The organism is Pirellulales bacterium, from assembly GCA_035499655.1.
Taxonomy (GTDB): domain Bacteria; phylum Planctomycetota; class Planctomycetia; order Pirellulales; family JADZDJ01; genus DATJYL01.
This window is the reverse complement of record DATJYL010000138.1, coordinates 1-44,630: the sequence shown is the minus strand read 5'-3', so window position 1 is coordinate 44,630 and position 44,630 is coordinate 1. Positions and strand designations below refer to the sequence as shown.

The 44,630-nt window shown below is 57.5% G+C and carries 33 protein-coding genes; 15 read left to right on the top strand and 18 right to left on the bottom strand.

All coding sequences use genetic code 11. From position 1 onward, the window contains the following. Together VMJ32_09685 and recG are read left to right on the top strand one after the other, a co-directional pair. A partial coding sequence (locus tag VMJ32_09685) for an ABC transporter ATP-binding protein (protein ID HTQ39289.1) occupies positions 1–455 on the top strand: 455 nt, incomplete at its 5' end. A gap of 142 nt (positions 456–597) precedes the next feature. Beyond that, entirely contained in the window at positions 598–2,808 is a 2,211-nt protein-coding gene (gene recG, locus VMJ32_09680; protein ID HTQ39288.1) for an ATP-dependent DNA helicase RecG, read from the top strand. 25 nt (positions 2,809–2,833) lie between these two features. On the opposite strand, the gene VMJ32_09675 is transcribed toward recG, so the two are convergent. The 5 genes from VMJ32_09675 to ubiE all read right to left on the bottom strand — a co-directional run bounded on the left by VMJ32_09675 (position 2,834) and on the right by ubiE (position 8,384). Further along, entirely contained in the window at positions 2,834–4,267 is a 1,434-nt protein-coding gene (locus VMJ32_09675) for a hypothetical protein (protein HTQ39287.1), read from the bottom strand. 127 nt (positions 4,268–4,394) lie between these two features. Then, the gene (mqnE, locus tag VMJ32_09670) at positions 4,395–5,522 is read right to left on the bottom strand and encodes an aminofutalosine synthase MqnE (GenBank protein ID HTQ39286.1); all 1,128 of its coding nucleotides are present in this window, start codon (positions 5,520–5,522) and stop codon (positions 4,395–4,397) included. Between the two features lie 420 nt (positions 5,523–5,942). Further along, on the bottom strand, positions 5,943–6,965 hold the full coding sequence (locus VMJ32_09665; GenBank protein HTQ39285.1) for a UbiA-like polyprenyltransferase: 1,023 nt from the start codon (positions 6,963–6,965) through the stop codon (positions 5,943–5,945). Between the two features lie 88 nt (positions 6,966–7,053). After that, on the bottom strand, positions 7,054–7,671 hold the full coding sequence (locus VMJ32_09660) for a flavin prenyltransferase UbiX (GenBank protein HTQ39284.1): 618 nt from the start codon (positions 7,669–7,671) through the stop codon (positions 7,054–7,056). 2 nt (positions 7,672–7,673) lie between these two features. Beyond that, positions 7,674–8,384 carry a bifunctional demethylmenaquinone methyltransferase/2-methoxy-6-polyprenyl-1,4-benzoquinol methylase UbiE gene (ubiE, locus tag VMJ32_09655; protein HTQ39283.1) on the bottom strand — a complete coding sequence of 237 codons (711 nt, stop codon included), beginning with the start codon at positions 8,382–8,384 and terminating at the stop codon, positions 7,674–7,676. Between the two features lie 171 nt (positions 8,385–8,555). Between ubiE and VMJ32_09650 the strand changes: the two genes are divergently transcribed. The 4 genes from VMJ32_09650 (at position 8,556) to VMJ32_09635 (ending at position 12,517) form a co-directional block, all read left to right on the top strand. Continuing rightward, positions 8,556–9,419: a 2-phosphosulfolactate phosphatase gene (locus tag VMJ32_09650; protein ID HTQ39282.1), complete on the top strand. Its 864-nt coding sequence runs from the start codon at positions 8,556–8,558 to the stop codon at positions 9,417–9,419. A gap of 75 nt (positions 9,420–9,494) precedes the next feature. Then, a complete protein-coding gene (locus tag VMJ32_09645; GenBank protein HTQ39281.1) occupies positions 9,495–10,946 on the top strand; it encodes a glycine--tRNA ligase in 1,452 nt (483 codons plus the stop codon). Between the two features lie 136 nt (positions 10,947–11,082). Then, on the top strand, positions 11,083–11,904 hold the full coding sequence (locus VMJ32_09640; GenBank protein HTQ39280.1) for a sugar phosphate isomerase/epimerase family protein: 822 nt from the start codon (positions 11,083–11,085) through the stop codon (positions 11,902–11,904). A 79-nt stretch (positions 11,905–11,983) separates the two neighbouring features. Next, positions 11,984–12,517, top strand: coding sequence for a transposase (locus tag VMJ32_09635; GenBank protein HTQ39279.1), 534 nt, complete (start codon positions 11,984–11,986; stop codon positions 12,515–12,517). 96 nt (positions 12,518–12,613) lie between these two features. On the opposite strand, the gene VMJ32_09630 is transcribed toward VMJ32_09635, so the two are convergent. From VMJ32_09630 to VMJ32_09620, 3 genes are all read right to left on the bottom strand, one after another. Then, on the bottom strand, positions 12,614–13,429 hold the full coding sequence (locus VMJ32_09630; GenBank protein HTQ39278.1) for a hypothetical protein: 816 nt from the start codon (positions 13,427–13,429) through the stop codon (positions 12,614–12,616). 237 nt (positions 13,430–13,666) lie between these two features. Then, entirely contained in the window at positions 13,667–14,650 is a 984-nt protein-coding gene (locus tag VMJ32_09625) for a DHH family phosphoesterase (protein HTQ39277.1), read from the bottom strand. 34 nt (positions 14,651–14,684) lie between these two features. Next, a complete protein-coding gene (locus VMJ32_09620) occupies positions 14,685–15,626 on the bottom strand; it encodes a bifunctional riboflavin kinase/FAD synthetase (protein ID HTQ39276.1) in 942 nt (313 codons plus the stop codon). Between the two features lie 158 nt (positions 15,627–15,784). Here VMJ32_09620 and VMJ32_09615 point away from each other — a divergent pair, with 158 nt between their 5' ends. Next, complete coding sequence (locus tag VMJ32_09615) at positions 15,785–17,572, top strand: Ppx/GppA phosphatase family protein (GenBank protein ID HTQ39275.1); 1,788 nt, start codon at positions 15,785–15,787, stop codon at positions 17,570–17,572. 283 nt (positions 17,573–17,855) lie between these two features. On the opposite strand, the gene VMJ32_09610 is transcribed toward VMJ32_09615, so the two are convergent. Beyond that, positions 17,856–18,074, bottom strand: coding sequence for a hypothetical protein (locus tag VMJ32_09610; protein ID HTQ39274.1), 219 nt, complete (start codon positions 18,072–18,074; stop codon positions 17,856–17,858). A gap of 88 nt (positions 18,075–18,162) precedes the next feature. Beyond that, entirely contained in the window at positions 18,163–21,831 is a 3,669-nt protein-coding gene (locus VMJ32_09605; protein HTQ39273.1) for a mechanosensitive ion channel domain-containing protein, read from the bottom strand. Between the two features lie 373 nt (positions 21,832–22,204). Here VMJ32_09605 and VMJ32_09600 point away from each other — a divergent pair, with 373 nt between their 5' ends. Then, positions 22,205–24,805 carry a sodium-translocating pyrophosphatase gene (locus VMJ32_09600; GenBank protein HTQ39272.1) on the top strand — a complete coding sequence of 867 codons (2,601 nt, stop codon included), beginning with the start codon at positions 22,205–22,207 and terminating at the stop codon, positions 24,803–24,805. A gap of 81 nt (positions 24,806–24,886) precedes the next feature. Here VMJ32_09600 and VMJ32_09595 read toward each other — a convergent pair whose 3' ends face one another. Beyond that, on the bottom strand, positions 24,887–25,036 hold the full coding sequence (locus VMJ32_09595; GenBank protein ID HTQ39271.1) for a hypothetical protein: 150 nt from the start codon (positions 25,034–25,036) through the stop codon (positions 24,887–24,889). A 321-nt stretch (positions 25,037–25,357) separates the two neighbouring features. Here VMJ32_09595 and VMJ32_09590 point away from each other — a divergent pair, with 321 nt between their 5' ends. Genes VMJ32_09590 through VMJ32_09580 form a run of 3 tightly spaced genes read left to right on the top strand, consistent with a single transcriptional unit; the run spans position 25,358 to position 28,969 of the window. After that, positions 25,358–26,515, top strand: a complete 1,158-nt coding sequence (locus VMJ32_09590; protein HTQ39270.1) for a DUF1559 domain-containing protein — start codon at positions 25,358–25,360, stop codon at positions 26,513–26,515. Between the two features lie 24 nt (positions 26,516–26,539). Continuing rightward, positions 26,540–27,703 carry a DUF1559 domain-containing protein gene (locus VMJ32_09585; protein HTQ39269.1) on the top strand — a complete coding sequence of 388 codons (1,164 nt, stop codon included), beginning with the start codon at positions 26,540–26,542 and terminating at the stop codon, positions 27,701–27,703. A 24-nt stretch (positions 27,704–27,727) separates the two neighbouring features. Continuing rightward, positions 27,728–28,969: a DUF1559 domain-containing protein gene (locus VMJ32_09580; GenBank protein HTQ39268.1), complete on the top strand. Its 1,242-nt coding sequence runs from the start codon at positions 27,728–27,730 to the stop codon at positions 28,967–28,969. Between the two features lie 316 nt (positions 28,970–29,285). Here VMJ32_09580 and VMJ32_09575 read toward each other — a convergent pair whose 3' ends face one another. The 3 genes from VMJ32_09575 to VMJ32_09565 all read right to left on the bottom strand — a co-directional run bounded on the left by VMJ32_09575 (position 29,286) and on the right by VMJ32_09565 (position 34,249). Beyond that, positions 29,286–30,581, bottom strand: a complete 1,296-nt coding sequence (locus tag VMJ32_09575; protein HTQ39267.1) for a hypothetical protein — start codon at positions 30,579–30,581, stop codon at positions 29,286–29,288. A 546-nt stretch (positions 30,582–31,127) separates the two neighbouring features. Then, the gene (gene glpK, locus VMJ32_09570; protein HTQ39266.1) at positions 31,128–32,633 is read right to left on the bottom strand and encodes a glycerol kinase GlpK; all 1,506 of its coding nucleotides are present in this window, start codon (positions 32,631–32,633) and stop codon (positions 31,128–31,130) included. Beyond that, positions 32,630–34,249 carry a glycerol-3-phosphate dehydrogenase/oxidase gene (locus tag VMJ32_09565; GenBank protein ID HTQ39265.1) on the bottom strand — a complete coding sequence of 540 codons (1,620 nt, stop codon included), beginning with the start codon at positions 34,247–34,249 and terminating at the stop codon, positions 32,630–32,632. The genes glpK and VMJ32_09565 overlap by 4 nt, the downstream gene beginning before the upstream one ends. A 589-nt stretch (positions 34,250–34,838) precedes the next feature. Between VMJ32_09565 and VMJ32_09560 the strand changes: the two genes are divergently transcribed. After that, positions 34,839–35,819: a PEP-CTERM sorting domain-containing protein gene (locus tag VMJ32_09560; GenBank protein ID HTQ39264.1), complete on the top strand. Its 981-nt coding sequence runs from the start codon at positions 34,839–34,841 to the stop codon at positions 35,817–35,819. Between the two features lie 23 nt (positions 35,820–35,842). On the opposite strand, the gene VMJ32_09555 is transcribed toward VMJ32_09560, so the two are convergent. Next, positions 35,843–36,598 carry a glycerophosphodiester phosphodiesterase gene (locus VMJ32_09555; GenBank protein HTQ39263.1) on the bottom strand — a complete coding sequence of 252 codons (756 nt, stop codon included), beginning with the start codon at positions 36,596–36,598 and terminating at the stop codon, positions 35,843–35,845. 104 nt (positions 36,599–36,702) lie between these two features. Beyond that, the gene (locus VMJ32_09550) at positions 36,703–37,368 is read right to left on the bottom strand and encodes a tetratricopeptide repeat protein (GenBank protein HTQ39262.1); all 666 of its coding nucleotides are present in this window, start codon (positions 37,366–37,368) and stop codon (positions 36,703–36,705) included. A 209-nt stretch (positions 37,369–37,577) separates the two neighbouring features. On the opposite strand from VMJ32_09550, the gene VMJ32_09545 reads away from it, so the two are divergent. Then, positions 37,578–38,723, top strand: a complete 1,146-nt coding sequence (locus tag VMJ32_09545) for an STN domain-containing protein (protein HTQ39261.1) — start codon at positions 37,578–37,580, stop codon at positions 38,721–38,723. 202 nt (positions 38,724–38,925) lie between these two features. Here VMJ32_09545 and VMJ32_09540 read toward each other — a convergent pair whose 3' ends face one another. Together VMJ32_09540 and VMJ32_09535 are read right to left on the bottom strand one after the other, a co-directional pair. Continuing rightward, positions 38,926–40,404 carry a tetratricopeptide repeat protein gene (locus tag VMJ32_09540; GenBank protein HTQ39260.1) on the bottom strand — a complete coding sequence of 493 codons (1,479 nt, stop codon included), beginning with the start codon at positions 40,402–40,404 and terminating at the stop codon, positions 38,926–38,928. 385 nt (positions 40,405–40,789) lie between these two features. After that, positions 40,790–42,142: a thioredoxin domain-containing protein gene (locus VMJ32_09535; protein ID HTQ39259.1), complete on the bottom strand. Its 1,353-nt coding sequence runs from the start codon at positions 42,140–42,142 to the stop codon at positions 40,790–40,792. Here VMJ32_09535 and VMJ32_09530 point away from each other — a divergent pair. Continuing rightward, a complete protein-coding gene (locus VMJ32_09530) occupies positions 42,141–42,323 on the top strand; it encodes a hypothetical protein (GenBank protein HTQ39258.1) in 183 nt (60 codons plus the stop codon). The two genes, VMJ32_09535 and VMJ32_09530, sit on opposite strands and share 2 nt — an antisense overlap. A gap of 795 nt (positions 42,324–43,118) precedes the next feature. Continuing rightward, positions 43,119–44,279 (top strand): transcription termination factor Rho, encoded by a 1,161-nt coding sequence (gene rho / locus VMJ32_09525; protein HTQ39257.1) that lies wholly within the window; start codon positions 43,119–43,121, stop codon positions 44,277–44,279. Positions 44,280–44,630 lie beyond the last annotated feature (351 nt).

Below are 44,630 nucleotides of genomic sequence, written 5' to 3'. Positions count from 1 at the left end.
GGCACTTCTTGAAGCGCGTGGCCACGTCGATTGTCGAAGTGCGCGACGGCCGGGTGGTGAACTACCGCGGCGATTACGAGGCTTATCTTTACTCCATCAATCAAGAAATCGACGCGGCGGAATCGCAGCAAAAGGGCGGCCAGCCCTCCGCTAGCGGCTTAACGGCCAAACCTGCACGCGGCAAACCATCCGCTAGCGGTTTAGCACACAAAGCGAACAAACCGCCCGAACATCCGGACCGTCCTCCCCATCGCAACGACCGCCAACAGCGCAAAGAAATAGCCGTCCTGGAAAAAACCATTTCCCGCTTGGAAGCGCAAAAGAAATCCGTCCACGATCAGCTCATGACCGCCACCGACCCCGCCGAGGCCCTACGCCTGCATCACGAATTCACCACCGTGAGCGGCGAGCTAGAAACAGCCGAACAACGCTGGCTCCAACTGCAAGAAAAATAAAACTGCTGGCACATGGCGCACGAAGCCGACGATGGTTTCGCCGGCATAGAGCTTGCGCAGCGGGCATGCCATGCCCGGCTTTATGAGCGGTCGCCGCCGGCTCCCCACTGCCCGACCCACTGGGTTTTTCTACAATGCCAATATGGGCCCCACTTCAACCACTTCGCCGGCCGCCACCAATCATTCAGCCCCGTCCCAGAACGCGGCGAATAAATCGACTATCGAAGCCCTTGCCACCCCCGTGCAGTTTCTGAAAGGCGTTGGACCCGATCGGGCGAAACTGATGGAGCGAATTGGCCTGCGCACGGCGGCCGACGTGTTGTTCAACTTTCCGCGCGATTATCAAGACCTGAGCGATGTACGAACCATCGACGCCCTGGAAGAAGACAAACTGCAAAGCGTCCGCGGCACGGTCGAGGAAATCGATTTGCGAAACAAGGGCACGGGCCGTTCTATTTTAGGCGTGCTGGTGCGGCAGGAATCGCGCTACCTGCGGGCCTTGTGGTTCAACATGCCGTTCATGGCCGACAAATTTCGCCAAGGGCAAGAAGTGTTGCTTTCCGGCAAGCCGCGGCTGAAAGGGGGCCGCTGGGAAATGAGCCATCCCCGCGTGCAGTGGATCGACACGGGGGAAGCCGATGCAACATCGCAAGCCCAGGGGTTGCAACCCCTGGGCTTGGGCCCAATGCGCGGCGAAATTTTGCCGGTTTATTCGCTGACCGAAGGGCTCAAGCAAAGCGGGCTACGGTACATCACGCAGCAGGCCCTGGATGCCTATGTCGAACTGCTGGAGGAAGCGTTCCCGCAACCGTTTCTCACGGCCCAGCAATTGCTGCCCATCCACACGGCGCTACGTGAAATTCATTTTCCCACCAATAAGGACGTGCTTCAGCAGGCGCGCCGCCGATTCATCTACCAGGAAATGTTCGTGCTGCAATTGGCGATGGCGCTAAAGCGAAATGTGCAAGAAACTCGTCGTCAAGCGCCACCACTGGAAACCAGCGCCAAAATCGACGCTCGCATCACACGGCTGTTTCCCTTTGAGTTGACCGCCCAGCAGCGGAAAGCGATTGACGAAATTGCCGCCGACATGGGCCGCCGCACGCCGATGAACCGCCTGCTGCAAGGCGACGTCGGCTGCGGCAAAACCGTGGTGGCCGTGTATGCCATGCTGTTGGCCGTGGCGCATCGTTGTCAGGCCGCTTTGATGGCCCCGACTGAAGTGCTGGCCCGCCAACATTTGCGGACGCTGCAAAAACTGCTGGCCGGCAGCCAGGTGCGCATGGCCCTGCTCAGCGGCAGCCTCTCGGCGAAGGAGCGCGAAGAAACTTTGCGAAAGCTGGCGGCGGGCGAAATCGATTTGGTCATCGGCACGCAGGCCATCGTGTATGGCGACGCGCAGTTCAAGCAGTTGGGCTTGGTCGTGATCGACGAGCAACATCGCTTCGGCGTACGACAACGGGCCACATTGAAGCAGGCCGGCGCCGATCCGCACTATTTGGTGATGACCGCCACCCCCATTCCCCGCACCGTGGCCATGACGCTGTTTGGCGATTTAGACGTGTCGATCATTTCCGAAAGTCCGCCCGGCCGGCAACCGGTGCACACGTATTTGGCCGAAGGGGAAAACCGCGAAAAGTGGTGGGATTTTTTCCGGCGTCATTTGCACGACGGCCGGCAGGGTTACGTGATTGTGCCGCTGGTCGAGGAATCGGCGCATGTCGACACCGCCAATTTGCAGGCCACCTTCGAGGAGTTGGCCCACGGCGAGTTGGAAGCGTTTCGCCTGGGTTTGGTGCACGGCCGCATGACCGCCGAAGAAAAAGACGCCGCCTTGAACGACTTCGCCGCCGGTCGCACTCAGGTGCTGGTGGCCACTTCGGTCGTCGAAGTCGGCATCGACGTCCCCAACGCCACGCTGATGACCATTTTGGGCGCCGACCGCTTCGGGCTCGCTCAGCTCCATCAAATGCGCGGCCGTGTTTGCCGCGGCAAATTCCCCGGCAATTGCTGCGTGTTCGCCGGCGAGCGCAGCGACGATCCAGTCCAGCCGACTGACGAAGCCCAACAGCGCCTGCAAGCCTTCGTCGACACGACCGACGGATTCAAACTGGCCGAAATCGATTTCCAGTTGCGCGGCGCCGGCGATTTAATCGGCACCCGCCAACATGGCCTCTCGCCGTTTTATCTGGCCGACCTGGTGCGCGATTCGGCCGTGGTAACCGAAGCCCGCGAAGATGCCCGGCGGTTGATCGCCGCCGATCCCGGCCTCGCGCAACCAGAGCATACTCGGCTGCGTCAGTTGGTTCTGTTCCGCTACGGCGCGGCACTCGATTTGGGCGACGTGGGTTAAGGCCGAGCGCCGCTTAGTTAGCTTTTTAGTTATCTTTGGCCGCCGAAACTTTAAACGGCGCTAAATCGTAATTGGCGATGAACTTCTCCAGCGCTGGACAAGGCCGCCGCGCTTCCTCATCAACAAGCAGTGCATTGCGAAATCGGCCCAGCGCCAAATAGAGTTGATAATCGGCCGGAATGGGCACGCCCAAATCGCCGAAGTTACTATGACCGGAGAAGAATTTTGTTGCCGCAGGCGAGGGCGGAATCGATCGGACCCAACTCGCATCGCTAATTTGAGAAGTTCCCAATTGGCCGAGCAATTTGCGTTGTTCCGGGCTAATCAGTTCAATGCGGCCCATCATCACGCGCGTAATTTCCGCTGGCTGTGAAAGTGTCAGAGGCAAATAATGCTGGGTCCAACCTTTCGGCACGATGAAGAACAGTCGCCAGCCGCCGCTACGAAAGTACGAGTATTCCCACGTTTTCAGCATTGCCGTGGCTTCTTCGTCGAACAGCCCTTCGGCCACCAGCGCCATGTGCATTTCCTGTTGCAAACGGGCCAAATTTTCCGGTGCGAAGTCGGCCGGCGAAAAATCACCGGGAACGGTCACCTCCGGTTTATTGCCAATGCCCGTAACTTTAATCGGATCCAGCTTTCGAAATGCTGCTGCTCCGCTATCGTTGATTTTCACCAGCCACAGATAGCGGATCACCGGCGGCGTGTTCGCCTCCAACAACTCCCCAAACCGTGGTTGCAACTTCAAAGTGCCGCGCTGAGCATCGGAACTGACTGCGAGCTGCGATTCGATGTGCCCCACGCCGCGATAAAACAAATACCGCTCGCTTTCGCCGTCGCTGGTGGTCACATTGGCGGCCGGCACATTCCGGGGCGTTAGCCACACCGCTTCATCAGTTTCCGGGCCGATGCCGGTTGTGCCCACTTGCAAATGGTTCCACTCCAAACAACTACGAGTGTCATGGGTGAGGACGGTCTTTTCCAAATCGACCAACATTTTCGGCTGCGGCGTGTCGGTCTGAGCCGCCGGATAGAACTGCGTCAGCCAGCCGCCTTGAAATTCCACCTTCACGTCGACATCCAGCGGCCCTGTCTGCGATTTTGGGGGATAGAAATACATCACTGGCGTTTCCAGCCGTATAGTCACGTACGGATATTGCGCCGGAGCGCCTTGCATCAATTGCCGTGAAAAGTCTTGATACTGCGGAACCAGCGCATACGACTGCATCACCTGATGCACAAACGGCGGCGCCGGCTCGTCATCGACATTGATGCCACCCAGCGACCGGCCCGTTTCGTCTTCCAGCGACGTGAAAGTGCCCCATTCGTGAACCACAAGCTTGTCGCTAAAATTTTGCGACCCAGTATCGGCTGCCTGTGCGTAGTGCCGCGCACAGGCAAACCAAAAGAACGCCGAGCCTACCACAAATATCTTCGCATACTGTGGATAACGGCTCATGGCAAAGCCCTTTCCAAATGTGTCCTGGCGTTGGTGTTTTTATCCAACCGATTCTATCAAATCGCTGCAGGGCGCAGTGTCACGGCTGTGTAACAAAGAAAATGCGCGCCGCTCCCTCCTTGCAGCCCTACCGCGCCGCCAGAATTTGCTCGCCGGCGGTCCAGGCGTTTCCGTTGCGCTCCACACGGTGGTACAGCGTGTCGCGCTCCACCGGTTCGCGGCCGGCTTCCACAATCATCCGGCGAATTTGCTCGACCGACAGCACTTCCGGCGTGACGGCGCCGGCATCGTGATAAATCAATTCGTGCCGCACGGTGCCATCCAAATCGTCGGCCCCGTATGCCAGCGCCGTTTGTGCTGTGCCCAGGCCGAGCATAATCCAGTAGGCCTTGATGTGATCGAAATTGTCGAGCATCAACCGGCTCACGGCCATCGTCCGCAAATCCATCAAGGCCGATGGTTTTTTGATGTGCGACAGCTTCGTGTTTTCCGGATGAAACGCCAGCGGAATGAACGTTTGAAATCCGCCGGTTTCGTCCTGCAGTTCTCGCAGCCGCAGCAAATGATCGACCCGGTGATACGCGTTCTCCAAATGCCCGTATAGCATTGTGGCATTGCTGCGCAGGCCTAACTCGTGGGACGTGCGATGAATTTCCAGCCAATTGTGGGCGTCGGCCTTGTGTTCGCAAATGCGGTCGCGCACTTCGGGATGAAAAATTTCCGCCCCGCCGCCGGGCAGGCTGCCCAAGCCCGCATCTTTCAGTTCTTGCAGCACCTGGTGGACACTGCGGTTGGTGAGATGCGTAAACCAATTGATTTCTACCGCCGTCCACGCCTTCAAATGCAGCGCCGGATAATGGTCGTGCAGCATTCGGACCAAATTCAAATACCACTCGAAGTCCATCTGATGGTGCAGCCCGCCCACGATGTGCATTTCGGTGCAGCCGGCGTCGATCGCTTCTTGGCCGCGGGACAAAATCTGCTCGTCGCTCATCCGATAGCCTTTGGCTTCGCGCAAATCGGACCGAAACGCGCAAAAAATGCAGCGGTACACGCATACATTCGTCGGATTCAAATGCACATTGATGTTGTAATACGCATAGTTGCCGTTCTTCCGTTCGCGCACCAGGTTGGCCAGCTCGCCGACTTCGTTCAATGGCGTCTCGGGCGAATACAGAATCAGGCCGTCTTCCAGCGACAGGCGTTGGCCCGCCTCCACTTTGGCGCAGATTTTTTTAAAGCTTGGTTGTTCCATGATTAATGCGATAAAATTTGATCGCGAGAAATCTCTGCCCTATTAGACTCAACGTAGAAGACGTCTAGGAAAAGGCAGATTATCGAAGCAAAGAAAGAGAAAAGCCACCAAATTAGAGGTATTACTCCAGTAGACCGGTTATTGGTGAGATCCACTACAGTAGCCATTCCCATCGTGGCTAGCCAACAAAGTTGCACCGTCGCTGATAGACCCCAAATCGCTATTCGTATTCCAATTTTTGGAAACGTGAAAAGCCGAACGATATAACCCAGGGTTACCAGATAGCCTGGTGCAAATACCAAGAACGCTATTCCGTTTGCAAATACAAAAGCGGAACACAGTATTCCCCAGCCACAACCCCCAAGCGCCAATATGCCAGCAACAATTTTGATGAATAATTTCATAAATGAATTAAGGTACTTACACCCACATTGCGGCCGCACCGACAATCAGCAATCCCACGCTGACCACGGCGTTCACGTTGAAAAACGCCATATTCACGCGGGCTAAATCGTCGGGCGTCACCAGTCGATGTTCGTAAACCAGCAGCACGGCGATGGCCGCCACGCCGACCCACCATAGCCAGCCTATCAAAGGATAAACCAGCGGCAGCGCCAAGAGAAGGACCACCATCAGCAAGTGACAGGTAGCCGCCATGTCCAAGGCCCGTTTAACGCCCCACCGCGCGGGAATGCTGTGCAGATTTTGAGCACGGTCGAACTCGACATCTTGGCAAGCGTAAATGATATCGAACCCCGCCACCCACATTTTCACCGCCCCTCCCAGCACAATCACCGGCAACAAATCCCAAAAGTTTGCCATTACATTTTCACCACGAATGGCAATCCAAGCCATGATCGGCGCCAGCCCCAGCGCGCCGCCCAGCCAAAAGTGCGCCAGCATGGTGAACCGCTTGGTGTAACTGTAGCCGAGCAAAAACAGCAACATCGGCACGGCCAGATACAGCGGCAACCGATTCGGCAGAAACAACAGCGTGCTAGCGATGAATGCCGCCGAGCTCACCGCCGCAAATGCCGCCACGCTGCCGACACTTAACACGCCGCTCGGTAAATGCCGCTGCGCCGTGCGCGGGTTGAGGGCGTCAATTTTCCGATCGGCCAGCCGGTTGAACGCCATCGCCGCGCTGCGCCCCGCCACCATGCACAAAATCACGCCGAGAATTCGCATCCACGGCCAGATAAACTCTGGCCGGCAAGCTGCCGGAAATTCGTGAAGGAGCGGTCGCAAATCGGCGAGCTTTAATTCGTCGGGTAGAATGATGTGAACCGGAGTTGCATAAGTGGCAATTGCCTCTCGTTTAATTGCCGCTTCCGCCCCCAACAGCCGGCAAGCCAACAATGTTGCCAGCAGCGCAAACGGCAGCGCAAACAGCGTGTGGCTGAAGCGGATCATCTCCAAAATATGACGAATGCGAGTCAACATCGGGAAAGCAATTAGCGACTAGCAACTAGCGATTAGCTAAGCGAAGTAGCCAGCCTTCTGCCGGCTAGCTGCTAGTTGCTAATCGCTTCTAAACGCCCCAGCGCCTAGTCAACCGGTGCTCGACTCCCAACTGGTCGCAAATGCGCGCGACCACAAAATCGACCAGGTCGTCCACGGATTTTGGCCCCTGATAAAATCCAGGACTGGCGGGCAACACCACCGCGCCGGCTTCGGCAGCCTTGCGCAGGTTGTCGATCTGCGGCAGCGACAGTGGCATCTCGCGAGGCATTAAAATCAATTTCCGCCGTTCTTTCAAATGCACTTCGGCCGCGCGATGAATTAAATTGCTCCCCATGGCATGGGCAACCGCCGCTAGCGTGCTGCCTGAGCAAGGGCAAATTACCATGCCGTCGGTGAGAAACGAGCCGCTGGCAATCGGCGCCATGAGATCTTGAAAGTGGCAATAATGAATTTGCCTTTGATACCGATCAATCGTCGCCGCCTCCAATCGCTTGCGGTTTAGCAACTCCTCCGCCGAAAACCGCGCCAAATCGACCTTAATTCCCAACTCGGTTTCCAGCACCAATTGCGCCGCCGGGCTGATCGTCAAAAACACATCTCGCCCCGCCGCCACGAGCACTTCCAACAGCCGCACGCCATAAACAACTCCGCTAGCGCCCGTGATGGCCAAAACCAGAGGTTGCATATTTATTTCGTCCCCACATACAGCGTCGCAATGCCGCCGGTCAAAGACCAAAATTCTACACGGTGCAAGCCCGCCGTTTGCATGCGCGCGGACAAAGCTTCGCCATCGGGAAACTCGCCGACGCTTTCCGGCAAGTAATTGTAGGCCCGCGAGGGACTACGGGATACAGCCTGTCCCACCCTCGGCAGCACGCGCCGAAAAAACCAGCGATAGAGTCCCCGCACCGGCTGCAGCCGCGGCATCGAAAATTCCAGCACAGCCACGCGCCCCCCCGGCTGGCACACGCGCACCATTTCGCGCAAGCCCAAATCGGTGTTCGTGATGTTTCGCAGCCCGAACGCCACGCAGACAATTTGAAATTGATCGTCCGGAAATGGCAACCGTTGGGCATCGGCTTCGATGAAAGCCAGTCTGCCGTCATAACCTGCGCGGCTGGCTTTATCGCGCCCGATCGTTAGCATTTCGTGGCAGAAATCGGTCCCAATAATGCTGCCCGTCAGCGGCATCCGGTGAGCATAGGCCAGGGCTAAATCGCCGGTGCCGGTGCATAAATCAAGCACTGGCGCGGTTCCTTGCAGCGGCACACGGCGGACGGTTTGCCGCCGCCAGTGCCGATCGACTCCAAACGACAGCAAATGATTGAGGAAATCGTAACGCAGAGCGATTTCCGCAAACATCCGCCGCACGCGAGTTTCTGATTTATCTACCGCCATATTCGCAGTTTGTCTGCCTGAGACGTGCCCACCGTCAGTTTACGCAGTATGATTTATAGAGTGTAAGCCGATTGCAGATCGACAGTCAGGGGCCGTTTTTCACCCACAGCGAAAATCGTATCATTCGTTTTTCTCCTGCCTGATCATCGTCTGCCCGCTCTTTAACGACCCATGTATAGCACGTTGTCGGTTCATTTTCTGCCGTCGCTCACAACTCCCGAGGAATTGGCCGCCGGTGTGGTCGTGGTGATCGACGTGCTGCGGGCGAGCACAACCATTACCGCCGCTTTGGCCGCGGGGGCGCGGGAAGTGATCGCTTGTGCGGAAGTCGAACAGGCACGAGATCGGGCCGCGGAGTTGGGCCGACGCCGCCCAGCGACGGAGAAAATTCTGGTTGCCGCCGCTGCGGAAACGATAGGATCTACAACCAGCGCGATGCCTGCAATGCGTGCGGCAAAGCCTGAACCGTTATTGGGCGGGGAACGGGGCGGTCTGCCGATCGACGGCTTTGACCTGGGCAATTCCCCGTGCGAATATACCCCGCAAGTGGTCGCCGGCCGGTCGATCGTCTTTACGACGACCAATGGCACCAAGGCGCTCATGGCTTGCAGCGCTTCGCAGCAAGTGCTGATTGGCTCATTTTTGAATTTTTCGGCGGTGTCGCGCAAGTTGACCGGCGAGTGGCCGATTCATTTGTTGTGCGCCGGCACCCGCGGTCGCGTCACACGGGAAGATGTGTTATTTGCAGGGGCGCTGGTCGAGAGGTTGGCCGGCAGAATTGTCGAAGAAGGGGCCATGAACGACGAGGCCCGCATGGCCCGCGACGTGTGGCGCCATGCCATGGGGAACATTCGTCTGCCGGGCCGTCGCGCGAACCAGCGACTGGCCGAAGTGCTCAAGGATACGCAAGGGGGTAGTAATTTAATCGGAGTCGGCTTATCTCGGGATATTGTTGATGCCTCCGAGATCGATCTTTACGATTTTGTCCCCGTGTTCGACGCAGCCCATTGGCGCATTGTCAGGCCGTCGTCATGACGATATGCTGCCATGACGTGCTAAGCCGCAAACGGCGTGGTTTCTGAACTCTGAACCCCGGCCTCTCCAATGGATATGGACAAACTGGTCTCGCTGTGTAAACGGCGGGGCTTTATTTTTCAAAGTAGCGAAATCTACGGCGGCCTCAACGGCTTTTGGGATTACGGCCCGCTCGGCGTCGAGCTCAAACGCAACGTCAAGGAAGCCTGGTGGCGCGACATGGTCACCGGCCACGACGATATCGCCGCTCCCCCCGGCGCTCCAGAAGCGTTCGAAATGGTTGGCCTCGATTGCTCCATCATCATGCATCCGCAGGTGTGGAAATGCTCCGGCCATTTCGATTTGTTCGTCGACAAAATGGTCGATTGCCGCACGGAAGGCTGCAAAGGCCGGTTCCGAGTCGATCATATTCCGACCAGCCAGTGTCCGCTGAAACCAAGCAAACATCCCGGCGAGTTTGAAAAGTGCCAACTCACCCCGCCGCGCGATTTCAATCTGATGTTCAAAACCATCATCGGCGCGCTCGGCGGTGAGGAAGACGCCGCTTATTTGCGGCCCGAGACCGCTCAAGGCATGTTCGTCAACTTCAAAAATGTGGTCGACAGCAGCCGCGTGAAAGTGCCGTTTGGCATTGCCCAAATGGGCAAAAGCTTTCGCAACGAAATCACGCCCCGCAACTTCACCTTCCGCAGCCGCGAATTCGAGCAAATGGAGATGGAGTTTTTCTGCCATCCCAGCCAATCGCAGCAGTGGTACACCTACTGGCGCGACCGCCGCATGAAGTGGTACACCAACCTCGGCTTGTCCAGCAATCGCCTGCAACTCCGCGAGCATGGCCAGGACGAACTCAGTCACTATTCCTGCGGCACGTCGGACATCGAATATGCGTTTCCGTTTCTCGGCCCCGGCGAATACGGCGAACTGGAAGGCATTGCCCACCGCGGCGATTTCGATTTGCGCAGCCACATGGAAGGCAAGCTCGATCCCAAAACGCGCCCGCTGGAACTGGAAAAAGGCCCCGACGGCAAGCCACGCCACCGTGGCAGCGGCAAAGATTTAACCTACTTCGACGACATGAAGAAGGAGCGCTACACTCCCCACGTCATCGAACCCGCCGCTGGCGCCGATCGCGCCACGTTGGCCTTCTTGTGCGAAGCGTATCACGAAGATCAAGCGCCCGACGAAAAGGGCGAAATGCAAACCCGCGTGGTGCTCAAATTTCATCCCCGCATCGCCCCGCTGAAAGCCGCCGTCTTCCCGCTGGTGAAAAAAGACGGCATGCCGGAAATGGCCCAGGAAATCTATCGGGCGCTCAAGCAGCAAATGAACGTTTATTACGACGAGAAAGGGGCCATCGGCCGCCGCTACCGCCGCCAGGACGAAGCCGGCACGCCGTTTTGCATCACCGTCGACGGCCAATCGCTGCAAGATAAAACCGTCACCCTCCGCGACCGCGATTCGCTCCAGCAATCGCGCATTAAGGCCGACGACATCGTTGACGAAATCCGCAAACGCATCGAAAAATGACCAATGACCATCCCGGCGCGCCGGGACCAATGACCAATGCATGTTGATCCCTGATTGTCTTCATTGGTCATTGGTGCTTGGGAATTGGTCATTCTGCTGCTCCGTACCCTCCGTGGCTCCGTGGTGATTAATCGGCATGCTTCCTGCGCTCAGCCAAGTCTGTTCGCTACCTTCGCCGTTTGAAAAAGACGTCGAAGATTACGCCGCCGGCCATTGCGGAGCGATCGAAATCTGGCTCACGAAGCTGGAAACTTATCTGCAATCGCACCGTGTCGACGATGCACGGCGGTTGCTGGAAAATAATAACGTGTCCGCACCGGTGGCCAGTTTCCAAGGCGGACTGCTCATTTCGCAAGGCGATGCCCGGCGAGAACACTGGAATCACTTCGAGCGCCGCCTGGAACTGTGCCGCACTCTGGGAATTGGCACAGTAATTATCGCCGGCGACGTGCTCGGCCCGCTCGACGAACAAGCTTTCGGCCGCCTGCAAGCGTCGCTAACTCAGGCGGCCGCCAAAGCCGGCGAGCACGGCCTGCGGCTCGCGCTGGAATTTCAGGCGAAAGCCACGTATCCCAACAATTTGCAATCTGCCGCCGCGCTCGTCGAAACCATTGCCAGCCCGCACCTGGGCCTCTGCCTTGATGCGTTTCATTTTTTCACAGGCCCGAGCAAAGAGTCCGATTTGGCGTATCTCACCGCCGACAAACTATTCCACGTGCAATTGTGCGATTTGGTGTGGCAGGCGCGCGAATTTGCCGCCGACGGCGACCGCATTCTTCCCGGCGATGGCGATTTTCCGCTCTTCACCATTGTGGAGCGGCTACATGAAATCGACTACCGTGGCTGTGTTTCGGTCGAGCTGATGAACCCGGCCATCTGGCAAATCCCCGCGCGGCAATTCGGCGAGGTGGCCGTGACCGCCATTCGCAAAGTGCTGGGATTGGCCAGCATGAGTTAAGCGCGTTGTAAAGCCGCCGATGGCATCGGCGGGAACCGCCAATTGACACCGCCTCGACCAATCAATTTAATCTGCCTTCATGGGCAGAACCCTAGGTTACCATTACGTGAAATCCGGCTACGGTCTGTGGCTGCCGGGTGATTCCAGAGGCCATTGGTCGGAAGCATGGGATGAACAGATCGGATTCATCGAACCGCATATGCTTCACGGCGGTGATCCAGTGCGCGAGCGCATGGCGCGGGAACGAATGAAGCAGCCGCCCGTGCGATTGGACACAGCAATGATCGCGGCGGTCGAAAAAGCAATTTCCGCCTGCGCAGCGTCATCGCCTTGGAAAATTGTCGCTGCCTCGATCGAGTCAACCCATCTTCATCTGCTGCTGACATATTCGGGGATGGATATCGAGAGAACGGCAAAGTGGCTCGCCCAGCAGATGACCAAAGAAGTGCATGCCCAAACCAAGCACGAAGGGCCAGTGTTCTGTAAGAACTATTGGTGCAGCTACATGTTCGATGAATCACATTGGCGGAACACCATTCGCTACATCGAACGACACAATGAACGGCGGGGAGAAGTGAGCCGGCCGTATCCGTTTCTTTACGGCGGCGATTGAATGGGGAATCGATGGTAGCGCACCGCCGATAACATCGGCGGCTTTACATCGGATGACATCCCGCTATCGCCGGCTATCAACGCGGCAAGATTTACATCATCGCAACTGTGACAGTTTGTCGGCAAATAGATCGAGCCGCCCCTTCAAATTGGAGAGCAGCGGATACGGGGCGGCGTCTTCTGCCGAGTGGGCATAAAACGATTGCCCGGGCGTCGCTTGTGGAGTGCGCAGCAGTGCGGCGGCGTGATTGATTTCGTGCAGTTGCCGATCGACGTTTTCCAGCGTTTCCGCCGTGCGGCGGTTGGCGTGCCACAAAAGATTTAGCCGCAACACCAATCCCAACACCAGCCCGAATTGGCCCGCCAGCGTCAGCGACATCCCAATGCCCCACAGGTCGCCGCGGCGACCCACGAACGACCACGCCAACATGGCGCCGCCGCCGGCCAAGGCCATTAGTCCCAGCGACATCAGGCACCATGCCAAAAGCGAACCTCGACGACGAGATTTGCCGGCGTGGTTGCCGGCAGAACTTGGCACGTGGGTACTCGAAAGCGTTGCCGGCCGAAGCACAATGGGAGCTGCTGAATGCACAGAATGAGAATGTGCCGCTTCCGGCTTCAGAGACAAACCTAAGCGTTTTTTCAAGCTTCGCAATTGTTCGTCCAACAGCCAATCGTCTTGTTCGAAAGCCGGCAGGGCACGGTGTAGTTGAACGGTCATTGCGGCGGGGATTGCTGCAGCAACGTTTGAAGATGCGTTCCGCCGAATTTCCCAGTTGGGCATTTCTACAGCGGCGGATTCGGGAGAAGAGGGATACACGTTGCGCTTCAGGAAACGGCCGCATTGGGCACAACGGGCCGTATCACCGGCGGCAATGGCAGGCACATCTTGTTGGCAATTCTGGCACCACATAACCGGCGAGGATCCTGAGGATTGACGAAACACAGACCCGGCCCCCCTCCGGGCAGCAATACATTTCCGCGCGTAGGGAAAATAGCCACACATCTGTAGCCATCGACAGGGGCTATAGCAGACTGTAAGGGTTCCGGCGACTTTCCCGTGATGGAAGCAATACCAAGAAAGAAATGGCGGACTGCCGCCATTTGGGCAAGCATGCTAGCTAAAGATGCCAGCCTTGATTCCATGCTGCTATTTCAAGGCAGCCCGTACGGCGTCGAGCACTTTCGTCTGCGCTTGTTCAAACGGCCCTTTCACAAATGCTCCGGCGGCCGCTTTGTGTCCGCCGCCGCCGAATTGCTCGGCCAGCTTGCTGCAATCGACTGCGCAACGACTGCGGAAACTGACTTTGGCGTCGCCGTTGGGTTGTTCCACCAGAATCACTGCCATCTGCGTGCCGCCCACGTTCAAAGTCATGTTAATGATGTCTTCCGTATCCGATGGAATCGCCCCCGTGGCTTTAAAATCGTCCTGCCGCACGGCGGTGTGAATGAACCGCCCTTCGATTTCCGTTTTGGCACACGCCAAAATACGGCCGGTCAAATTCAGCCGCGCCAAACTTTCCTGTTCGTACAGCGAGTTGTAAATGCCGCTGGGCTTGGCCCCGGCATCAATCAGCGCGCCGCCCGCGCGGAATGTATCGCCGCGTGTGGAACCAAAGCGGAACCAGCCGGTATCGGTGGCGATGGCCGCAAACAGCGGCGTGGCAATTTCCGGCGTGAGCCGCACCCCTAAATGCTGGGCCGCCTCCAACACCAGCCGCCCCGTTGCTTCCGCCTCCACGTTTTTAAACTCCTCGGCGCCCAGGTCATCCGCGCTAACGTGATGATCGAGCACGATTTTTTTCGCCTTGGTCGCCCGCACCACATCGGCCATGGGGCCCAGTTGCGCCCAAGCGCTGGTGTCCAATATCATCAAAAGCTGAACATCTTCCAAATCTGCCTGCCGCACTTCCACGTTAATGGTTTGAATGCGGCGATGCGGATCGATGAAGCGATAGTTTGGCGGAGTGGCTTGGCCGTTGACAATCCGAACCTGTTTGCCCAGCGCATCGAGAATGCCAGCCATGCCCAGTTCGCTCCCCAGTGCGTCGCAATCGGGCCGAATGTGGCTGACCAGTAAAAATCGCTGATGGGCCTTGATGACTTCCACAAATCTTGGCCAGTTAATGCTCATGCGGTTCACTCGGTATGGGTGCGGCTGATTCCTATCAGGGCTGCTCATGGGCGAATTGTTGGAATGCTTTTTCGGCCGCAGCCACGTCCCGGGCCAGTTGGGTCTTCAAGGCATCGACATCGGCAAATTGCACAATGTCGCGGAGACGTGCCAGGAAGTCAACCTCCAGCGGCTGGCTATAAAGCGAATCGTGAAAGCCGATCAAATGCACTTCCACCTTCAAGGTTTGCTCGCCGAACGTCGGATTGGAACCCACGTTGATGGCCGCCGGCCATGTCGCGCCTTCGGCTGTGCACCGGCCGGCATACACGCCTACGCCCGGCAGCAGCGTATCGACGGCATCCACATTCGCCGTGGGGAAACCGATTTTTGCCCCGCGCGCCGCACCATGTCGAACCATTCCACGAATCCGATACGGGTGCGTCAACATTTGATTGGCTTGGTCAATCTGTCCAGCGGCAATGCACTGCCGCACGCGAGAACTCGAAACCGGCGCCCCAGCAAGCATCAAGGGTTCCACCACTTCCAGCGCAGTGCCCTGTGCCGCGCATAATTGCCGCAGCACTTCGATATTGCCTGCCCGATGGTGGCCGAAAAAAAAGTTCGTCCCCTCGACCATGGCGCGGGCCTGGAGCGTATTGCCTACGATTTTTTTAAAAAACTGTTCGGGCGAAAGTTGTAAAAGTGCGTCGTCGGTGGGATAGGCGATGGTAGTGTCGACCCCCAGCTCGGCCAGCAGCTCCGCTTTGCGGTCGGTCCAAGTGAGCGGTGGCGGTGCGTGCTGCGGGCGCAACAAGCGCACAGGATGCGGATCGAACGTGAACACCACCGCGGGGCCACCACACTGCCGGGCCTGAATTAAAAGCCGCTCCACGATTCGCGCATGCCCCCGGTGCACACCGTCAAAATTGCCAATGGCCACGGCCCCGCCTCGGACTGCAGCGGGCAAATCGGCAAGATCACGCAACAGCTTCATGCGAGGAATATAATTAATTTGGAAATACGGATCACGAATCAAAAATTATCGGCGGTTTTGCCTCTGGGTTCAACTCGCGTCGTCGAACCACGGCCTTTTTGTTATCCTAGAATATAGTGGGGTGGTAACTACCTTCTCTCACTGCAAATCAGCCACACATGGACGATAAGCAAATTTTCCTGTCGACCGAATTAGCTCACCGGCTGGCGGCGATCGACATCGGCTCCAACAGCGTGCGGCTCATGGTGGCGGAACCGCTGCGCGGCGGCAATTACCGAATTTTGGACGAAGAGCGCGAGCCCACCCGGTTGGGCCGCACCCTCAGTTCCACGGGCACACTCGATGCACAGGCCGTGGAGCTTACCCTGGCAGCCTTGCGGCGGTTCAAACAAATTGCCGCCGGTTATCAAGTGGCGGAGCTGAGGACCATTGCCACGTGTGCCGTGCGCGAGGCTGTGAACGGGCCTGAGTATTGCCGCCGCGTGAAAGACGAAGTGGGCATCGACGTGGAAGTCATCAGCTCCGATCTGGAAGCTCACCTGGCGTTTTACAGCGTTCAGCGGGCTTTTGACCTCAGCGGCAAAAATGTGGTCGTGGCCGACATTGGCGGCGGCAGCACCGAGATTGTGCTGGCCAGCGGCAATGTCATTGAATCGATCGTCAGCACCTCGTTGGGGGCGGTGCGGCTCACCGAAATTTACGGCAACGGGCCGGGCATGGCCGGCGAAGATTACCAGCGGATGATCGATGCCATCGACCGTACCCTGAAGAAGCAGGCCCAGCGCGAATTCTTTCCCCCTCACCTCCTGATTGGCTCCGGCGGCACCTTCACCAGCATGGCCGAAATGATGATGGCCTCGCGCAAGCAGGTCGGTTTGCCGACGCGTGGCTATTTGCTCTCGCGGGCTGAAGTCAGCCACATGCTCGATCGCCTCCGCAAAATGCCGTTAAAAACCCGGCGGCAAGTCCCGGGGTTGGCGCCCGATCGGGCCGACATCATCGTGGCGGGCATTGCGGTGGTCGATCGGTTGATGCGGCACTTCAAAGTCAACTTGCTGCAAGTTCACAGCCGCGGGGTGCGCGACGGTTTGTTGCTGACGATGATCGACAACACTCTGGGCGCTCCCAGCGCAAATCCGGCGGATCGAGAAGCTGCCATTAATCGCTTCGCTGCCGCTTGCACCGGTGAGTACGAATTGGCGCATGGCCGCCAGGTGGCGCGCTTGGCCGGCCGGATTTTTGAACAAATCGCCGAGCAATTCCGCCTAAACCCGGACGATCGCCCGCTGTTGGAAGCGGCTGCCCGCTTGCAGGACGTGGGCTACTTGATCAATTACGATCAACATCACAAGCACAGTTATCATTTGATTTTGAACAGCCGGCTGGCCGGTTTCCGCCCGCGAGAGTTGGAGCTAATCGCCAACATTGCCCGGTATCACCGCGGCGCGCGTCCCAAGCAAAAGCACGCCAATTTCCGTCAGCTTCCCTCCGAAGATCAGCGCCGCGTGGAACAATTGGCCGCGATCCTGCGTCTAGCCGGCGGATTAGATCGCAGCCATAGCCAACAAGTGAAAGACGTAACGCTAGGGCGGACTGACAAGCACGCCGAGAAAAAATTGGAACTCCTGGTGCACTCCGAATTCAATCCGGAAGTCGATTTGTGGGGCGCCCGCCGGCGCACCAAATTATTTAAGCGGGTATTCGGAACGAAGCTCGGCGTGGAGTGGGCTGGCGAGCAAAAATCGAATGATTCTTCATTGGCCGATTTGAAATCCGACCACTTTCAAGTCCAGGGGTTGCAACCCCTGGACTTGCCTTCCCAAACCGGAAAAACTTCCAACGGTGCGGCTCACAGCAACGGCGCTAATGGCGCTTCGAATGGCACAAAGCAAACCAACGGCCGCTCGCCAAAATCTGCTCGCAAATCGCGCGAGCTGGAACGCTAAATCATTCGCGCTTGGCATCAGAGTCGCTTGAGAAGCTTATCGTATTCAGCGTGCGAGCCGATCCAATGCCACGTGATCGCATCGCCTTCCAGCAGCCCGATTGCACGCCCTCCCAACCCAACTCGCACGGAATATAGTTGCTGCTGACCGTGGATTCGTTTGAAGTGCAAACCAGGATGGGCCGGGTTCTGCCGCCAAATTTGCTAGCTTTTTCGCGCTTGTTCTTTTACTGCATCCGGCAGCTTTGAGAAGAGAGCGACGAATCCTTCCGTAACTCGGGACTTCATAGCTCATCGAAGCCCACATCTCGCACACGGCCAGAGCGAATTTCTTTCCTGGCCTCTTCCGCCAATTTTGCCAGTGCATCCGGGGAGCGAGAGAAACTTTCTTGCCAGCGTTGTTCGTCGGCAATCTCTTGGAGAATCAATGCGGCAAGCGCATCCTGATCGTCAGGAGGCAGCTTTGCCATGGCGTCGATTGCTTCTTGAAGTAATGTTGTCATCGCTAAACCTCCCAGCCATTATAGCCCGTCGGCGCACAGTTTGGAAACGAAAACGCACTGCCAGGGTGAACCCCAATCCACAGCACGCTTATGCTGCTTTCGGTTGTTCAATCCCCGCTTGCGATTCCTCCGCATGGCGCACAAACGTGTCGGCCTGGGCAAAGGCAATTTCCAATCCCGCGGCGTGAAACGAATGGTCGATCGCCATGTTCATTTGATGCCGCACGGGCAACAGTGCATCCACGTTGCCGACGAACACTCGTAGCTCAAAGTCCAGCGACTTCTCGCCGAACCCCATGAATACGGCTTTCGGCGGCGGGGTTTTCAGCACTTCCGGGGTTTTGGCGGCTACTTCCAACAGCAGCCGCTGCGCTTGCTCGGTATCGGAACCATAGGCAATGCCCACGCGCACCACCAGCCGAATGACGGAGTCCGTTAACGTCCAATTCACCAGTCGGCCGCTGACCAAGTCTTTATTGGGCAGGATCAATTCCTTGCGATCGGCATCGACAATGGTCGTGGCCCGCATCCGAATGCGCGACACAACGCCGGTGACATCGCCCACCGTCACGGTATCGCCGATGCGGACCGGCCGCTCCACCAGCACAATCAAGCCGGAAACGAAATTCGCGAAAATCTCCTGCAGCCCGAAGCCCAGCCCGAACGACATCGCCGCAATCAGCCATTGCAGCTTGCCCCAGCCGATGCCGATGGCGGCGCCGGCAAAAGCAATCCCGATCACAACGGTCAAATACCGCGTCACCGCCACCAGGGCGTAACGCACGCCATGGTCGAGCCCTAAGCGATCCAGCACGGTAATCTCCAAAAGGCTCGGCAAATTGCTGGCCGCCACAACGGTCAGCGCCGCCACAACAGCCGCTTCGAGCAAATTAGCCAATGTGATGGGGACGGGATGATTGGCATCGACGCCCACATCAGGCCACAGCGTCACCTGATTGAAAAATTGCAGCGCCGGGAACATATCGAACCACACCAAACACAAGCCCACGGCCAATGCCAGAGTCGCCAAATTGTGAAGCAGCCGGAGTGTTTGGGCGTCGACTTTTTCCTGATCGATGATCGACGCGGGAGAGGCCAAGGCAGCAAATCCGTGCGCAGACGTCGAAACAACTCCGGCGCCGCCCACGGCGGGACCAATGACTCGTCTGGTCGAATTTGCCGAATGGATCGTGCGGGCCGCTGCTTTCATCGCCAACCGACGATATAGGCCAGTCAGCCAAATGGAAGCTAAAGCATGCACAACGACTAATCCCAGGACCAACCAAACCGTCGATTGCAGACGACACGCTAAACGCAACGCCGTGTAGTAATAACCCACGGTTGCCAAAACCGCCAAAGTTAGCGGGAGCGTCAGCAAAACCAAAAAAGTCGGCAACGACAGTCGGTGGGTCCAAGTGTCCGATCTCAATGCCATCAACCGGTGGAGCGATCCCAGCGGTGGCTTTAACGATATATACACAAATCCGGCCACCACCAACTGTCCGGCGATAAACACCAGCCGTCCCAGCGAATCTTTCCAGCCGTCGTTGGATTGCGCTTGGAACATCGCCACGATTAAAATCGCCGGTGTACCGGCCATGGCGAACCACGTTAACTGTCGACGCAGAGCAAGCAACAAGTGGCCGGGCCAACCGAAGTGTGCTTGCGCCAATCCGTCATGCCGGCAAATTTGCCTGACCAGCAAGATCGGCAACACAACGACAGCGCTGATTTGCAGCGCCGTTCCCAAGGCTTCTGGAAATTCGCCGTGCGCCGCAGTTCCTCCGACAAGTAGCCAGCCCACAAACCAAGCCATTGCCGGCCAGACCGCGGCAATCAGCAGTGTCGCCGCCGCCGTTTGGCAGGCGCGGCGCAGCGCCGGATGCCCTGTCGAATGATTGTCCGTCGCCGCGGCGTGTGACCAATTGCAAATGGCCGTTCGCAGCCGGCGCTGAGCCATCACCCACGGCACTAACAGCGCAATCGCCAACAAGCTCCAGGCAATATTGCTCCGTGCCCCATCGATCAATTCCTCGGCCGCGGACCACCAATTCCCCGGTCCCGCCAACCAGCCGGCCGCACCAAGGATTTTGCCGCCGTCGGCCGGCGACAGGGGATGCGTGCTCCGAATCCACAGCACTCGCTGGTCAATGTAATCGCGAAAACCGTCGGCTTTGGTCAACAGCTCGCGCTGCTTGGTATCCACGTCGACCAGGGCGCTGAAGTACGAGTTGTCGTCGTCGATCAACGCCTGCAGGTACTTTCGCTTGGTTTCCATCAATCGACGCAAATCTTCCGGCTTGGCCGCGCTGTCTTTCGACAGGCTGTTGCACAACTCTCGCACGCGGGAATCGAGATTGCTTAAATCGTCCAACTCCTCCTGAAATTCAAACAACTCTAGTTGCACGCGAGTAATTTCCTCTTGCCGCTGGCGCACGGCGCGGCGATCGGCTTCGACCAGCGCCAACTCGCTGCGCTGCTTCAACAGCATTTGACCAATCGCTTCGGTCAAACCCGTGACCCCAACTTTGTCGTTGGCTTGCTTGAATTGATCGTTGACCTTCTCCAGCTGCGCGACAACCGCTTCTCGCTGGCTGGCCACTTGTTCAATCGCTTTAGTCAGTTGCTGCCGCCTGTCGGTCAATCCACTGTTTTCATCCGCCAATTTACGAATCGCAGGCACGGCCGTGGCCGCTGCCCAATGCGCTTCGGACGCCTGCTGATTGGCCTCCGCTTCGCGGCGAGAATTCACCGCATCACGCCAGGACGCCACACGTTTTTCCAGTTCCTCGACCGAACGAGAAGCTGCTTCGCGCTGTAGGCTAAGCAGTTCAGTCGCCGTGGCATCGTAGGTTTGAAGTTCTTTTTCCGAAAGTGCGATTTCCGATTCCAGCGACAGTCGCCGAGCGTGCCGGGCGATATGCCGCGCTTGCATGACAGCCTTTGAATCGCCGGTTGCCGCGGAATCGTCGCTTGCGGTGGCAGAGTTGGATTGTCCCAACTCGTCAAGTTTAACGCGCGCAGCCGCGATGGCTTGCGGAATTTCCAATCGCCGTGCGGCCCGCTGCTGCTCCTCCTGCTCTAGCTTATCGCTGGTCTTATGAGCAGCTTCCAACGTTTGCTCGGCCGTGCCAAGCATCTCCTCCCACCGATCCGTGGCGGCTCCGGCCGGCAAGGGTGTCGCAGCGCTGGCTTGTTCAGTCGGCTTGGCGGCGATTTCGCGCTTGCAAATTTCCAATTGATAGGGCGCGGCAAGCCGCTGTTTTTCCAATTCCGTCGTGCGAGAGCTTTGCTTGTCGACCTGCGTCAAATCATCCAATGCCTGCCGGTACAGTTCCAGTAATGTAGCACGATCGGGTTGGTCCGCGTCGGTCGCGGCTTCCAGGTCTTTGATTCGCGCGGCAATTGTATCAACGGAAATGCTGCCGCCGGTTGATTTGGGATCGCCGGACTTAGCATCGGCTAAGTTGGCATCGCCAGATTTCCCGCTCGCAGGTTTTGCATCGGCTGAATTCGCGCCGGTTCCCGCATTGTCGCCCGCAGGCGGGTTTGGTCTTGTGGCGTTAGCAACTGCATTACCTGCAGCCGGGCGTTGAGCATTGCCGGAATCAGAAGATGCCGTCCCGCTCCGATGCGCAGCCATTGCCGCTCTGTGGCACACGGCTAATAAAACCACCGCGTAAATCAGCCCGTGCCCAAATCGCTTCGGATGATTTCTGAATCCGTTATTGGATGCAGTGAGCGAAATCGCATACATGACATCGGTTCTCCGCTGATCCTGTCCTCAGATTATTGCGACGCGCTGCCGAGTCGGGCCACGTCTTGTCAGTCGGCTAAATCCCAGGGGGCGAAAGGTAGCGGTTTTGCCGGAAGGCGTCGATGTCGGTTCGCTCCGCCCAATATCCCCCGCGAGGGCTCCTAACGTGAAAAAATCAGCCCAGGAAAATGCCATTTTGACGCTCAAAACAACGCCAAATGTTCTATATTTCGTTGCACGACGCCGCACACCGCACACGGTGGCTCGGATCGTGGTCAGACCGTCTTGACGTAACCCGTTGGCGTGTTTTAACGTGTGCGGATTCACAAAGCGACAAATTGACTAAACTCTTTAAATTTCGGGGTTGTTCACGATGAATCGAAAGCCGCTCCCGCTACCGGTGTTGGTATTGTTCGCCGTAGGTTTGCTATCTGCCGCCATGTGGTTGGCGAGCGGTGGTTCCGCACACGCCCAGCCTGGAGGGGGACCTCCAGCGCCGGATACCGTGGGCGGCGCGCCGGCCGAAACCGCCGGGGGCATTCAGTTGTGGGAACCCCTAACCAGCAGCAAATACAGCGGCATTGAAAAGTTTCTGCTGTTGCTAAACGTCGCCGTGGCTTTGGCCGGTTTGGGTTACGCCTTCATGTTGGTCGGCCAGGTGAAAAATGCCGATCAAGGCACACCGCGCATGCAGGAAATTGCCCATGCGGTGCGCGAAGGGGCCGACGCCTATTTGTTCCGCCAGTTTCGCGTGGTCGGTTTATTGATCGTCGTCATTACCGTGGCGCTGTATTTCGGCGCCAAATCGACCGGCGCACCAGCGGAAATATCGTGGGGTCGGGCCATTGCGTTTTTGGTCGGGTCAACATTCTCCGCCACTGTCGGTTTCGTCGGAATGCGGTTAGCTACGGTAGGCAACTTGCGCGTTGCGGCTGCCGCGCAAAATAGCTTTGGCAGCGCTTTGCAACTGGGTTACCGCACCGGCACCATCACCGGCATGTTGACCGATGGCCTCGGCCTGCTGGGCGGTTCGATTATCTTTCTGGCCTACGGCGAGCACGCTTACGAGGCGCTGCTGGGCTTCGGATTCGGCGGCACGCTGTTGGCATTATTCATGCGAGTCGGCGGCGGCATTTATACGAAAGCCGCTGACGTGGGGGCCGACCTGGTCGGTAAGCTCGAAGCCGGCATTCCGGAAGACGATCCGCGAAACGCCGCCACCATCGCCGACAACGTGGGCGACAACGTCGGCGATTGCGCCGGTATGGCCGCCGATATTTTCGAAAGTTACGAAGTCACCATCGTGGCCGCCATGATTTTGGGGATCGCCAGCTTCGGACATAAAGGCGTAATTTTCCCGTTGTTGGTCCGGGCCATCGGCGTCATCGCCAGCATCATCAGCACCTACAGCGTGAAGGCCGGCGACAAGGGCACCGCCGGCGAAGCCATGAAAAGCGTCAATAAAGGCTTCATCATCGGCTCGGCGCTCAGCATCCTCGGCTTCATGGTTTTGGGACTTGGCTATTTGCATTTCTCTCCTGAGTATTTGCAAACGTACACGCAGGCGGTTCCAGGATTCCCCGGCGCGACGGCCGACAACGTGACGGCTGGCTTACCGGTGTGGGCCACATTCGGTATCAATGGGCTCGACATGCGGCCCGCCTGGACCTGCCTGATCGGCATCATCCTCGCCGTCTTGTTGAATAAGTGCACCGAGTATTACACCGGCACGGAATATTCACCGGTGAAAAGCCTGGCCAAAGCCTGCCAAACCGGCCACGCCACGAACATCATCCAAGGCTTCGCCGTCGGATACGAAAGCACGGTGGCCGCGGTGCTGATTATTGCCGCCGCGATCATGGCCAGCGTGTTCGTTTACGCGGGCACCACGCCCACGTTCGTCGCCTTCGGCGTGGCGATGTGCGGCATCGGCATGCTCACGCTCACTGGCAACACCATTTCCATGGACGTCTTCGGCCCGGTGGCCGACAACGCCAACGGCATCGGCGAAATGGGCTATGACAAAGCCGCCATGGGCGAAGCGCGCTATAAGGAAGCCCGGCAAACGCTGGCCGATCTGGACGCCGTGGGCAACACCACCAAGGCCATTACCAAGGGCATCGCTATCGGTTCGGCCGTGATTGCCGCAGTGTCGTTGTTTAGCAGCTTTATCGTCACGATTGGATCGGGCGGCAAAGGCGAGAACGAAGCCATTTCCCAGGAAGCTTATAACGGTGTGGCCGCCATGCTCACGGTTTCCAACCCCACGCTGTTCATCGGTCTTTTAATTGGTGGGGCCGTGCCGTTCTTATTCAGCTCGATGACCATTCGCGCCGTCGGCCGTGCGGCCTTTTTAATTGTCAAAGAGTGCCGCATCCAGTTCCGTGATAAAGAAATCTGGGAAGGAAAGAAGAAACCCAACTACGGCCGCGTCGTAGACATCTGCACCGGCGAGGCGCAAAAAGAACTCATCGGTCCGGGAATGCTCGCGCTCTTCGTGCCGATTATTGTCGGCTTCACGTTGGGCACTATCGGTTTAGCGGGCTTCCTGGCGGGCATTATTGTCTCCGGTCAATTGCTGGCCGTATTCATGGCCAACGCCGGCGGCGCCTGGGATAACGCTAAGAAAACCATCGAAGACGAACCCCGCGATCTGGAGAAGAACACCGGCAAAGGCAGCGAAAAGCATAAGGCCGCCATCACCGGTGATACCGTGGGCGATCCGCTGAAAGACACCGCTGGGCCGGCCATCAACCCGCTCATTAAAGTCATGAACATGGTCAGCCTGCTCATCATCGGCCTGATTTTGCCCTACGACAAAAAGGCCATCGACTTACTGTCCAAGTTCAGCGTCACGGTTCAGGAAAAGCCGCTCGACACGTTCTTTTGGGTCGCCATCGTGGTCAGCGCGGTAGCGCTGGTCTGGGCCGTCTGGCAATCGAAGCGAGATACGCCTGAAATGGCCAGCAGTTAATCAGAGCGATTAGCAGTTAGCAATTAGCAATTGGCCAGCAGGAAGCAGCTAGTCGCCCATTGCGCTTGCCCGGACTAATTGCTAACGGCTTTTAAAATACTGCACCGCCCGTTCGTGTTTATGGGCCGCAGCCAGGCTGGTAAACGTCCCCAGGTTGCGACGCCGGCCGGTTTTCGGATTCTGCTTACGCGAATATAGCCGATATTTCCCAGTGCTAAGTTTGCGAATCATCGCTTTGGACTCCTGTGTCCCCGTCAAGCCCTGCCGTAAAAAAGTGCAACTCGCGGACCATTTTGCCGAAGAAAAGGTAAGCTTTTTGCTTGCAATTTTACGGCAGTTTGGTTTACAATTGCCTCATCAGTTTGGGGGTTTTGTCGAAAACTCTTCTGCCGCCTTGTTGTGGGGTATGCGCAGGGGGGATTGTGTTCAAGCCGGTAGATGCGAAATCGCTTTCTGCCGAAGCGCCTGGTCTGCGCTGCTTGAGCCGGCGGACCTTTTCTAGTCCATGCAAGCGGGGGTTGTTTCAGGGGAAGAGCTTACCGGAGGTAGATCATGTTCGGTTCACTGCGCGCTAGGAACGATCAACAAGAAGCCCTGCGCCCCTGGGCTCCTGCCCACCGCCTGCTGCCTGCCGCCAGCCACCGGCCGCGCTGGGCCTTCACGCTGGTGGAGTTGCTGGTGGTGATCGCCATTATCGGCATTCTAATCGCCCTGCTCTTGCCCGCCGTGCAGGCCGCCCGTGAAGCTGCCCGCCGCACGCAGTGCATGAACAATCTCAAGCAACTCGGCCTGGGGTGTTTGAGTTATGAAAGCGCCAAAAAAACGCTTCCGCCAGGGCACATTCAGAATTCAGGCGCGAATAACCAATGCAACAGAGGCGGTGGGCTCTATGAAAACTGGGCCTTGGACATTCTTCCCTATATCGAGGAAAAGCAGACGTGGAGCTTGTATCATTTCGACAAGACGAATGACGACGCTTCGAATGCTTTGGCCGAGCAAACATTGCTCCCGTCAATGGCTTGCCCCAGCGACCCGAACCCGCCGCAACTCGCCTACCCCGATATCTACATTGACACTCCTCAACGCGTGTATGCCAGCAGCTCGTACAAAGGCGTAGGCGGCCGTGCTTGGGGCAATGCTCCTTCCGATGGCGCCTATTGGGATACCTATCAGGCAGGCGCTGGTGAGTTAAGTCTGGCAGATAAGGGTCCGCTTCCCCAGATCATGCCAATTTCTAATTGTCCGATGGCGGCCTTCTCAAGCGCGCCGGTAAAGCTGAAAAACATCACAGACGGCGCCTCCAAATCATTGTTGGTTGGCGAATACACTACCGTCACCCAACCCACTGGCGGGCCGCCGCCGACAAGTCGCTCGGCATTCTGGGCGAGTAGCATTTATGGCAATGACGTGGGCAACATTGCATTACCGTATGCCTGCAAGGGCAATATGAACTCTGCCACCTGTACCAGTGCTATTGCCAGCACTAGCATGTTGATCGCGCTCGACCCGGACTACGACAAATGCATTGCCGTGCTTAGTACTGGCGGATCAGCTTGCAAGCGATCCTTTGCCGGCGTCCATAGCGGCGGGGGGGCCATTAATTTCGTCTTGTGCGATGGTTCCACCCGCGCTTTTACCATCACGATGGATCTGCGAATTCTCGCTTCCTTTGCCACCATCAGTGGAGCCGAAAGTTGGGAACTCCCCTGACGATCATCCGGCCGCTTAAAACACATGGCAGACTTGTCGCGCCAAAATTGCACGTCGACCGGTGATTTCCGCTGGGGCTCCTCGCCTTTCGCTGCTTACCCCTCAACCTTTACCCGCTGCTTGCCGCCCGCCGCTCACCGCCGGCCGCGCCTCGCCTTCACGCTGGTGGAGTTGCTAGTGGTGATCGCCATTATCGGCATTCTAATCGCCCTGCTCTTGCCCGCCGTGCAAGCCGCCCGTGAAGCGGCCCGCCGCACGCAGTGCATGAACAATCTGAAGCAACTTGGCCTGGGTTGTTTGACGTACGAAAGCACCAAAAAAACGCTGCCCCCAGGACATGTTAATAACTCCAGCGCAAGTAATGCCTGTAACAGAGCTGGCGGCCTATTTGATAATTGGGCCTTGGACATTCTTCCCTATATCGAGGAAAAGCAGACGTGGAGCTTGTATCATTTCGACAAGACGAATGACGACGCTTCGAACGCTATGGCCGAGCAAACATTGCTCCCATCCATGAGCTGTCCCAGCGATCCCAATCCGCCGCAACTTTCCTACCCTGAAGTTTATATCGACGCACCTCAACGTACCTATGCGACCAGTTCGTATAAAGGTGTCGCTGGTCGCGCCTGGGGAGATGCGCCTTCCGACGTTGCCTATTGGAGTACCTACCAATCTCTGGCAGGAGACCTGCGAACTCAAGACAAAGGTGCTCTACCGCAAATCATGCCCGTCTCTAACTGTCCAATTGCACTTCTGTCACACGCTCCCGTTAAAATCCATGATATTACCGACGGAACATCCAAGTCGCTGCTGATCGGTGAGTACACGACAGTCACCCAGCCAAGCGGCAATCCGCCGGTCAGCCGCGCCGCTTTTTGGGCAGATAGTCTGTACGGCAATGACTTAGGCAATATTTCCTTGCCCGTCGCCTGCAAAACCAATATGAACACTTGCAATGCCTCGGCCATGCAAGACTCTCTGGACCCCGACTATAATCAGTGCTTCGCCGTCCACGGGACATCGGGATCGCCATGCAAATATTCCTTCGCTGGCGTCCACGGTGGCGGCGGCGCTATTAATTTTGTCCTGTGCGATGGTGCGACGCGGGCCTTGACCATCACTACGGATATGAAAATCCTGGCCTCCTTTGCCACCATTGCTGGAGCCGAAAGTTGGGAACTTCCCTGACGATCATCCGGCCGCTTAAAACACATGGAAAACTTGCCGCGCCAAAATTGCACGTCGCTGCCCGATCTCCGCTGGCATTTCTCCCCCTTCCTCCCTCGCCCCACGTCCCTCGCCCTTCGGAACGTGCCCGCCGCTCGCCGCCGGCAGCGCTGGGCCTTCACGCTGGTGGAGTTGCTGGTTGTGATCGCCATCATCGGCATTTTAATCGCCCTGCTGCTCCCCGCCGTCCAAGCCGCCCGCGAAGCCGCCCGCCGCACGCAGTGCAGCGACAATTTGAAGAACCTGGGCCTGGGCTGCTTGAACTACGCATCCGCCAAAAAAACCTTGCCGCCGGGCAAAGTCATCGCCAGCACCACGACCGGCGGCGCCACTACCGCGTGCGGCCAAACCAACCCTTACGCGAATTGGGCGTTGAATATATTGCCATTCATTGAAGAAACAACCTTATACAGGCAATACCGGTTCGATCTTTCAAACCTCGACCCGACGAACGAGCCGGTGCGCAAAGCGATTTTGCCCGTCCAGTCTTGTCCTAGTGACCCTAATCCCCCATCGCTGCAGCTACCGCAAACTCAGCAAGAGTACAGCTTAAATATACCGATTGCCACCAGTTCTTACCGCGGAGTTGCTGGCCGTGGATTTTTTGCCGCAACCGATCCTGCAGAAGCTTATTTCGACAGTTACAAGGCTGGATCAGGGGGGGAAACGATGCGCGCCCTCGATAAAGGACCGCTCCCCGCCATTATTGTTGCGCCACCCACGGGTGCAACGCCCAATTGCGAAATGTCGATCCTTAGTCATAGCCCGGTCAAAATTACTCAAATTACCGATGGCACTTCCAAAACGCTTCTGATTGGTGAGTACACCACTATTACACAGCCGGAGCCGGTGACAACCGGCGGCGCCATCGTAAGCCGGTCCGCATTTTGGGCCAGCAGTGTGTTTGGAAACAGTTTGGGCAGCGTCACGCTACCCGCAGCGGCAACCGACACTTCGGCCACGGGCTGCCGAGGCAACCCTTTAGGCTGCAATGCCAATGCCACTTCCATCACGCTGGATCCGGATTACGACAAGTGCGCCAATGGCACCTATGCCACTTTTCCCCAACCCTGTTACCGCACTTTTGCCGGCGTGCACGGGGGCAACGGAGCCATTAACTTCGTCCTGTGCGACGGCTCCGTGCGCGTGTTTTTGGCCACCATGGACATCCGCATTCTCTCCTGCCTGGCCACCATTTCTGGCGGCGAAAGCGCTGAACTGCCGTAGCTGGCCTTAGTTTTTGTCGAAAATTGGGCCGCGCTTTTGCTATGCTGCGAATCTCGAAAGCGCCCCGCTGAATTCACAGCGACATGGGCGCGCGTGAATTCTGATCGTTGCTTGAATTTTGCGACAGTGATGCACCGCACCGCCGATTTTTGCAAAATCCGCTGGAAATCCCAACCCGGATGCAGACGAGCTTACAATCACCACTACCCCCAGCAATTGCCCTGTCGCGCACGAAAAACCCCCGGTCGCCATCGACCGGGGGTTGGGCGTGCCCTCTCAATGCTGCACATCAACGCTGCAAATCATTCGAAGCCAATCATTGCTGCTGCACGTCCAGGGTTTGATAAAACTTAGCCGGATGTTGCTGCGGATCATACTTGGCAATTACGCCCGCCTGCTCGAATTCCGCCCGCATTTTCACCGGCCGCCCATAGCCGTTGTCGCTGACCGATTCCGGCGCGAACGGATGAAACGACAAAATGGCGTCGCTCCCGCGAATGTGTCCGTACCAATCGCGCCCGGGATTGAAATCGGAAACCGGCCGCGCCGCCGACTCGTGACAGCGCATGCAACTGGCGGAATCGACCTGCACAAACCCGGCCTCGTAATTGGTCGGCACAATATTGAAACCGGCCGCCGTGGTTGGAGCATAGGTTTTCACACCGCTAGGCGATTGCTGCCACACTTCGCCCGACACCGAACGAAAGACCGTGCCGGAGAGCAATTGGCCGACCAGCTTGTCGTCGCTCAACGGTGGCAACGAATCGACGCCAGCGGTTTGCCGGAACACGTGCATCGCCGGTTGCTTATCCGCCAGCAAGAGCACTTTCATTTCCAGCGGTTGCTCCAGATGATCGATGGCTGCCGCCAGCTTCGGCTGGTTTTGCCAATCGGGCCGCAGCGCTTTGATTCGCTGCGCCAAATCGGCCGCCGTGGGGAACGGCCGGAACACGTCGACATCCCACGATCCGTACTGCCGAGTGCGCGTGCGCAGTTCAAAGGTGTAGGCATATCCGTCCGGACCGGTCATCGTCAGCGCTTCGCCCACCACGGCCCCGACCGGAAACGTCCAGGCGTAGCCGTCGGTGGTGTCGCCTCGCAAGCGCTTGCGAAACCAAACCACGGGCCGCGGCCGATCGTTGGAATCGCGCGGCAACCATACAAAGCGGAAAGCTTCCACGCCGCTGGTCCGTTGGGTTCCCGCCGGGCTACCCCAGGGGAATTCACGATTGCCATTCCCGTACGGCTCCGAGCCATTGGCCGAAATGTTGTAGTACGCCGAATGAATGCCCTGCAAGCTGCCGCTCCATTCCTGATAGGCGCGGGGCATTTCTTGCTCGGTATACAAAATCAAACGTGGGTCTTTGAGAATCTTCTGCAAACTGGGGTCATCAACCCGCGGCAGCAGCTTACGAAGCCGCTGTTCCTTTTCGGCCGACATCAGCCGAACCGTGCCGGCTGGCGTGGCCGTGGCTGACATTGCCGAAGGATTGGCTGCAGCAGCCTCGGCAGGGTGTGCGACACTCGCCGCGATTTCAGCCTTCGGGGCTGCTTTCTCGGCCCCTTGTCCCGAAGTGCCCAAGGCCACAAGCGCAATCAACAAACTCTGCATCGTTACGTCTCCTTACAACAAACAACGATCTGCCGACCGCGGCAGCCTAACGTGGCCGCTCCGCAGCGCGGTCAGCGACAAACGCTCGATGGATCAGCCGCTGCGTGCTGTCACTCGGGACTCGCTAGAAGCGGCGGTAAAAGGTGGGATGCAAACAGGCGGGAACGGGCAGCCGGAAAACTCTTCGCAAACTACCCGTTTGGTTGCAGAGAGGCTAGCAAGCAGAAAAACGGTCCTCAATCCCCCCACATAAAAAATGAAATCACTGTCTTACGCTGTCACATCAGAATCACCTAACGCATCACATTACCTAAGCAGCCTTTTATTTCACAATTACGAGAACATAAGAAGGACTGTCAACCTAGGCAACGCGCAACGTATTTGAATAGGTAACTCACAATGAATGCGAAAAGCCAATTCAATACCGTCGAAATAAGAAAAGAATTTTTTTGCCATTCATTGGGCGGAGTAAAAATCCGAAATTTAGGAGGTTTTGCGAATACTTCGGCTTCGAGGATAGAGCAGCTCGCTGGCCCGGCCATTGGCTCACTCTTCCCAATCCAGCGTTCGCTCCACCGCTTGCCGCCAAGTTGCCTGTCGACTGGCCCGTTCGTCGGGCGACATGTTCGAATGAAACTTACGATCGAGCGCCCAATTGCCTACAACATCGTCCAGGTTTTCCCAGAATCCGACCGCCAACCCGGCCAAGTACGCTGCACCCAACGCAGTGGTTTCGGCCACCACCGGCCGCACCACAGGTACTTCGAGCAAGTCGGCCTGAAATTGCATCAAACCGTTGTTCACGCTCGCCCCGCCATCAACTTTAAGTTGTGCGAGCTTGGTGCCGGAATCTTGCTCCATGGCGTGCAGCACTTCGGCGGTTTGGAAAGCCATCGACTCCAATGCCGCCCGAGCAATGTGGCCGGTCGTGGTTCCCCGCGTGAGTCCAAAAATCGCCCCGCGCGCATGCGGATTCCAATGCGGCGCGCCCAGACCGACAAAGGCCGGCACAAACACCACGCCGCCGGCATCCGGCACGCTGGCGGACAGCGTTTCTATTTCAGAACTCGATTGGATGATTTTCAGCCCGTCGCGCAGCCATTGGACCACCGCGCCGGCGACAAACACCGAACCTTCCAAGCAATATGTGGTTTGGCCGGCGATTTGCCATCCCACCGTCGTGAGCAGTTTGTTCCTGGAACTCACCGGTCGTGGGCCTACGTTCAGCAGCATGAAGCAACCGGTTCCATACGTGTTTTTGGCGCTGCCTTTCTCGAAGCAAGCCTGGCCGAAGGTGGCCGCTTGCTGATCGCCGGCGCAACCGCTGATGGGAATGGGTGCGCCAAACAGCTCGGGCAACGTTTCGCCATAAACTTCACTGCTGGATCGCACTTCCGGCAAGATGGCGCGTGGCACGCCGAGCAACTTCAGCAGTTCGTCATCCCAAGAAAGCGTGTGAAGATCGAACAGCATAGTACGGCTGGCATTGGTCACATCGGTGATATGTCGGCGACCACCGGTTAATCGCCAGATTAAAAACGAATCGACCGTGCCAAACAGCACTTCGCCACGCTCAGCCCGTCCGCGCAAGCCCGGAACCGTATCAAGCAGATATTTGATTTTCGTTCCGGAAAAATAGGCATCGATGACCAGGCCAGTTTTTTGCTGCACCAACGGTTCCGCTCCGTCGGCTTTCAAGCGATCGCAAATCGGCACGCTGATGCGGCTTTGCCAAACGATGGCATTGGCCACCGGGCGACCGGTATCGCGCTCCCACAAAATTGTCGTTTCACGCTGATTGGTAACGCCCAGTGCGGCCACTTCGGCGGCCGTGCATTGGGCCTGCTGCAACACATTCCGCGCCACGGCAAGTTGCGAATTCCAGATCGCTTCTGGATCGTGTTCAACCACGCCCGGCGCCGGCAAGATCTGCGGAAATTCTTGCTGCGACACCGCCACCGGACGGCCATTGTGGCCGAACAAAATGGCACGGCTTGAAGTCGTGCCTTGATCGAGAGCCAAGATGTATTTGTTTGTCGCCGCTTTGCTCATGGCAGCACCCGTTTGCCAAAATGTGTGGCCAGCCGCTCGACAACCGCATCCACCGCGGCGGTTTTATCAGTACTGCTCAACCGACAGGCCTCGATCAGCAAATCGGCTAATTGATTCAAGCACCCCCGTGTTAACTGTGGATGATAAAGCAGCATCAACCGCCGTTCAATTAAATCGTCCAGCTTGGTGACCCATTCCTCTTGAATCACTTGGCGCACCACGGCCAGCGGTATCACCATGTTTGCCAAGCGATCGCTCGAAGCCGCCGCACCCATGGCAGATGCGTTGTCATTGCCAGCAGCGGGGACTGCTGAACCGGCGGCACGCACGGCAAAGAACGGTTCGCGCTCGGTAAGTGGCCGCTGGCTGGAATCGGCCTTTCGTGGCAGCCCCAGGCGCTTGAGAATCTCGCCGGCGGCTTCCTCGGCCAGCGACCGGCACGTGGTGAGCTTGCCGCCGATGATTGAATACGAGGGCACTTCGCAATTTTGGTTAGGTTCCATCCAGTGCCGGCGAGAAATCGCTCCTGGCGTGGCGGCATCCGAATACGGCAACGGCCGCACGCCGGCGTAGTGCAAATCGATGTCGGCAGGCGTCAATTGCAGGTCGGGAAACACTTCGTTGACCGCCGCCACCAGATACTCCAGCTCGGGCTGCGTCGCCACGGCGGTCGACGGGTCGCCAGCGAATGGTTCATCGGTCGTGCCAACCAACGTGCCATTCATAAACGGCAAATCGAACGGAAGAATGAAAATCGGCCGGCCATCGCCCGCCTCGGTATACACGGCCCGACCGCCAAGCAGTTTTTGCAAGCGCGAATTGCTGGTGACGAAGTGGCTTCCCTTCGTGCCGCCCATCAGTCGCTTCGACGGCACATGCAAAGATTGCAACGTTTGATCGACCCAGGCGCCCGTGGCATTCACGATGACCGAAGGTTGCAACTCCGCCACGACTTGCTGTGTGCCCACACGGCGGATGGTGACGCTGCGGCCGGCCAGTTCCGCCTCGTGATAAGTCAGCACCCGGAACTCGGTCCCCTCTGCCGCCGCAATTTCTCGGGCATCGTTCAGCAGCGCCAGCGTGAACCGCTCCGGAAAGACAACTTGCGCATCGGAGAACGAGCAAACCCAGCGGTAGGTGTGCTGATCGACCGGCACCACGGCGGCGTCGCTGGCCCGGTGCGATTCGTGCTTGGGCAGCGAAGGATCGCGGGCGTAATTGTCGTACAACCACAGGCCGAACCGCACGGTCCACAGCCCGCGATGCAGCACCCGGCCGGCATGGGGACGATCTTTCAAACGCAGGAACCGCCGCGCCGCCGACATCAATCCGCCAAATCGATTTTGCACCGGAATGAACAGCCGCAGCGGCCGCACGAATTGCGGGGCCAAGCGCAACAGCCGGGTCCGTTCGCCCAGCGATTCGCGCACCAGGGCGAAATCGCCGTATTCCAAATAGCGCAGGCCGCCGTGAATCAGCCGCGAGCTGTACGACGTGGCCCCGGCGGCAACATCTTGAATGTCGACCAGCACCACGCCCAGGCCGTTCAGCGTCAACTCGCGCGCCAAGGCCGCGCCGTTGATGCCTGCACCGAGAATGAGAACCGTGTGTGGCATAAAATCAAATTCGACCGCCGAGCATGGAAAATAATTTAGTACTTTGCCTCTCGTGCAAAACTCCGGCCAGAAAAATCCAATTTCCCGGGCTTCGCCGTGGTTGGGCCACCGAATTTTGCGCGTGCGGCGCGAAAAACTCGATTTTTCGTGCAAAACTCCCTCGTTTTGTGCGGCCCATTCTTGTGGGCGTTCGGCAAAAATCGGGCAACGTGAACATCGTCGTGTGCAAAATGGGGGTGAGTTTACTCTCACAGGTGTGGAATTTTCTCGCGCAAAAGGCAGCGGGCCCTAGCGAAACGCAAGTGCCACTACCTATCGGCACGTGAGAACCACCATAGCAAAAACCGTGGCTCAATTTCTACAGACGTGTGTTATGATGGCTATCGAACCTCGCTACAAACTGTTGGCGGCGTGGGCTCCGATTTCCGCCGATTTGGCTCTCGCCAGATATTTGACGGTGGCGCTGTGATGTCAATTTGCGGCGATTCAGGGATCGCCAATTCCTTGTGTTAGCCGCTTTCAGGGGGTATGATCTCGGGCGGAACAATTCGGCAGAGGCTCAACTTTCTCGTCTCGGAGCCTCTGCACAATGAGTAAAACCACATCCCCATCTCTGTTCGGAGCACTGGCCGCACTCATGATGAGTGGAATCCTGTCGCCGGCTGCCACCGCCCATGCCGTGACCTTGTCACCTGGAGACCTCATCGTTGCGATTCAAAGTGCGGCTTCTGGCTATGGCGAAATTGTCAAGGTGAATCCAACAAACGGTCAACAAACATTGATCGCAACGGATACCACCTATGCAAAAATGAGCACACCGTATGATGCGGTACTAGGGTCGAACGGAATGATCGATGTGACCGATGGCACGACCAAGCACATTCTCTCAGTGAATCCTTCGACCGGAATCGTCTCGATCGTGACAACCTTCCCATCCCAAAGTTTATTTGGCGATTTGGTAATTAATGCACAGGGAATGTTACTGGTGGCAGATGAGGGCCTTCATGCGGTCTATCAGGTTGACCCGAATAATGGGTCGAGTAGCTTGGTCGCTAGTGGTCAGGGGCTTTCGGAGCCGTGGGGGATTGCGCTGGATCATGCAGGCAATATTTTAGTGTCCGACTTATCTGCGAACGCCGTCTTTAAGATCGATGCCACAAATGGATCAGTGTCAACGCTTTCGTCTGGCAACCTACTGGCTACGCCTCGTGGGTTGGCTGTCGACAGCATGGGCAATGTCGACGTTGTCGATCAGGATAATCGACTCGTTCAGTTGAATCCGATCAATGGCTCGCAGACTCTGTTGTCATCGGGTGGTTTTTTGGCCGATGCCTTGGGATTAGCGATTGAGGCCAACGGGACTATCCTCGTGGCCGAAAGCAGTTCCGCGGTCAATCCGACCGGTGCCATCTTGGCAATCGATCCCACGAATGGGCATCAAAGTATACTATCTTCAGGTGGACGTTTTCTTAATGAAGCTGGCATCAGCGTCATTCCCGAACCCTCCACGCTGCTACTCCTAACCACTGGCGCGATCGGCTTGCTGTGGGCGCGGCGGCGGTTTGCATAGGGATCTCTGCCTACGAGCGCAGATTATTTGGAAGCCGTGATTTGTTCGCGCAGCCAGGCGGGGCGGTTGGTGGTGAGGCGGGTGATGCCCAGGTCGATCAGGCGGCGGGCTAGCGGCGGGTCGTCGACGGTCCAGACGCACAGGCCCAAGCCGGCGGCTTTGATGCGCTTCACGAGTGGTGCGTCGATGGGGCCGGAGGCCATTAAATCGAGGCCGTTCAGACCCGCGCGCTGGGCAACGCCGATGATGTCGTGAATCGAGGGTTGCCACTGGCCTGTTTCGGCGCGCTTGAACTCCACAACCCAGTACGCGGAACACTGCGGGATGGCTGTTTTGATTTCAGCGATGACCGGCAGTTGCAGGCAGATGGGCACCATTTGGTCGGGCGCTAAGCCGCAAGCGGAGATGACGCGGGCCAGCTCGGGAATGATTTCCGGGCCACATTTGATCTCCACGTAATACCGTTTGCCCGCTGGGACGGTCGCCAGCAAATCGGACAGTGTGGGAATTCGCTGGCCGGCGAATTGCGGGCCTTTCCAAGTGCCGAAGTCGTACGCTTGCAGTTCTTCCAGCGAACAATCCGCCACGCGCACATTGACGCCGGCGGTGCGGTTGAGCGTGGTATCGTGCAGGCAAACGATGTGGCCATCGCGGGTCAGCCGAAAATCGCCTTCGACGGCATCGGCCCCTTCTTGCCAGGCAAGGTCAACCGCGGCGCGCGTATTTTCCGGCGCTAAGAAGGAAGAGCCGCGGTGGGCGATGATTTCGAGAGGGTCCATCCGTTGCGTGGAAGCAGGATTCAGGATTCAGAGATCCGAACAAATTGATAAGAAGCCCGGACTAAGCCGCAAGCGGATCGTTGCCGGGCTATAATCCAAATGGGCTATTTTCGTTTTCCCAGCAGCTTTTGTAAGTAGACGACGTTTGACCGGACGCCTTCCATGGACGGGTTGATTTTCAAAGCGTGTCGGAAAGTATCGAGTGCTGACTGGTGGTCGCCCAATTGCATGTGGCACTGCCCCAAGCCGGCGGCGGCGCCGAAATGGAACGGGTTCAAATCCAACGTTTGCCGGCAATCGGCAATCGACTCCAGCACGCGCTGGACAGCAAAATTGGCAATGGCCCGTTGATTCCACGATTCGGCCAGTCGGGGATTATCTTCGATCAGGCGCGTGGCGGCGTTGCGCGCGGCATCGTGTTTTTCCGCGGCATTCAGCCCGATGATTCGCGCCAATTCCTGCTGCTGATTCCAAGAGCCATCGCGGCACCAAATGGCCCGAATGGCGGATTCGGCCAGCATTCTGACGCCTCGGTCATGGTCGACCAGCGCGTGCCCTAGCACGGTGTTGGAGGAAAAATCGGAGATCGCTCCCAAGGCCAGAACCGACCCCCGCCGGACCCAGCGCGACGGATGCAATACCAGCCGTTCCAGGGTAGCGGTGTGATAGCGTTCCGCCACACGATGGATAAAGGCCGCTTGATCGCGGTCGGCCAGAAATTGTTCGTACAGTTCGGACAGAATCGGTCGGCGGATGGTTGGATCGCCCATACTGCACCTTCCGGAAAAGACCGCGGAAACCGAAAATCCATCGCCCTAGATTCCAGTGTAATTACAGACCGTTGGCAATTAAACTGGCAAACAGAGAAAACCCAAAAACGTTTTGAATTTGCCAGTGGTTTTCCAGGTGCAATAATCAGTACTTCTACATTGTGGGAGAACGAGGGTGTTCGGTTCCTGTGAATAATCAGAATGTTGTCATGATTCGGCGACTGCCAGGGCGGTGTGCGATTTTGGCGCTGGGTTGCTTGCTAATCGGTGAGCGAGGAATGCTATCGGCCGACCGGGCCGCTGCTGCGGAGGTCGTATGGCTGACCGATGGGGCGCTCCAGCAGGCGCTGGCACAAAATGTGGGCATTACCTGGTCGAATATCACGGTTCGCCAGGCGTTGGCCAGCCTATCGAAAACTCAAAAGCTGGCGGTGATGCTCGACCGGCGGGTCGATCCGGATCAGAAAATCGAGCTGGCGTTCGATAATGTGCCGTTGCAGGAGGCGCTGGAACGAATTGCATCGCGGCTGCAAATTGGCGTGACTGGATTAGGGCCCGTGGCCTATTTCGGGCCGAAATCGATCACAGATCGTCTGCGCACGGTGGCTGCGTTGCGCAGTGACGAAGCGGGACGCTTGCCGACGGCCACTCGTTTGCGTTGGACACAGGCCAAGCCTTGGAAGTGGGACAAGCTTTCGGCTCCGCGCGATTTGCTCGCCGATTTAGGCCGTGAAAGTGGCGTGAAAATAGAGGGGCTCGATCAAATTCCGGCCGATCTTTGGGCCGCTGCCGATTTGCCACCGCTGACTTTACCGGAGCGACTGACGTTGGTCTTGGCTCAATTTGATCTGACTTACGAGCTAGTTGCCGACGGAAACTCGCTACGATTAGTGCCCATGCCGGAAAAACCTGTCATTGATCGCAGTTATGCGGTTTCGGGAGCGCCGCAGGATGTAGCAGCCCAATTGCGGCAAATCAAATTGTTGGCCGCGGCCCAAATCGACGTCGCCGGCGGCAAGCTGATTGTGCGCGGTCGGCAGGAAGACCAGGACGTGGTCAACGATGTTTTGGCCGGGCATACGGCGCATCGCACCAGCGTGACCGAAGGCCGCAAAGTTTACACGTTGCGGGTGGAATTACCCGTCGGCAAGTTGCTGGACGCTCTGGAGAAACAAATGGGAGTAGAAATTCAACTCGATCGCGCGGCCATTTCGGCGGAGGGAATATCGTTGGAGACGAAAGTCCAAGTGAACGTGAAAGAAGTTTCGGCCGAGGAACTGTTGCAGGCGGTGCTCGATCCGGCCGGCCTGAAATACGTGCAGCACGATAACACGTTCGAGATCAAGCCGAAGTGAGCCAGTGGCCCGGTGGGAAAAGCGGATCTGCACCTGTTGGTGCTCAGTTTAACTTGGAACTGCCGAGTGGCAGAGGCGCAGAAAAGGTTTAAGCAGTCGACGTGCTGGCGCCTCATCTGTTCCGCAGTGATTCCAGCGCGCTTGCCTGCTTCTCTGTTTCTCTGCGCCTCTGCTTCTCGGCGGTTCTATCAGCCTGGGATGATTAACCAGTGCCGGTTAATTGTTTTTGGATGTCGGGATTAATCTTGATGGCGGCTGCTTCGTCTTTTTCGGCCTGCTGCTGGTCGCCCAATCGTCGATGGGCAACACTGCGGTTCAAATACGCTTCGGCGTAATTCGGATTCAGGCGAATGGCTTGGGTATAGGAATCAACCGCTTCTCGCAAATTTTCGGACCGGACTTGGGCAATGCCGCGCTTGAAGTAATTTGCGGCATCGTGCGGATCCAAACGAATGGCCTGATCGAAGCAATAGGTCGCTTTTTTGGGTTCATCCAACATGAGATAAGTCAGACCTAGATTGACGAATGCCGGGAGGTAATGGTCGTCGTGCTCGAGAGAAACCGCGTAGGAATTTGCGGCCGCGAGCCATTTTCCCTGGCGGGCATCAGCCAGGCCCTTCCAGAAATCGGGTCGGGGATCCTCATCTTTGGCGAACACGGCGGCTTGATCGAAATCTTGCCAGGCGATTCCATATTCGCCTTTATAGAACCAGACGATGCCGCGGCGCAAATAGTTTTCGGTCTGGGCATCCAGGTCGTCGACGGTCAAGTCTATGGCCGAGGTAAAAGCGTCGATGGCGTCGTCGAAACGATTCAACATGCGGTAGGCCACGCCTTTGTAGAAATAGGCGGCACCTTCGGCCGGATCGAGCTTTAACGCTTCGTCAAAGTGTTGCAACGCTTCGTCGTACTTTTCCTTTTGCAGCAAGGCGATGCCTGCCTTCACGGCTTGTTGCGCCGGAGTGTAGGTCTCCTCGCTCGGCTGTTCGGCCGACGGGGTGGAAGGAGTTGCGGGATGTTGCTCCGGCGTTGAGGGTGTGGAAGGCGTTGACGGTGTCGATGGTGTCGCGGAGCTGGGCTGTTCTGGCTGTGGTTCGCTTGGAGTCGGGGTTTCAAACGGATTGGGGCCGGGCATGCGACCCTGCGCTTCGGGCTTGGTGGGTGGGGTAGTCGATGGCGTCGACGGAGTGCCTAAGGGGCCTTGCAATGGCGCTGGTTGTGTGAGCGAAGATCGGCCAGCGCCTTCCTCGCCTTTGGCCGATGGAGTTGACGCCGATGGAGCAGTATTTCCTCCAAACGGATTGGGTGGACCCTGCGAAGGAGTCTGTGATTCGGGCTTGGCTGGTTCGGTTTGTGCGGGAGCGCCCAAGGGGCCTTGTAACGGAGCGGGTTGCGCTAGCGAAGAACGGCCCGTATCTGGCGTACCTTGGCTCGACGGAGTTGCGGGCGACGGAGTTGGTGTTTCATCAAATGGATTGGGCGGCCCGGGAAGTGATTTTGTGCCCGTATCCGCCGGTGCAGATTTGGGAACCGACGGCTGCTCATTGGCCGGCGCCAAACTGGAAGGCTGATCGGCGGGCGCTGCTGTGGCAACGGATGAAAGCCCGATCACGCCTGTCAAAAAAGCTCCGCACAGCGTAGTCGCAATGACAAAAGACCGATGCCGCCAATTGCGTTTCATTAATAATCCCCGTCGCCGTATCGAACAAGACATGCCGCCGAGCTCTCCTTCGCTGCAGCGATTGAAAAAAGAAAAGTGGGCATTTCCTACGCCCAAACCAATGTGGCAGGTAGCCACGAGACACTGCGGACATGACTCCAGTATAATCAGCGCCGCCATTTGTGGCGAACGACCTGAACGCGCAGAGAAAGTTTTCCGGTGTTACAAACGCTATAACCGGAACGCTGTGGGCCTCTATGAAACAGCTGGGTTTCGGAAGGACGAAAGCCAAGCCTACGAGTACTCAGCAGGCGCGCGATTTTGCCATCGGAATGAAACGGGCTGCTTGGTCATTCAGATCAGAGTTTAGCTCAGTCAGCCCAGAAATCAGCAGCCCTTGTAGGAATCAACGGAGCGTAGTCGTTAGATTTGGGTTTTCAGCCTGGAGCACTTCTGCAGCGTAGCGGTTTGGATTCTGGCTAAACATTTGGCGCGAGGCGTCGCTGGAGAAGAGATAAATCCGATGTTGATATTCCACACCCAAGGCGCGTTTGCCGCTGACCTCTTGGCCATAGTCCATAGCCATTACGACGTCTTGACCGGAGATCGCGGGACTGTAACGATCCGGGTCGGCGAGAAACTTTCGTTGTTCTTCCGGCCCGGCAAACAAGTACGTGCGGCCGCGGTGGATTACGCCCCAACGGCGATCGCCAACTTGCCAGCGCTGTTGTTCCACCAGCGTGATGGGACAGTAGCCGTCCAAAGCCAGGGGAGGCGCCGCAGGGTTGGGCGCTGCCGCAGCACCGGCGGCGAAGCCGGGTTGCGATGCCGGCGGCGAGTATGTCGGCGGCGCATACGCCGGTGGTGCATAGGCCGGTGGTGCATAGGCCGGTTGAGCGTACGCTGGAGATGCATATGCCGGTTGCGCGACAGCCGCTGGTGTGGATACCGGCGTTGTCGCCGCTGCCGGAGGACTATTGGGCGAGGAAATGGCGGCGTTAGTTCCCGAAGAAGCCGCCGAAAACCGCTGGTAATACTCGGCGTATCGGCTGTCGGAATAAGCGGGCACGGCTGGTGCGGCTGTACTCGATGCATTCGCAGGCGGAGCGCCCCAAGCGACGTTCGGCGCCACATTCGCGGGATTGTTCGCTGTCATGGCCCCAGTTGGCGTAGGTGAAGCTGCTGCATAAGGGGATGGGACACTGGAAGCGGTCGCCGTCCAACCGGTTGCCGCTGGCGCAGAAGTACCCATTGAGGTAGCAGTGGTCGCGGCGCTGGGAGCCGTGGCAGCGTATGCCGCGGCTGGCGTGGCGGCGACCGAGCCTGCACCGCTGGCTGCGACGGCCAATTGTTGCAAATATGCTTCGGGAGTTGGCGGGCTGACCATGCGGCCGACGATTTGCCCACTGGGCATGATGATCAGGTCGGTTGGCAAGCAAGTTATCCCGTATTGCTTGGTAGTGGTGGGCCAATCGTCAGCGTTCACCTTCACCGGTACAAAGCGGGCCTGAATATCCTTTTGCACTTGCGGCAGCGCAAAAACGTTCTTTTCCAGTTGCTTGCACGCAATGCATGACGGTGACCAAAAATGCACCAACACTAAGCGATTGGTCTGAGCGGCAATTTGCTTGGCTTGTTCCAAATTCGTTTGCCAGAGCAAACTACTCGATGCAGCGCCATGCGCCATACCGGACCAAGTCAGCCAGCCCAGAATCACAGTTGCCAGCGCGGCGAAATGCCTTCCACGCTCACGGAGCATGATTGAATTCCCCCCTGAAACAAAACTCGCTTATATTAACGACCAGACTCTTAGGCACTCGAACGTAGCGATAGCGTGCCCCTGTCTGGTTATCGGATGCGAGATCAGCCACGGTTATATGAAAATTGCCGGCGGGGAGGAGATTGCCGATTTTCCGCTGAAAATGGGCAAAAAATGGTAAAACAAGCTAGTCCGACAAGGCTGAGGCAAAATTATCTAAATTCTCCACACTGGCTTGATCCACCGCTTGACATAGGCCGAACAATGAATATGATTGAGCGCAGTTAGAGTATCTGCCTATTTGCATAGGCGCAGCCGGCCGTAAAGATGATTCTCGCGGCCGCTTCCCGTGACCAGGCATTCGGCGCGGGAAATACAAGCTTCTTCGATCTGTCCGCTGCTTTGCCGCTGTCACGTTGAGTGCTAGCATAAACCTTCGTGGGAAGGGCGCTCACCCACAGCGAACTGTTTTTGGCCAGTTTTTGGCCGGAGGCCTGCAGAGCGGTTATCCGAGGGTTCGTACTGAGTTGGGCACATTGTGTTGGGCATGCACTAGGCCCTGAGCAAAATGCTCTTGATGCACGGCTAGGCAGCGCGATTCTGCGAAGCGCAGGGCGATTCTGCGAAGCGCACTGTCCAGGCCGTAAACCGTTTTACGTTATCTGCAATTTTGTTGTCTTTAGTCCCACGACAGATTGAGGATGAATCGTCTGTCGTGGCGGATTTTGGCTGATGAAGCCGAGTATCCACAGTCTTTGTGTGTTGGAAACTCCAACTCCTGCGCCGGGAGCGGCGATTCGTGAGGTCTCCTTTCAGGTGAGCTATGGGAAAGAAGCGTAACAAGGGTGGTCGTGGCCGTGGCCGAGGTTTCTACGGCAGTGGCGGTGGTGGTCGTGGTGGCCATATGAATGGGCGCTCGGGGGGCTATGCGGGCGGTTTCCGCCGCTACGGCAACGATCCAGGTCCTCGCGCTCCAATGCCTGAAGTCGAATTCCCCGAAGGCTCCGATACCACTCCTCCGGAACCTGGCTCCGGCGTGTTGGAACTGCATCCCAATGGTTACGGCTTTTTGCGCAGCATCGCCAATAACCTGTCGCGGGAACGGACCGATCCGTTTGTGCCAGGCACAATGATCGAAAAATTTCGCCTCCGCGAAGGAGTGCTGGTGAATGGCATGGTGCAACACAGCCGCCGCCAGCAGGGTCCGCGGCTGAAAGAAGTTTTGGATGTCGACGGACTGAAGCCGGAAGACTATCCCAATGTTAAAGACTTTGACCAATTGACGCCCATCAATCCGGAAAGTTGGTTGCAATTGGAAACCGGCCAACAACCCATCACCACGCGGGTCATGGATTTGCTGACGCCCATTGGCAAGGGCCAGCGGGCCCTGATTGTCGCTCCGCCGCGGACCGGTAAAACCATTCTGCTGCAGCAAATCAGCCAGGCCATTTCGCAAAACTATCCCGATATGCATTTGGTGATGCTGCTGATTGACGAGCGGCCCGAAGAAGTGACCGACATGCGCCGCAGCGTCCGGGGCGATGTGATTGCCAGCAGTCTCGATCGCGATGTGGAAAGTCACGTTCGCTTGGCACAAATCGCGGTGGAGCGGTGCAAGCGGCTGGCCGAAATGGGCAAAGACGTGTTTCTGCTCATGGATTCCATCACCCGCATGGCTCGGGCGTTCAACAAAGTTACCCGCGGCGACCGAACTGCCACGGGCGGATTGGATATTCGAGCTCTTGACATTCCCAAAAAGCTGTTTGCGACCGCACGGCTGTTTGAAGAGGGCGGCTCGCTCACCATTGCAGCTACCGCACTGATCGATACCGGCAGTCGCATGGACGAAGCCATCTTTCAGGAATTCAAAGGCACCGGCAACATGGAATTGGTGCTCGACCGCAAGCTGGCCGACCGCCGCGTGTGGCCGGCCCTAGATATTTCTCAATCGGGCACGCGCCGAGAGGAAAAGCTGCTCGATGCGGAAACTTTGCATGCGGTGACCATGTTGCGGCGCACGTTGGCCAACATGCATCATGTCGATGCCATGGAGCAGCTCACGACAAAGTTGGCCAAGTTCAAAACCAACCGCGAGTTCATTAGCCTGATTGCCGGCGCTAAAGCGGGCGTGGATTGAAGCAGGCCGGCCATGTCTCTTTCAAAGCCACCTTGCTTGCCAGAAACACTAAGCGGCTCGGGCAATCGATAGCGTGCATTCAGACCGGCAAGGCCCGGTATCTTAGGCCCAGGATTGTTCGGCGATTTCATATCGCTTTGATCACCCTCCGTGCGATGGATTGTCGCGAGTTGTAATTCGTGTGCCGACCAATCGATAGCCACGCTCTGTTGTCAATCGGCGCATTAAAACCAGCCGGGGATCGGCGCTTCAAAACCGGCCAGCGAAGAGATGTGTTGATGATGATGGATTTGTTTGGATTTGGCAAGTTTCCTGTTGGTTATGCGACTGAAGCAGAACTGGCGGTGTTCT

Bases quoted from the DNA above. Each gene is read 5' to 3' on its own strand.
- recG (HTQ39288.1), top strand. From the start codon at position 598: ATGGGCCCCACTTCAACCACTTCGCCGGCCGCCACCAATCATTCAGCC.
- VMJ32_09675 (HTQ39287.1), bottom strand. From the start codon at position 4,267: ATGAGCCGTTATCCACAGTATGCGAAGATATTTGTGGTAGGCTCGGCG.
- mqnE (HTQ39286.1), bottom strand. From the start codon at position 5,522: ATGGAACAACCAAGCTTTAAAAAAATCTGCGCCAAAGTGGAGGCGGGC.
- VMJ32_09665 (HTQ39285.1), bottom strand. From the start codon at position 6,965: ATGTTGACTCGCATTCGTCATATTTTGGAGATGATCCGCTTCAGCCAC.
- VMJ32_09660 (HTQ39284.1), bottom strand. From the start codon at position 7,671: ATGCAACCTCTGGTTTTGGCCATCACGGGCGCTAGCGGAGTTGTTTAT.
- ubiE (HTQ39283.1), bottom strand. From the start codon at position 8,384: ATGGCGGTAGATAAATCAGAAACTCGCGTGCGGCGGATGTTTGCGGAA.
- VMJ32_09650 (HTQ39282.1), top strand. From the start codon at position 8,556: ATGTATAGCACGTTGTCGGTTCATTTTCTGCCGTCGCTCACAACTCCC.
- VMJ32_09645 (HTQ39281.1), top strand. From the start codon at position 9,495: ATGGACAAACTGGTCTCGCTGTGTAAACGGCGGGGCTTTATTTTTCAA.
- VMJ32_09640 (HTQ39280.1), top strand. From the start codon at position 11,083: ATGCTTCCTGCGCTCAGCCAAGTCTGTTCGCTACCTTCGCCGTTTGAA.
- VMJ32_09635 (HTQ39279.1), top strand. From the start codon at position 11,984: ATGGGCAGAACCCTAGGTTACCATTACGTGAAATCCGGCTACGGTCTG.
- VMJ32_09630 (HTQ39278.1), bottom strand. From the start codon at position 13,429: ATGTGGTGCCAGAATTGCCAACAAGATGTGCCTGCCATTGCCGCCGGT.
- VMJ32_09625 (HTQ39277.1), bottom strand. From the start codon at position 14,650: ATGAGCATTAACTGGCCAAGATTTGTGGAAGTCATCAAGGCCCATCAG.
- VMJ32_09620 (HTQ39276.1), bottom strand. From the start codon at position 15,626: ATGAAGCTGTTGCGTGATCTTGCCGATTTGCCCGCTGCAGTCCGAGGC.
- VMJ32_09615 (HTQ39275.1), top strand. From the start codon at position 15,785: ATGGACGATAAGCAAATTTTCCTGTCGACCGAATTAGCTCACCGGCTG.
- VMJ32_09610 (HTQ39274.1), bottom strand. From the start codon at position 18,074: ATGACAACATTACTTCAAGAAGCAATCGACGCCATGGCAAAGCTGCCT.
- VMJ32_09605 (HTQ39273.1), bottom strand. From the start codon at position 21,831: ATGTATGCGATTTCGCTCACTGCATCCAATAACGGATTCAGAAATCAT.
- VMJ32_09600 (HTQ39272.1), top strand. From the start codon at position 22,205: ATGAATCGAAAGCCGCTCCCGCTACCGGTGTTGGTATTGTTCGCCGTA.
- VMJ32_09595 (HTQ39271.1), bottom strand. From the start codon at position 25,036: ATGATTCGCAAACTTAGCACTGGGAAATATCGGCTATATTCGCGTAAG.
- VMJ32_09590 (HTQ39270.1), top strand. From the start codon at position 25,358: ATGTTCGGTTCACTGCGCGCTAGGAACGATCAACAAGAAGCCCTGCGC.
- VMJ32_09585 (HTQ39269.1), top strand. From the start codon at position 26,540: ATGGCAGACTTGTCGCGCCAAAATTGCACGTCGACCGGTGATTTCCGC.
- VMJ32_09580 (HTQ39268.1), top strand. From the start codon at position 27,728: ATGGAAAACTTGCCGCGCCAAAATTGCACGTCGCTGCCCGATCTCCGC.
- VMJ32_09575 (HTQ39267.1), bottom strand. From the start codon at position 30,581: ATGCAGAGTTTGTTGATTGCGCTTGTGGCCTTGGGCACTTCGGGACAA.
- glpK (HTQ39266.1), bottom strand. From the start codon at position 32,633: ATGAGCAAAGCGGCGACAAACAAATACATCTTGGCTCTCGATCAAGGC.
- VMJ32_09565 (HTQ39265.1), bottom strand. From the start codon at position 34,249: ATGCCACACACGGTTCTCATTCTCGGTGCAGGCATCAACGGCGCGGCC.
- VMJ32_09560 (HTQ39264.1), top strand. From the start codon at position 34,839: ATGAGTAAAACCACATCCCCATCTCTGTTCGGAGCACTGGCCGCACTC.
- VMJ32_09555 (HTQ39263.1), bottom strand. From the start codon at position 36,598: ATGGACCCTCTCGAAATCATCGCCCACCGCGGCTCTTCCTTCTTAGCG.
- VMJ32_09550 (HTQ39262.1), bottom strand. From the start codon at position 37,368: ATGGGCGATCCAACCATCCGCCGACCGATTCTGTCCGAACTGTACGAA.
- VMJ32_09545 (HTQ39261.1), top strand. From the start codon at position 37,578: ATGATTCGGCGACTGCCAGGGCGGTGTGCGATTTTGGCGCTGGGTTGC.
- VMJ32_09540 (HTQ39260.1), bottom strand. From the start codon at position 40,404: ATGAAACGCAATTGGCGGCATCGGTCTTTTGTCATTGCGACTACGCTG.
- VMJ32_09530 (HTQ39258.1), top strand. From the start codon at position 42,141: ATGATTGAATTCCCCCCTGAAACAAAACTCGCTTATATTAACGACCAG.
- VMJ32_09535 (HTQ39259.1), bottom strand. From the start codon at position 42,142: ATGCTCCGTGAGCGTGGAAGGCATTTCGCCGCGCTGGCAACTGTGATT.
- rho (HTQ39257.1), top strand. From the start codon at position 43,119: ATGCCTGAAGTCGAATTCCCCGAAGGCTCCGATACCACTCCTCCGGAA.